Annotated in this window: 34 protein-coding genes and 1 pseudogene; 18 read left to right on the forward strand and 17 right to left on the reverse strand. The window is 69.6% G+C overall.

The window, feature by feature from the left end:
* The first annotated feature begins 121 nt into the window (after positions 1 to 121).
* Positions 122 to 1,333, forward strand: coding sequence for a GNAT family N-acetyltransferase (locus A2U95_RS10550; RefSeq protein ID WP_166021885.1), 1,212 nt, complete (start codon positions 122 to 124; stop codon positions 1,331 to 1,333).
* Between the two features lie 35 nt (positions 1,334 to 1,368).
* Here the strand turns inward: A2U95_RS10550 and dnaB are convergent, their stop codons facing one another.
* Positions 1,369 to 2,850 (reverse strand): replicative DNA helicase, encoded by a 1,482-nt coding sequence (gene dnaB / locus A2U95_RS10555; protein ID WP_166021886.1) that lies wholly within the window; start codon positions 2,848 to 2,850, stop codon positions 1,369 to 1,371.
* A gap of 460 nt (positions 2,851 to 3,310) precedes the next feature.
* Between dnaB and A2U95_RS10560 the strand changes: the two genes are divergently transcribed.
* Positions 3,311 to 4,648, forward strand: coding sequence for an MATE family efflux transporter (locus A2U95_RS10560; protein ID WP_166021887.1), 1,338 nt, complete (start codon positions 3,311 to 3,313; stop codon positions 4,646 to 4,648).
* A 152-nt stretch (positions 4,649 to 4,800) separates the two neighbouring features.
* On the opposite strand, the gene rplI is transcribed toward A2U95_RS10560, so the two are convergent.
* The 4 genes from rplI to rpsF form a co-directional block, all read right to left on the reverse strand.
* On the reverse strand, positions 4,801 to 5,247 hold the full coding sequence (gene rplI, locus A2U95_RS10565) for a 50S ribosomal protein L9 (RefSeq protein ID WP_166021888.1): 447 nt from the start codon (positions 5,245 to 5,247) through the stop codon (positions 4,801 to 4,803).
* 18 nt (positions 5,248 to 5,265) lie between these two features.
* On the reverse strand, positions 5,266 to 5,502 hold the full coding sequence (rpsR, locus tag A2U95_RS10570; RefSeq protein WP_003949403.1) for a 30S ribosomal protein S18: 237 nt from the start codon (positions 5,500 to 5,502) through the stop codon (positions 5,266 to 5,268).
* A 45-nt stretch (positions 5,503 to 5,547) separates the two neighbouring features.
* The gene (locus A2U95_RS10575) at positions 5,548 to 6,126 is read right to left on the reverse strand and encodes a single-stranded DNA-binding protein (protein ID WP_166021889.1); all 579 of its coding nucleotides are present in this window, start codon (positions 6,124 to 6,126) and stop codon (positions 5,548 to 5,550) included.
* A 77-nt stretch (positions 6,127 to 6,203) separates the two neighbouring features.
* Positions 6,204 to 6,494: a 30S ribosomal protein S6 gene (gene rpsF, locus A2U95_RS10580; protein WP_023548633.1), complete on the reverse strand. Its 291-nt coding sequence runs from the start codon at positions 6,492 to 6,494 to the stop codon at positions 6,204 to 6,206.
* Between the two features lie 261 nt (positions 6,495 to 6,755).
* On the opposite strand from rpsF, the gene A2U95_RS10585 reads away from it, so the two are divergent.
* The 3 genes from A2U95_RS10585 to A2U95_RS10595 all read left to right on the forward strand — a co-directional run bounded on the left by A2U95_RS10585 (position 6,756) and on the right by A2U95_RS10595 (position 9,549).
* Positions 6,756 to 7,085, forward strand: coding sequence for a hypothetical protein (locus A2U95_RS10585; RefSeq protein WP_166021890.1), 330 nt, complete (start codon positions 6,756 to 6,758; stop codon positions 7,083 to 7,085).
* 206 nt (positions 7,086 to 7,291) lie between these two features.
* Complete coding sequence (locus A2U95_RS10590) at positions 7,292 to 8,413, forward strand: lipid II:glycine glycyltransferase FemX (protein WP_166021891.1); 1,122 nt, start codon at positions 7,292 to 7,294, stop codon at positions 8,411 to 8,413.
* A 104-nt stretch (positions 8,414 to 8,517) separates the two neighbouring features.
* On the forward strand, positions 8,518 to 9,549 hold the full coding sequence (locus A2U95_RS10595) for an alanine racemase (protein WP_166021892.1): 1,032 nt from the start codon (positions 8,518 to 8,520) through the stop codon (positions 9,547 to 9,549).
* 7 nt (positions 9,550 to 9,556) lie between these two features.
* Here the strand turns inward: A2U95_RS10595 and A2U95_RS10600 are convergent, their stop codons facing one another.
* Positions 9,557 to 11,179 (reverse strand): glycosyltransferase family 87 protein, encoded by a 1,623-nt coding sequence (locus tag A2U95_RS10600; RefSeq protein ID WP_420856985.1) that lies wholly within the window; start codon positions 11,177 to 11,179, stop codon positions 9,557 to 9,559.
* Between the two features lie 99 nt (positions 11,180 to 11,278).
* Positions 11,279 to 13,915 carry a transglycosylase domain-containing protein gene (locus A2U95_RS10605; RefSeq protein ID WP_166021894.1) on the reverse strand — a complete coding sequence of 879 codons (2,637 nt, stop codon included), beginning with the start codon at positions 13,913 to 13,915 and terminating at the stop codon, positions 11,279 to 11,281.
* A 372-nt stretch (positions 13,916 to 14,287) separates the two neighbouring features.
* Between A2U95_RS10605 and A2U95_RS10610 the strand changes: the two genes are divergently transcribed.
* The 3 genes from A2U95_RS10610 to A2U95_RS10620 all read left to right on the forward strand — a co-directional run bounded on the left by A2U95_RS10610 (position 14,288) and on the right by A2U95_RS10620 (position 17,503).
* Positions 14,288 to 14,971 carry a PadR family transcriptional regulator gene (locus tag A2U95_RS10610; protein ID WP_166021895.1) on the forward strand — a complete coding sequence of 228 codons (684 nt, stop codon included), beginning with the start codon at positions 14,288 to 14,290 and terminating at the stop codon, positions 14,969 to 14,971.
* Positions 14,972 to 15,012: 41 nt separating this feature from the next.
* Positions 15,013 to 16,095, forward strand: a complete 1,083-nt coding sequence (locus A2U95_RS10615) for an inositol-3-phosphate synthase (protein ID WP_166021896.1) — start codon at positions 15,013 to 15,015, stop codon at positions 16,093 to 16,095.
* A 118-nt stretch (positions 16,096 to 16,213) separates the two neighbouring features.
* Entirely contained in the window at positions 16,214 to 17,503 is a 1,290-nt protein-coding gene (locus tag A2U95_RS10620; protein WP_166021897.1) for an MFS transporter, read from the forward strand.
* A gap of 114 nt (positions 17,504 to 17,617) precedes the next feature.
* Here A2U95_RS10620 and A2U95_RS10625 read toward each other — a convergent pair whose 3' ends face one another.
* Positions 17,618 to 19,060 carry a CCA tRNA nucleotidyltransferase gene (locus A2U95_RS10625; RefSeq protein ID WP_166021898.1) on the reverse strand — a complete coding sequence of 481 codons (1,443 nt, stop codon included), beginning with the start codon at positions 19,058 to 19,060 and terminating at the stop codon, positions 17,618 to 17,620.
* 259 nt (positions 19,061 to 19,319) lie between these two features.
* On the opposite strand from A2U95_RS10625, the gene A2U95_RS10630 reads away from it, so the two are divergent.
* The 7 genes from A2U95_RS10630 to trxA all read left to right on the forward strand — a co-directional run bounded on the left by A2U95_RS10630 (position 19,320) and on the right by trxA (position 29,108).
* Positions 19,320 to 21,662, forward strand: a complete 2,343-nt coding sequence (locus A2U95_RS10630) for a DUF6049 family protein (RefSeq protein WP_166021899.1) — start codon at positions 19,320 to 19,322, stop codon at positions 21,660 to 21,662.
* 47 nt (positions 21,663 to 21,709) lie between these two features.
* The gene (gene murJ / locus A2U95_RS10635; RefSeq protein WP_166021900.1) at positions 21,710 to 23,995 is read left to right on the forward strand and encodes a murein biosynthesis integral membrane protein MurJ; all 2,286 of its coding nucleotides are present in this window, start codon (positions 21,710 to 21,712) and stop codon (positions 23,993 to 23,995) included.
* Between the two features lie 117 nt (positions 23,996 to 24,112).
* Positions 24,113 to 25,801 (forward strand): protein kinase family protein, encoded by a 1,689-nt coding sequence (locus A2U95_RS10640; RefSeq protein WP_166021901.1) that lies wholly within the window; start codon positions 24,113 to 24,115, stop codon positions 25,799 to 25,801.
* Between the two features lie 82 nt (positions 25,802 to 25,883).
* On the forward strand, positions 25,884 to 26,651 hold the full coding sequence (gene sigM / locus A2U95_RS10645; RefSeq protein ID WP_166021902.1) for an RNA polymerase sigma factor SigM: 768 nt from the start codon (positions 25,884 to 25,886) through the stop codon (positions 26,649 to 26,651).
* On the forward strand, positions 26,648 to 27,562 hold the full coding sequence (locus tag A2U95_RS10650) for an anti-sigma factor (protein ID WP_166021903.1): 915 nt from the start codon (positions 26,648 to 26,650) through the stop codon (positions 27,560 to 27,562). The genes sigM and A2U95_RS10650 overlap by 4 nt, the downstream gene beginning before the upstream one ends.
* 206 nt (positions 27,563 to 27,768) lie before the next feature.
* The gene (gene trxB / locus A2U95_RS10655; protein ID WP_166021904.1) at positions 27,769 to 28,740 is read left to right on the forward strand and encodes a thioredoxin-disulfide reductase; all 972 of its coding nucleotides are present in this window, start codon (positions 27,769 to 27,771) and stop codon (positions 28,738 to 28,740) included.
* A 35-nt stretch (positions 28,741 to 28,775) separates the two neighbouring features.
* Positions 28,776 to 29,108: a thioredoxin gene (gene trxA / locus A2U95_RS10660; protein WP_166021905.1), complete on the forward strand. Its 333-nt coding sequence runs from the start codon at positions 28,776 to 28,778 to the stop codon at positions 29,106 to 29,108.
* Between the two features lie 128 nt (positions 29,109 to 29,236).
* On the opposite strand, the gene A2U95_RS10665 is transcribed toward trxA, so the two are convergent.
* The 9 genes from A2U95_RS10665 to rpmH form a co-directional block, all read right to left on the reverse strand.
* Positions 29,237 to 29,854: a GNAT family N-acetyltransferase gene (locus tag A2U95_RS10665; protein WP_166021906.1), complete on the reverse strand. Its 618-nt coding sequence runs from the start codon at positions 29,852 to 29,854 to the stop codon at positions 29,237 to 29,239.
* A gap of 146 nt (positions 29,855 to 30,000) precedes the next feature.
* A complete protein-coding gene (locus tag A2U95_RS10670; protein ID WP_166021907.1) occupies positions 30,001 to 31,125 on the reverse strand; it encodes a ParB/RepB/Spo0J family partition protein in 1,125 nt (374 codons plus the stop codon).
* Entirely contained in the window at positions 31,122 to 32,258 is a 1,137-nt protein-coding gene (locus A2U95_RS10675) for a ParA family protein (protein ID WP_277350934.1), read from the reverse strand. The genes A2U95_RS10670 and A2U95_RS10675 overlap by 4 nt, the downstream gene beginning before the upstream one ends.
* Before the next feature lie 365 nt (positions 32,259 to 32,623).
* A complete protein-coding gene (rsmG, locus tag A2U95_RS10680) occupies positions 32,624 to 33,343 on the reverse strand; it encodes a 16S rRNA (guanine(527)-N(7))-methyltransferase RsmG (protein ID WP_166021908.1) in 720 nt (239 codons plus the stop codon).
* A gap of 120 nt (positions 33,344 to 33,463) precedes the next feature.
* Positions 33,464 to 33,976, reverse strand: a complete 513-nt coding sequence (locus A2U95_RS10685; RefSeq protein WP_166021909.1) for a Jag family protein — start codon at positions 33,974 to 33,976, stop codon at positions 33,464 to 33,466.
* A gap of 15 nt (positions 33,977 to 33,991) precedes the next feature.
* On the reverse strand, positions 33,992 to 35,263 hold the full coding sequence (gene yidC, locus A2U95_RS10690; protein WP_166021910.1) for a membrane protein insertase YidC: 1,272 nt from the start codon (positions 35,261 to 35,263) through the stop codon (positions 33,992 to 33,994).
* Between the two features lie 3 nt (positions 35,264 to 35,266).
* On the reverse strand, positions 35,267 to 35,641 hold the full coding sequence (gene yidD, locus A2U95_RS10695; protein WP_166021911.1) for a membrane protein insertion efficiency factor YidD: 375 nt from the start codon (positions 35,639 to 35,641) through the stop codon (positions 35,267 to 35,269).
* Positions 35,638 to 36,009 (reverse strand): ribonuclease P protein component, encoded by a 372-nt coding sequence (rnpA, locus tag A2U95_RS10700; RefSeq protein ID WP_166021912.1) that lies wholly within the window; start codon positions 36,007 to 36,009, stop codon positions 35,638 to 35,640. The genes yidD and rnpA overlap by 4 nt, the downstream gene beginning before the upstream one ends.
* Before the next feature lie 21 nt (positions 36,010 to 36,030).
* Entirely contained in the window at positions 36,031 to 36,168 is a 138-nt protein-coding gene (rpmH, locus tag A2U95_RS10705; RefSeq protein ID WP_003975051.1) for a 50S ribosomal protein L34, read from the reverse strand.
* A gap of 522 nt (positions 36,169 to 36,690) precedes the next feature.
* On the opposite strand from rpmH, the gene dnaA reads away from it, so the two are divergent.
* The 3 genes and pseudogenes from dnaA to gnd all read left to right on the forward strand — a co-directional run.
* Positions 36,691 to 38,769, forward strand: coding sequence for a chromosomal replication initiator protein DnaA (gene dnaA, locus A2U95_RS10710; RefSeq protein WP_166021913.1), 2,079 nt, complete (start codon positions 36,691 to 36,693; stop codon positions 38,767 to 38,769).
* Positions 38,770 to 39,707: 938 nt separating this feature from the next.
* Positions 39,708 to 40,838: a DNA polymerase III subunit beta gene (gene dnaN, locus A2U95_RS10715; protein ID WP_166025045.1), complete on the forward strand. Its 1,131-nt coding sequence runs from the start codon at positions 39,708 to 39,710 to the stop codon at positions 40,836 to 40,838.
* A 193-nt stretch (positions 40,839 to 41,031) separates the two neighbouring features.
* A pseudogene (gene gnd, locus A2U95_RS33765) lies at positions 41,032 to 42,015 on the forward strand (phosphogluconate dehydrogenase (NAD(+)-dependent, decarboxylating)); the annotation flags it as partial.

Consider the following 42,015-nt stretch of genomic DNA (forward strand, 5'->3'; position numbering starts at 1 on the left):
CGCCCGGCCCTCCACGGCCGGGCGGCGCGCGAAATTCGTTTGACCGGGACCTGGCCCCGGTACTGCACTGAGGCGGGCGTCACGGGTCGTGGCGCCGGCATCCCAGGAGGCTGCGCCAGCGATGGACATCCGCTCCACGACCGACCAGGACCTCGATGTCTTCGTCGACACGCTCCACGCCGCGTTCGGCCTCTTCCCGGACACCCCGGTGGAGGGCAGGGGGGTCTGGTGGTCGGCGTTCGAGATGGACCGCGGTCTGCTCGCGGTGGCGGCGGACGGGCGGCCCGTCGGCACCGCCGGCGCGTACTCCTTCGAGCTCACGCTGCCCGGTGAGGTCCTCGTTCCGGCTCCCGGGGTGACCGCGGTGGGCGTCCTGCCCACGCACCGGCGCCAGGGCGTGCTCACCGCGATGATGCGGCGTCAGCTCGGCGATCTGCGGGCCCGGGGAGAGGTCCTCTCCGTCCTCCTGGCCTCCGAGGCCACGATCTACGGCAGGTTCGGCTACGGACCGGCGACCTGCACGGAGCGGCTGACGGTGCCGCGCCACCGGGCCGCCCTGGCGCTCCCCCGCGCACGCGGGGCGGACCCGGACCCGGGTTCCGTGGAGGTGCTGCGGCGCTCCGCCTGCGGGGACCTCCTGGAGGAGGTCTACGACCGGTACCGCCGCAGGCAGCCCGGCGCGCTGTCCCGTCCCCGCCGCTGGTGGGAGCTGGGCGCGGGGCAGCCCCCGGTCGCCGAGGCGCCCCGCCACGTCGCCGTCCACCGGGACGCCGACGGTGTGCCGGACGGCTACGCCAGTTATGCGCTCGCGGACCGGGTCCTGACGGTCGACGAGACCGTCGCCGCCGACGACACGGTGTTCACCGCCCTGGCCGGATGCGTCCTGGGCCACGACCTGGTCGAGAAGGTCGTGTTCCGGCACGTCCCGCCCGGGCACCCGCTGCGCTGGCAGCTCGCCGACCACCGCGCCGGCGAGGTCGGCTCCGTCACCGACTGGCTCTGGGTGCGGCTGCTGGACGTCCCCCGCGCGCTGACCTCCCGCGGCTGGTTCACCGACGGCGAGCTGGTCCTCGACGTCGACGATCCCTTCCTCGGCGAGCACACGCGCCACCTGCTGACCGTCCGGGACGGCACGGCGGACTGCGTACCGACCGACCGCGGGCCCGACCTGTCCCTGGACGTGCGGGACCTGGGCTCCGTCTACCTGGGCGGCACCCCGGTGAGCACCCTGGTGCGGGCCGGGCACATCCGGGCCCACCGTCCCGGAGCGGCCGCCCTCGCCGACGCGCTCTTCCGCGCCGAGCGTCCCCCGCACTGCCTGCACTGGTTCTGACGGTCCGTCCGCGGACGTGCCCGCGGCCCGCGTGATCAGCTCTGCGCCATGTCCACGAAGCGCGAGTAGTGGCCCTGGAAGGCGACCGTGATGGTGGCCGTCGGACCGTTACGGTGCTTGGCCACGATCAGGTCCGCCTCGCCCGCGCGCGGCGACTCCTTCTCGTAGGCGTCCTCACGGTGGAGCAGGATGACCATGTCGGCGTCCTGCTCGATGGAGCCGGACTCACGCAGGTCGGAGACCATCGGCTTCTTGTCGGTCCGCTGCTCGGGGCCTCGGTTCAGCTGGGAGAGCGCGATCACCGGGATCTCCAGCTCCTTGGCCAGCAGCTTGAGGTTACGGGACATGTCCGAGACCTCCTGCTGGCGGTTCTCGGCGCGCTTGGAACCGCCGGACTGCATCAGCTGGAGGTAGTCGATGACGACCAGCTTCAGGTCGTTGCGCTGCTTGAGCCGACGGCACTTGGCTCGGATCTCCATCATCGACAGGTTGGGGGAGTCGTCGATGTAGAGCGGCGCGGCGGAGACGTCGGGCATCCGGCGCGCCAGGCGGGTCCAGTCGTCGTCGGTCATGGTGCCCGAACGCATGTGGTGGAGGGCCACCCGTGCCTCGGCGGAGAGCAGGCGCATGGCGATCTCGTTGCGGCCCATCTCCAGGGAGAAGACCACGCTGGGCAGCTGGTGCTTGATCGACGCCGCACGGGCGAAGTCCAGCGCCAGGGTCGACTTGCCCATGGCCGGGCGGGCCGCGATGACGATCATCTGACCGGGGTGAAGACCGTTGGTCAGGGCGTCGAAGTCGGTGAAGCCGGTGGGGACGCCGGTCATCTCGCCGCTGCGGGAGCCGATCGCCTCGATCTCGTCGAGCGCGCCCTCCATGATGTCGCCGAGCGGGAGGTAGTCCTCGCTGGTGCGCTGCTCGGTGACGGCGTAGATCTCGGCCTGCGCGCGGTTGACGATCTCGTCGACGTCGTCGTCCGCCGCGTATCCCATCTGGGTGATCCGGGTCCCCGCCTCCACCAGGCGGCGCAGCACGGCGCGTTCGTGGACGATCTCCGCGTAGTACTCGGCGTTGGCCGCGGTGGGGACCGTCTGGACCAGGGTGTGCAGGTAGGCGGCACCGCCCACCTTGTTGATCTCACCGCGCTTGGTGAGCTCGGCGGCGATGGTGATCGGGTCGGCCGGCTCGCCCTTGGCGTAGACGTCCAGGATGGCCTGGTAGATCAGCTCGTGGGCCGGCTTGTAGAAGTCGTGGCCCTTGAGGACCTCCACCACGTCGGCGATGGCGTCCTTGGACAGCAGCATGCCGCCGAGCACGGACTGTTCGGCGTCGAGGTCCTGCGGTGGCACCCGTTCGAAGGGGGAGACCTCCTGGTCGGCCCACCGTCCGTCCCCGGAGCGGTCCCCACGACCGCCGGAACGGCCCGGCCCGGAATCCTCGCGACGGCGCGACGCGGGCAGACGATCACTGGGACCGCTCTCGGCCCAGGGGTCGTCCAAGGGCTCGGAAATGCTCACCGAGCGACCCTCCTCCCGTCCGCCGCGCGGACCTCGCCGTGCCCTTCCGTTGTACGGCACGGCTCTGACAGATCGAGCGGCCCGCCTACCCTTGTGACGTGCCGGTCGCGCGGGGAATCTCCACGCCCGGCGGGGGCGAGCACCGCACCACGCTAAGCCCGCAGCCACCGCCAGCCAATCTCGTTATCCACAGGCCATGTGGAAGACCGGCCGTATGTTGTGGACAACCCCGCGAATCCTGTGCACGAGTCGGTGGACAGCGCTGTGAACAAGCCCGCAGCGATTCGCGATTCACCCTATTGACCTGCGGTAACGCGGATCGCCGGTTGTGTAGAAGAAAAAAATCGGCCGCCCGGCCAAGATCCACCGGAACGCTGTGCGAGAGCCCACGCCGAGCCCACAAAAGTAAGCGTCAGAAGTCCGTTGCACCTCTTACCTGTGGAAGATTAGATTGGTGCTTATGACACAGGCTTCTGCGACCGGCCGGGCGGGCCGCCGCCGACACGACCGTGAGATCATCGCGCTGGCGCTCCCGGCCTTCGGAGCCCTGGTCGCCGAGCCCCTTTTCATCCTCGCGGACAGTGCGATCGTCGGACATCTGGGCACCGCGCAATTGGCCGGTCTCGGTGTGGCGTCGACGCTCCTGGCCACTGCGGTGAGCGTCTTCGTCTTCCTCGCCTATGCGACGACCGCCGCCGTCGCCCGGCGGGTCGGCGCCGGCGACCTCGGCGCCGCCATCCGTCAAGGGATGGACGGCATCTGGCTTGCGCTGCTGCTGGGCTGTGCGGTGATCGCTGTCACGCTGCCCACCGCCCCGGCCCTGGTCGGACTTTTCGGCGCCTCCGACACCGTGGCCCCGTATGCCATCACCTACCTGCGGATCTCCTCCCTCGGCATCCCCCCGATGCTCGTCGTCCTCGCCGCGACCGGTGTGCTGCGAGGACTCCAGGACACCAGGACTCCCCTGCGGGTGGCTGTCGGCGGTTTCATGGCCAACGCCGTCCTCAATGTGGTGCTGGTCTACGGCGCCGACATGGGCATCGCGGGTTCCGCCTGGGGCACGGTGATCGCCCAGTGCGGCATGGCGGCGGTCTACCTGGTGGTGGTCGTGCGCGGAGCCCGTCGTCATGGAGCGTCGTTGCGTCCGGATGCGGCAGGGATCCGGGCGTCCGCCCAGGCCGGTGTGCCCTTGCTGGTCCGCACCCTCTCCCTGCGGGCGATCCTGATGATCGCCACCGCGGTGGCGGCCCGCCTGGGCGACGCCGACGTGGCGGCACACCAGATCGTCCTCTCGCTCTGGAGCCTGCTGGCCTTCGCACTGGACGCCATCGCCATCGCCGGTCAGGCCATCATCGGGCGGTACCTCGGTGCCGGTGATTCCCAGGGGGCCAGGGAAGCCTGCCGTCGCATGGTCGAGTGGGGGATCGCGGCGGGCATCGCCCTCGGTCTCCTGGTGGTACTGGCCAGGCCGCTGCTTCTGCCCCTGTTCACCGGTGACGCCTCGGTCCGGGAAGCGGCGTTCCCGGCATTGATCGTCATCGCACTGGCCCAGCCGCTCTGCGGGGTCGTCTTCGTCCTGGACGGCGTTCTCATGGGGGCGGGTGACGGCCCTTACCTGGCCTGGGCCATGCTCGCCACGCTCGCCGTCTTCACGCCGGTCGCCCTGTTGGTGCCCGCCATGGGAGGCGGGCTCACCGCACTCTGGGGTGCGATGACCCTGATGATGGCCGTACGGATGCTGACCCTCTGGTGGCGCGCCCGGTCCGGACGGTGGATCGTCACCGGCGCGACCCGCTGACGGACGCCCGCGCGGGGCCTGGCCTCGCTGTTTCACGTGAAACGCGGGAACGGGGCAGACCTCACGAGGAAGAGCATGCAAGAAGGGCCGCACCTGGCAGGTGCGGCCCTTCTCAGTGGTCGCTGAGCGTCAGCTCAGTCGCGAGCCGAAGCTCAGGCGGAGACGACCTCGACGCTGACCTTGGCAGCGACCTCGGGGTGCAGACGCACCGAGGTCTCGTGCGAGCCCAGGGTCTTGATCGGAGCGCCCAGCTCGATGCGGCGCTTGTCGACCTCGGGGCCACCGGAAGCCTTGATCGCGGAAGCGATGTCGGCCGGGGTGACGGAGCCGAAGAGACGACCGGCGTCGCCGGAGCGAACGGCCAGACGGACCTTGGTGCCCTCGAGCTGCGCCTTGACGGCGTTGGCCTGCTCGATGGTCTGGATCTCGTGGATCTTGCGGGCGCGGCGGATCTGCGCCACGTCCTTCTCGCCACCCTTGGTCCAGCGGATCGCGAAGTTCCGCGGGATCAGGTAGTTGCGAGCGTAGCCGTCCTTGACGTCGACGACGTCGCCGGCAGCGCCGAGGCCGGAGACCTCGTGGGTGAGGATGATCTTCATTTTTCGGTCACCCTTCCCTTATCGCGCGGTGGACGTGTAGGGCAGCAGCGCCATCTCACGGCTGTTCTTCACGGCCGTGGCGACGTCACGCTGGTGCTGGGTGCAGTTGCCGGTCACGCGGCGGGCACGGATCTTGCCGCGGTCGGAAATGAACTTCCGCAGCATGTTCGTGTCCTTGTAGTCCACGTACGTGACCTTGTCCTTGCAGAACGCGCAGACCTTCTTCTTCGGCTTGCGCACAGGCGGCTTCGCCATGGTGATTCTCCTGTGTGATCAAGAAGTGTGGGTGACGAGTCCGCCCTAGAAGGGGGGCTCGTCCGAGTAGCCACCGCCGGAGCCGGAGCCGCCGCCCCAGCCGCCGCCGCCCTGGTTGCCGGCGGGAGCACCGCCGGACGCCCACGGGTCGGGCTGGGAGCCGCCGCCCTGCTGACCGCCGCCGGGGCCACCGCCCCAGCCGCCGCCACCCTGGTTGCCGCCGCCGCCGTAACCGCCCTGGCCGCCGCGGGCACCGCCGCCGGAGGTCTTGGTGACCTTCGCCGTGGCGTTCCGCAGGCTGGGGCCGACTTCCTCGACGTCCAGCTCGTAGACCGTCCGCCTGACGCCCTGGTTGTCGTCGTAGGACCGCTGCTTCAGCCGGCCCTGGACGACCACGCGCATGCCCTTCGTCAGGGACTCCGCGACGTTCTCCGCCGTCTGCCGCCAGACCGAGCAGCTCAGGAACAGGCTCTCGCCGTCCTTCCACTCGTTGGTCTGCCGGTCGAAGGTGCGGGGGGTGGACGCGACACGGAAGTTCGCGACCGGCGCACCGGACGGGGTGAAGCGCAGCTCGGGGTCGTCGACCAGATTGCCGACGACCGTGATGACGGTCTCGCCTGCCATGGGGGAACCTCTCAGCGGGTTTGCTGCTGGCTGCTGGTGGTGCTACTCGATTCCCGGGAATGACCGAGCCGGCAGGCTCAGTGCATCTCGGGACGGAGGACCTTGGTCCGGAGGACCGACTCGTTCAGGTTCATCTGGCGGTCGAGCTCCTTGACGACCGCAGGCTCGGCCTGCAGGTCGATGACCGAGTAGATGCCCTCGGGCTTCTTCTTGATCTCGTACGCGAGACGACGACGGCCCCAGGTGTCGACCTTCTCGACCTTGCCGTTGCCCTCACGGACGACGGAAAGGAAGTTCTCGATCAGGGGGGCGACAGCGCGCTCCTCCAGATCGGGGTCGAGGATGACCATCACCTCGTAGTGACGCATGTGGAACCCACCTCCTTTGGACTCAGCGGCCACGGTCGATCCGTGGCAGGAGGGTTGTATGCGTGGTGTTACATCAGCAACGGTATCGGCACCCACTGACAGTCGGGGCGGAAGCCTTCGTGACGTGGGCAGACACCGGTGCAGACGGTACAGACTACCCGCACACCGGCTTCCGGCTGAAATCCGTGCGCGAACAGCGTCGATCCGGTACATATCGGGTACTCGCCGACTAGGATGCGCCGCTTCCGTCGGGAGGTGCTCATGGCACAGACAACGCGTTCGCAGCCGCGACCCACTACCATCCACGGGTCCCTCTTCGCCACCGACCACAAGCCCCACCCCAAGGTGAACGCCCTGCTCGGCGTCACCCTGGTGCTCGGTGTGCTGGCCCTGGTGACAGCCGGGTTCCACAACCTCCACCTGATCACCTCGTGGGCGGGCCTGATCGGCATCGTCACGGGTGGCTTCGGCCAGTTCATCTCGGCGACCACCCGCGAACGGTTCGGGCTGATCGTCGGGCTGGGCGCCTGCGCGCTCGGATTCTTCCTGGGCATGTCCCACGGAGGTCTCTTCGGCGGGGTGGTTCCGTAGCCCTGCCGACGCCGCCGTCCGGGCGGCGAGGGCCACGGCCCCCTTCCTCCCTGTTGTCCCGTCCGCCCCGGCCGGCACCGGCTTCCCGGTGCCGGCCGGGGCGGACTCCGTACGTGTCCGTCAGTACGTTCGGCAGGCACAGTAGGCTTCGGCGCGAGAGCCGGAGCCCCGACATGTGGGGACACGCCAGCCGAGGAGCGCCCCGAATGAGCCTGACCCTGAGGACGATCAGCCGAGAACAGCATCTGGCCTACATCCAGAGTCTGCCCTCGGCGAGCCACATGCAGGTACCGGCGTGGGCGGATGTGAAGGCCGAGTGGCGCTCGGAGAGCCTGGGCTGGTTCGACGACCGCAGCGGCGAGCTGGTCGGCGCGGGCCTGGTGCTGTACCGGCAGCTGCCCAAGATCAAGCGCTACCTGGCCTACCTGCCCGAGGGGCCGGTCATCAACTGGTACGCGCCCAACCTGACCGACTGGCTGGAGCCCATGCTGGCCCACCTGAAGGAGCAGGGAGCCTTCTCCGTGAAGATGGGCCCGCCGGTGGTCATCCGCCGCTGGGACGCCCCCTCCATCAAGAGGGGCATCCAGGACACGGACGTGAAGCGGCTGCGGGACATCGAGCCGGACTTCATCGAGCCGCGCGCCTTCGAGGTGGCCGACAAGCTGCGCCGGATGGGCTGGCAGCAGGGTGAGGACGGCGGCGCCGGCTTCGGCGACGTCCAGCCCCGCTACGTCTTCCAGGTCCCGCTGGCGAACCGCTCGCTCGAGGACGTCCACAAGAACTTCAACCAGCTGTGGCGCCGCAACATCAAGAAGGCCGAGAAGGCCGGCGTCGAGGTCGTCCAGGGCGGATACCAGGACCTCGAGGAGTGGCAGCGGCTCTACGAGATCACCGCGGTGCGCGACCGTTTCCGGCCCCGTCCGCTCTCCTACTTCCAGCGCATGTGGACGGCGCTCAACGCCGAGGACCCCAACCGCATGCGGCTGTACTTCGCCCGCAAGGACGGGGTGAACCTGTCCGCGGCGACCATGCTGATCGTCGGCGGGCACGTCTGGTACTCCTACGGCGCCTCCGACAACGTCGGCCGCGAGTTCCGCCCCTCCAACGCCATGCAGTGGCGGATGCTCCGGGACGCCTACGCACTGGGCGCCACCGTCTACGACCTGCGGGGCATCTCCGACTCGCTCGACGAGTCGGACCACCTCTTCGGTCTCATCCAGTTCAAGGTGGGCACCGGCGGCCAGGCCGCGGAGTACCTGGGCGAGTGGGACTTCCCGCTGAACAAGCTGCTCCACAAGGCCCTCGACATCTACATGTCGCGCCGCTGACCGCATCGGTGTTTGCTTCCATAGTCAGCTGAGGCCGCCCCAGGGCGGCACCAGCCCTCTCCACTCCTCACATCCGAAGCCACGAGAAAGGGTCCGGACCGGCCATGGCGCTCACGCTCTACGTCGACACCGCGCGCTGGCGGGCACACCACAAACACGTGCAGGATTCGTTCCCCGGCCTCGTCCCCGTCTGCAAGGGCAACGGCTACGGCTTCGGTCACGAGCGGCTGGCCGAGGAAGCGACCCGGCTGGGCTCCGACATCCTCGCCACCGGCACCACCTACGAGGCGGCCAAGCTCAAGGACTGGTTCGGCGGCGACCTGCTGGTCCTGACGCCCTTCCGGCGCGGCGAGGAGCCGGTCCCGCTGCCGGACCGGGTCATCCGGTCGGTCTCTTCGGTGGACGGGGTCTACGGCCTGGTGGGCGCGCGCGTGGTGATCGAGGTGATGTCCTCGATGAAGCGCCACGGCGTCAGCGAGGCGGACCTCCCGCAACTGCACACCGCCATAGAGAACGTCCGTCTGGAGGGCTTCGCCCTCCACCTGCCCCTGGACCGCACCGACGGCTCGGACGCCGTCGAGGAGGTCATCGGCTGGATGGACCGCCTGCGGGCCGCCCGCCTCCCGCTGCACACGATGTTCGTCAGCCACCTCAAGGCGGACGAACTGACGCGACTGCAGCAGCAGTTCCCGCAGACCCGGTTCCGCGCGCGGATCGGCACCCGGCTGTGGCTGGGCGACCACGAGGCGACCGAGTACCGCGGCGCCGTCCTCGACGTCACGCGGGTCTCCAAGGGCGACCGGTTCGGCTACCGCCAGCAGAAGGTGGCGTCGGACGGCTACCTGGTCGTCGTCGCGGGCGGGACCTCGCACGGTGTCGGCCTGGAGGCGCCCAAGGCGCTGCACGGCGTGATGCCCCGGGCCAAGGGCGTGGCCCGGGCTGGTCTGGCCACCGTCAACCGGAACCTGTCGCCCTTCGTCTGGGCGGGCAAGCAGCGGTGGTTCGCCGAGCCCCCGCACATGCAGGTCTCGATCCTCTTCATCCCGGCGGACGCGCCGGAGCCCACGGTGGGCGACGAGCTGGTCGCGCACCTGCGCCACACCACGACGCAGTTCGACCGGCTCGTCGACAACTGAGCCGTTCCTACCTGTTCCCGTCCCCGTTCCCGGCGGCTTCCTCCTTGCGGAGGGAGCCGCCGCGGTACTTCCACGGGTCGTCGCCGTCGTCGCCGTCCCGGTGGCCGGTCCCGTCCGCCGAGGCCGCGAGGCCGGCGGGGTCCTGCTCGTGGGACGGACCGTCGGAGGACGAGCGGCGGGAAGCGTCCCGTGCCCCGTCGAGCACGCCGCCCGAGGGATCGTCCTCTCCCGACCGGCGCACCACGTCCTCCTCCGGCCGGACGATGTCGCGGACGATGACGGCGCAGAGGAAGAGCGTCCCCAGCAGGTGCACGAGGATCGCGAACTGGTACCCCTCCAGGGGGAGGCCCTTCGCCTTGTCGCCGCCGCTGGTCTGCGCGAGGTACAGCCAGATGCCCAGGAAGTACATGACCTCGCAGGCCTGCCAGATCAGGAAGTCGCGCCACCTCGGGCGGGCCAGGGCGGCCAGCGGCACCAGCCAGAGGACGTACTGGGGCGAGTAGACCTTGTTGGTGAGGATGAAGGCGGCCACCACCAGGAAGGCCACCTGGGCGAAGCGGGGCCGCCGCCGCGCGGAGAGGGACAGGGCCATCACGCCGGCGACCGCCGCCACGGTGAGGACGAGGGCGATGGGGTTCACGACGGCGGGGGAGAGGTCCAGGTCGGTGCGCTGGTCCAGGATCAGCCAGAAGGAGCCGAAGTCGACCGAGCGCTCCTGGCTGAAGCGGTAGAACTTGGACCAGCCCTCGAAGGCGAAGAGCATCACCGGCACGTTCACCACCAGCCAGGCGCCCGCGGCGCCCGCCACCGCGGTTCCGTACTCCCGCATGCGCCCCGACCGCCAGCAGAGGGCCAGCAGCGGCGCCAGCAGGAAGACCGGATAGAGCTTGGCGGCCGTGGCCAGGCCCAGCAGGACACCGAAGGCGAGCGGGCGGGAACGCGCCCACATCAGCATCGCGCCGGCCGTCAGGGCGACGGCCAGGAGGTCCCAGTTGATGGTGGCCGTCAGTGCGAACGCCGGTGCCAGGGCGACCAGCAGACCGTCCCAGGGCCGCCGTGCATGGGTGCGGGCAGCGCAGACGGCGATCACCGCGGCGCAGGCCATCAGCATGCCGGCGTTGACCATCCAGTAGTTCTGGCTCTGGTCCTGGAAGCTTCCGCCGTCGGGGGTCAGCCAGGAGGCCACCTCCATGAAGACCCCGGTGAGCACCGGGTACTCGAGGTACTCCATGTCCCCCGGCAGCCGGTCGAAGTACGGCACCAGCCCTTCCGCGAAACCACGGGCGTGGTACAGGTGCGGGATGTCGGAGTAACAGGCGTGGGTGTACTGGGCACCGGCGCCGTAGAACCAGCCGCCGTTGTAGCAGGGCGCCTTCTGGACCAGCCCCAGGGCGAAGAGGACCATCGCCACGAGCACCACGACGCGCACCGGCGACCACCAGACGGCGCCCGTCAGCGTATGCCGCCCCGAGGGGCCGCCCAGGAACTCGCTGCCTGCCACGGCCACGGGGTCCTCGTGGGTGGGGGAGACCGGTTCCGCCCGAACCTGCGCCACGGTGGCTCCGGTCCCCGGCCCAGGAGGCTCGGGAGTGCTCTGGTGCGTCGTCTCTGCGCCCGTCATGGCGCACATCCTGCCGTACCCGCACCGGAAACGGGCGAGGGCCGCCGCACCCGAAGGTGCGGCGGCCCCATGTTTCACGTGAAACGGACGTGACGTGCCGTTCCGGAGCTAACCGGTCGTTCCGCCCCTGCTGTTTCCACCACTGTTGTTGTTGCCGAAGACGGTGCCTTCGGTGACGGTACCGCCGTCTTCCTCACCGCCGGTTCCACCGGTGTCCGTCTCACCGGTGGTCCCACCGGTGTCCGTCTCACCGGTGGTCCCGCCGTCCGCGGTCTGACCACCGGTGTTGCCGCCGTTGGTCATGCACTCGAAGTCGAACGGCTCGCAGGTCGTGGAGGGCTCCGCCGGCTTGCTCGGCGTGGGCTTGTCGTCCTTCTCCTCCTCGTCCTCCTCGACCTCGGACTCCGACGGGCTCGGCTCCGGGCTCGGGGCCGGGTTGTAGACCGTGCCGATGGGAGCCGGCTCCGGGAAGGGCTGCGGGTTGTACTTCTCCTTGTCCTGCATGGCCACCGACATGTACTCCTTCCACACGTCGGCGGGGATGTCACCACCGTGGATGGAGGGCAGGTCGCCGACGCCCTTCATGGAGAGCAGTTCCTTGTCCTTCGGGTTGGTCCGGAACATCGCCACGGCGGTGGAGAGCTCCGAGGTGTACCCGACGTACCAGGCGGACTTGTTCTCGTCGGTCGTACCGGTCTTGCCGGCGTTCGGGAAGGGGAGGTCCGCAAGCGCCTTGGCCGTGCCGTTCTGGACCACGTTCTCCAGCACCTTGGTCACGTTGTCCGCGACCGCCGGCTCGAGGCCCTCCTCCTTCTTCGGCGGATCGAACTGGGGGAGTTCCTTGCCCGTGGGGTCGACGACCTTGGTCACCGAGAACGGCTCGTAGTGGACACCGGAGGACGCGAAGCCCGCGTAGGCGTCGGCCATGCGGATCGCGCTGGGGGTCGAGGTACCCAGGGAGAACGAGGCGTTGTTCATGTTCCCCGAGTCGAAGCTGTCCTTCAGGATGCCCAGGTCCATGGCGGTCTTGCGGGTGTTGTCCAGACCCACGTCGATGCCCAGCTGGACGAACGGAACGTTGACCGAGTGCTCCATGGCCTCTTCGAGCGTGATCATTCCCCAGGCCTCGGTGCCCTCGTTCTTCTGCCTGAACGGGAGGCCCTTGTCGTTCTTGATGGGCTCACCGTTCTGGTCCTTGATCACCGTGAGGTCGTTGCCCTGGTAGAGGCTCTGCGGCGAGAGGGGCTGGCCGCCGGTGTGGATGGTCCCGTACTCCATGGCAGAGGCCAGCACGAACGGCTTCCACGTCGATCCGACCGGCACACCCATGGTGTCCGCGTTGTTGGTGTAGTGCCCCTTGTCGTAGCCCTCACCGCCGTAGACGGCCACGATGGCTCCGCTGTCGGGGTCGACGGACGCGGCGCCGAACTGCACGTGGGTGTCGGTGTCGGGGCGCTTCTTCTCGTCGAGGAGGTCCTCGCGCGTCTTGTGCACGGCCTTCTCCAGATCCCTCACCCGGTCCTTGTCGAAGGTGGTGTAGATCCGGTAGCCGCCCCTCTCCAGGTCGTCCGTGGAGATGTCGGCCGTCTTGGCCACGTAGCCCTTGGCGATGTCGAGCAGGTAGCCGGTCTGGCCCGAGAGCTTGGACTTCTGCTTCTTGAGCTTCGGGAACTCCGTGATCTCGTCCCGATCGGACTGGGGCATCCGGCCGACCTCGACCATACGGTCCAGGATCCACTCCCAGCGCTTCTCCGCCCGCTCCGTGTTGGCCTTCTGCGAGGCGTTGGAGCCGATGCCACCGTCGGGGTTGTAGAGGTTGGGGCCCTTGAGGACCGAGGCCAGGAAGACGCTCTCGTTCGGCTCGAGGTCCTCGGCGTCCTTGCCGAAATAGGCCTGCGCGGCGGCCTGGACACCATAGGCGTCGCGGCCGTAGTAGGCGGTGTTCAGGTAGCCGGCGAGGATGTCGTCCTTCTCCATCTTCGCGCCGACCTTTATGGAGATGAACAACTCCTTGAACTTCCGGGTCAGCGTCTGACTCTGGTCCAGGTAGGTGTTCTTCACGAACTGCTGCGTGATCGTCGATCCGCCCTGGACCTCGTCACCCTTGGCCATGTTGAAGAGCGCCCGGGCGATGCCCATCGGGTCGACGCCCGCGTCCTCGTAGAAGGAGGCGTTCTCGGCGGCGATCACCGCGTCCTGCAGTTCCGTCGGGATCTTGCCCAACGACACGATCTGGCGGTTCGCCTTGCCGCCCGTGGCCGCCATCTGGCTGCCGTCGGACCAGTAGAAGACGTTGGTCTGCGCGACCGCCGCGGCCTGCTCCTCGTCCGGGACGTCCACCATGGCGTACCCCACGCCACCCACCAGCAGCAGGCCGGCGAAGAAGCCGACGAACATGCCCGTCACCAGGCGCCACGACGGCACCCAACGGGCAGCTCCGTACTTCCCGGCACGCGGATAGTCGATGAACCGGTCCCGGGACCCGGCCCGGCCCCCTCGCCCTTCGGGAGCCGCCTTGCGACGCCCTCCTCCGGCCCCTCCCGAACGCTGCGCGGCCCGACGGGCCTCGGCGCGGCCGCCGTACGGGCGCTCCTCCGCTCCCGGCTCCTGGTACGCGCCGGACGGAGAGCCGGTGGCTCCTCGCGGAGCCGCACGGCGGCCGGAGGACGAACCGGACTGGGCGCGTCGGGCCGCGGCACGTCCGCCTCCCTGCGGCTGTGGCGGTTTGCGACGGTGCTCGCTCATCGAACGATTACTCCTCGGGCAGGCGCGTACATGAGCGCCTGGAAACAGCGGCTGGTCTCCGGTCCCCCCGACGTACGGCCGATGGTCATTCGTTCAGCCGTACTACACCTGGGACAGGGACGTTCCACGGACGTCACTTGGTTCCCGGCGGTATGCATGCCGCACAGACTACGCATCGCCGAACGTGCGCAAATCGGGTTCTCGACCAGGAACGTCGCATAGCGATGCACTCGATTCGGCGATGTGACGCCGCTCACCGAGTCTCCCCTTGTACGCCGCTCGGAGCCGACCTATCGTCTGGATGTATCGACTCGATACATCGGGGAAGCATAAAGTCGACCCACGACAGTCCGCGGCAGAGAGGAGGCGACGATGAGCCGGCGTTCCGGCATCCTCGAGTTCGCCGTACTCGGCCTGCTCCGCGAGTCCCCGATGCACGGCTACGAGCTGCGCAAACGGCTCAACACGTCGCTGGGCGTCTTCCGCGCCTTCAGCTACGGAACCCTCTACCCATGCCTCAAGACGCTGGTCGCAAACGGCTGGTTGATCGAGGAACCCTCTGCGGAACCCGTGGACGCCCTGGCCACCCCGCTCACCGGGCGTCGCGCCAAGATCGTCTACCGGCTCACCGCGGAAGGTAAGGAGCGGTTCGAGGAACTGCTCTCGCAGACCGGCCCCGACTCCTACGAGGACGAGACCTTCGCGGCCCGGTTCGCCTTCTTCGGGCAGACCTCCCGCGATGTGCGCATGCGAGTGCTGGAAGGTCGTCGCAGCCGGCTCGAGGAGCGCCTGGAGAAGATGCGCGCCTCGTTCGCACGGACGCGGGAGCGCCTCGACGACTACACCCTTGAGCTCCAGCGCCACGGCATGGAGTCCGTGGAGCGCGAAGTGCGCTGGCTGAACGAGCTCATCGAGAGCGAGCGGGCCGGACGGGACCAGAAGCGGTCACCGTCCCCGAACTCCGCTCAGCAGGACACGTCATCTGGAGCGACGGGCGACCAGACCCGGCGTGGGGACGGCACCCCGCCCGAGACGCCCGAAGACAACAACACGTGAAGCCGCACGGTTTCACCGAGTACACACAGGGAGCCACCGGAATGGGTTCGGTTCGCGTAGCCATCGTCGGCGTGGGCAACTGCGCCGCCTCGCTGGTGCAGGGCGTCGAGTACTACAAGGACGCCGATCCGGCGTCCAAGGTGCCTGGCTTGATGCACGTCCAGTTCGGCGACTACCACGTCCGTGACGTGGAGTTCGTCGCCGCCTTCGACGTCGACGCGAAGAAGGTCGGCCTCGACCTCGCGGACGCCATCGGCGCCTCCGAGAACAACACCATCAAGATCTGCGACGTGCCGCGCACCGGCGTCACCGTCCAGCGGGGCCACACCCTCGACGGTCTCGGCAAGTACTACCTCGAGACCATCGAGGAGTCCTCCGACGAGCCGGTCGACGTCGTCCAGGTCCTCAAGGACCAGAAGGTCGACGTCCTGGTCTGCTACCTGCCGGTCGGGTCCGAGGACGCCGCCCGCTTCTACGCCCAGTGCGCCATCGACGCCAAGGTCGCCTTCGTCAACGCCCTCCCGGTCTTCATCGCCGGCACCAAGGAGTGGGCGGACAAGTTCACCGAGGCCGGTGTGCCGATCGTCGGTGACGACATCAAGTCGCAGGTGGGCGCCACCATCACCCACCGTGTCCTGGCGAAGCTGTTCGAGGACCGCGGTGTCGTGCTCGACCGCACGATGCAGCTGAACGTCGGCGGCAACATGGACTTCAAGAACATGCTCGAGCGCGAGCGCCTGGAGTCCAAGAAGATCTCCAAGACCCAGGCCGTCACCTCCCAGATCCCCGACCGGGACCTCGGCGCGAAGAACGTCCACATCGGCCCCTCCGACTACGTGGCCTGGCTGGACGACCGCAAGTGGGCGTACGTCCGTCTCGAGGGCCGCGCCTTCGGTGACGTCCCGCTGAACCTGGAGTACAAGCTCGAGGTCTGGGACTCCCCGAACTCGGCGGGCGTCATCATCGACGCCCTCCGTGCCGCGAAGATCGCCAAGGACCGCGGCATCGGTGGCCCCATCCTCTCCGCCTCCAGCTACTTCATGAAGTCCCCGCCGGTCCAGTACTTCGACGACGAGGCCCGTGTCAACGTCGAGAAGTTCATCGCGGGCGAGATCGAGCGCTGACACCCGCCACCTCACCGGTTCACGGTGGAAGCTCCACAGGGACCTTGGAGGGGCCCCGGGCATGTCGCCCGGGGCCCCTCCCCCCGTTGCGGACACCGCGTGTGTGAGGCTGAGCCCCATGTCAGCGGTACGCGACCTGTCCGTCCTGCTCCGCCTGCGTGACTTCCGCCGCCTGCTCGGCGTACGGCTGCTCTCCCAGGGTGCGGACGGCGTCTATCAGGTGGCACTGACCACCTACGTGGTCTTCTCCCCGGAGCAACAGACCTCGGCCGCGGCCATCGCCTCCGCGATGGCCGTGCTCCTCCTGCCGTACTCGTTCATCGGCCCGTTCGCCGGAGTCCTCCTCGACCGGTGGAGCCGGCGGCAGGTCCTGCTGTACGGCAGTCTGCTGCGCGCGCTGCTCGCCCTGGTGACCGCCGCGCTCATGCTGGGCGGCGCACCCGACCCGCTCTTCTACGCCTCCGCCCTCTGCGTCACCGCGGTCAACCGATTCGTGCTGGCCGGCCTGTCCGCCGCTCTGCCCCGGGTGGTCGACGGTGAACAGCTGGTCACGGCGAACTCCCTCACCCCCACGGCCGGCACCCTCGCGGCCACCGCCGGAGGCGGTCTGGCCTTCGTGGTCCGGCTCACAGGAGCGGACTCGGACGCCGCGGTGGTCCTGCTGGGCGCCGTCCTCTACCTCTGTGCCGCACTGGCGTCCCTCCGGATGGCGCCCGACCTGTTGGGGCCCGACCGGGACGGCGCCCCCGCTCCGCGACTCCGGCAGACCCTCACCGGCACCGCTCACGGCCTGGTCGAAGGGATGCGCCACCTCACGGAAGCCGGGAGGCGGCAGGCGTCCTGGGCGCTGGCGTCGATGACGGTGATGCGCTTCTGCTACGGCGCCCAGACGGTGATGGTCCTGATGCTCTGCCGCCACGCCTGGAGCACGGGGGCCGGATCCGGAGGAGCACAGGATGGTCTGGCGCTGCTCGGCGTCGCGGTCGCCGCATCGGGAGCAGGTTTCTTCGTCGCCGCGGCGATCACCCCCTCCGTCGCCGGACGCCTGGGGCCGCTGCGCTGGATGACGCTGTGCGCCGCCTGTGCCACCGTGCTCGCCCCCGCCCTGGTGCTGACCTTCGCCCCGGCGCCCGTCATGGCGGCCGCCTTCGTTCTGGGGATGGCCACCCAGGGAGCGAAGATCTCGACCGACACGGTGGTGCAGTGCGCCACCGAGGACCGTTTCCGCGGCCGCGTCTTCTCCGTCTACGACGTGCTCTTCAATGTGGCGTTCGTGGGGGCGGCAGGCGTGGCGGCGCTGATGCTGCCGGCCGACGGCCGCTCCCCGGCGCTGGTGCTCACCGTGACCGCGCTCTACGGAGCCGCCGCCGCGACCCTGACGCGGATTTCGGCGCGAGCACGGCCCTGACACCTTCCCGAACGCCTGATGGGCGACGTTTCACGTGAAACATCGCCCATCAGCACACCACCGCCGAGCCGCGCACCGATGTTTCACGTGAAACATCGAGGGCCGGCGCTCGGGTCAGTCCTGTCCGGCCCACCATTCCTTGAGTGCGGTCACCGCCGCATCGCGTTCCATCGGACCGTTCTCCAGGCGGAGCTCCAGCAGGAACGTGTACGCGCGGCCGATCACCGGGCCGGGGCCGACGCCGAGGATCTCCATGATCTGGTTGCCGTCCAGATCCGGGCGGATGGAGTCCAGCTCCTCCTGCTCCTTGAGCTGGGCGATGCGCTCCTCCAGGCCGTCGTAGGCGCGGGAGAGGGCGGCCGCCTTGCGCTTGTTCCGGGTGGTGCAGTCGGAGCGGGTCAGCTTGTGCAGGCGGTCCAGCAGCGGGCCGGCGTCCCGCACGTAGCGACGGACGGCGGAGTCGGTCCATTCGCCGGTGCCGTAGCCGTGGAACCTCAGGTGCAGCTCCACGAGACGGGAGACGTCCTTCACCATCTCGTTGGAGTACTTCAGCGCCGTCATTCGCTTCTTGGTCATCTTGGCGCCCACCACCTCGTGGTGGTGGAAGGAGACCCTGCCGTCCTTCTCGAAGCGGCGCGTACGCGGCTTGCCGATGTCATGGAGCAGGGCCGCCAGGCGGAGGATGAGATCGGGGCCGTCCTCCTCCAGATCGATGGCCTGCTCCAGCACGATCAAGGTGTGGTCGTAGACGTCCTTGTGGCGGTGGTGCTCGTCCCGCTCCAGACGGAGCGCCGGGAGCTCGGGCAGGACATGGTCGGCCAGTCCGGTCTCCGTCAGCAGGGTGAGGCCCTTGCGGGGGTTCGCGGAAAGGACCAGCTTGTTCAGCTCGTCCCGGACCCGTTCCGCGGAGACGATCTCGATCCGTCCGGCCATCTCACTCATCGCGGTGACGACCTCGGGGTCCACCTCGAAGTCCAGCTGCGCGGCGAACCGGGCGGCCCGCATCATCCGCAGCGGGTCGTCGGAGAAGGACTCCTCCGGAGTCCCCGGCGTGCGCAGCACCCGGCGCGCCAGATCCTCACGGCCGCCGTAGGGATCGACGAACTCCTTCTCGGGCAGCGCGAGCGCCATGGCGTTCACCGTGAAGTCGCGGCGCACCAGGTCCTGCTCGATGGAGTCGCCGTAGGACACCTCGGGCTTGCGCGAGGTGCGGTCGTAGGCCTCCGAACGGTAGGTGGTGACCTCGATCTGGTAGCCGTCCTTCTGACAGCCCACGGTGCCGAAGGCGATGCCCACCTCCCACACGGCGTCCGCCCAGGGCCGCACGATCGCGAGGACGTCCTCGGGGCGGGCGTCGGTGGTGAAGTCCAGGTCGTTGCCCAGCCTGCCCAGCAGGGCGTCCCGTACCGATCCGCCGACCAGGGCGAGGCGGAACCCCGCGTCCTGGAATCGGTGTCCTAGATCGTCGGCGACGGGAGCCACGCGCAGCAGCTCGGTCACCGCGAGGTTCTCGGCCTGGGTCAGGGCGCTGGACTTGTCTTCGTTGGCGTTCGGCACAACAGAAAAGAGTACGTGGCCCGGCACCCGGGTCGCTCGCCAGTTGTTTCCCGGCCCCGTATGACCGACGGCACAGCCCGCACCCCGTCCTGCACAGCGGTCCGTGGCACTTCCGCTCCTCCCACCTCGTTACCATGCCTGGACGCACACTCGGACAGGAGCCGACGAGCGGAACGATCCCGCCGCCGGTCGCCGTACGACCGGCGGCCGAAGATCCGGTACCGATGACCACCACCGACGACGAGGGACGGACGAGCGCGTGGCCCAGGCGGCAGACTTCCAGGGGATGAGTTCCTCACCTGGCCGCCGGTGGTTGCGGCGCACCGGTGCAGTGCTTGCCGGAGCGCCTCTGCTGGCCGGCTTCCTCCAGTTGCCCTCCGCCGGGCGGGCCGAGGCGGCCCCCGCGGTCACGCCGGCGGCCGCCGAGGCCTCCCAGGACGCCTCCGGGCCCCTTTCCGTCTCCCTGGACAAGGTGACGCCGGGCGTCGTCACCAAGGACGACACACTGACCGTCTCGGGCACCGTCACCAACACCGGCAAGCAGGCCGTCACCGACGCCCGGGTCGATCTCCGGCCGGGCGAGGCGTTGGAGACCCGTTCCTCGATCGAGGGGGTCTCCCGGCGCACCACGTTCCAGATCGGCGTGGACGGCCAGGCGCTCGGCGGCGATCACACCGCCGAGTTCGACAGGCTCGAGCCGAAGGTGTCGCAGCCCTTCTCCATCACCGTCCCGGCCGACGAGCTCGGACTGGGCGGAGCGGGGGTGTACCAGTTCGCCGCCTCGGTCTCGGGCCGCACCGCCGACCAGCCCTGGGCGGAGCAGGTGCTCGGCATCCAGCGGACCGTGCTGCCCTGGCAGCCGGGGAAGCCCGGGAGCAACACGCGTACGACCTTCCTCTGGCCGCTGATCTCCAACGTGCATATGACCGCGGAGACCGACGAGCAGCAGACCCCGGTGTTCCTGAACGACTCGCTGACCCGCGAGATCGCGCCCGGAGGCCGCCTGGACCGCATGGTCTCGCTCGGCGACCAGCTCGACATCACCTGGGTGATCGACCCGGACGTGCTGGCCGCCGTGGACGCCATGGCGGACGGCTCCTACCGGGTGAAGACGGAGGACGGCCGGACCGTCTCCGGCACGCAGGAACACGAGACCCAGGCCAACCGCTGGCTGGCCAAGCTCTCCGCGGCGGTCGAGGACCAGGAGGTCGTCGCGCTCCCCTACGGCGACCCGGACCTGGCTTCCGTGGCCCACAACGGGCGGAACGTCAGCGGCACCCTGAACCACCTGAAGGAAGCCACCGGCGTGGCCGCCGAAACCGTGTGGAGCATCCTCCACGTGCAGCCCAGCACGGAGTACGCCTGGCCCGTCGAAGGCGCCCTGGACCCCGCGATCAAGAACGTGGCCACCTCGGCCGGCGCCGACAAGGTGATCACCCGCAGCGACAGTCTCGAGGACGACCTCTCGTACACCCCGTCGGCCGCACGTCCCATCGGTGGCGGCACCACCGCGGTGGTGGCCGACGCATGGCTGTCGACCGCCTTCGAGGGCGACCTGGCCCGGGCGGAGAACTCCACCCTGGCCGTGCAGAAGTTCCTCGCCCAGAGCTTCGCGATCACCCAGCAGACCAACAAGGACCGCAGCATCGTCGTCGCCCCGCAGCGGATGCCGTCCGCGAGCCAGGCGCAGGCGATGGCGGAAGCCCTGACCGCACTTCGGGAAGGGTCCTGGTCCACCCCGCAGGCACTGTCGGAGGCCGTGGAGGACGAGCCGGATCCCCGCGCCTCCACCACTGTGCCGCCGCAGTCCGCCTACCCCTCGGCCCTGCGGAAGAAGGAACTCCGCCGCGACGCCTTCGAGCAGATCGCCGAGACACAGGCCAAGCTCGACCGCTTCAGGGTGATCCTCACCCAGGAGAACCGGGTGGTGACGCCCTTCGGGCGGGCCATGAACCGCGCCATGTCGGTCTCCTGGCGAGATCACGCCGGGGCGGCGGGCGACTACCGCGCCGATGTGAAGGCCTACCTGGACGACCTCGCCGACCAGGTGTCGCTGATCGACAAGTCGGAGACCAAGCTCTCCGGCCACAGCGCCACCGTCCCGGTGACGGTGCGGAACAACCTGGTGCAGGGCGTCGAGGGCCTGGTCCTCCGGCTGACCTCCACCAACCCCTCCCGTCTGGAGATCGACGGGAAGAAATACCACGAGCAGCCGATCTCCGTGTCCGGTGAGCGCAGCCACTCGGTGAAGTTCACCACCTCCGCCAACGCCAACGGCCCGGTCACGGTGGTCGCCCAGCTCTACACGGAGGACGGGCGCGCCTACGGCCGCTCGGTGGCGTTCGACGTCCGGGCCACCGAGGTGACCGCCACGGTGATGCTGGTCATCGGCGGCGGCGTACTGGTCCTGGTGCTGGCCGGTTTCCGGATGTACACCCAGCGCAAGCGCGCCGCCGCACGCGACGACGCGGAGGCCGCGGCGGTCGCCGAGGACGGCGCCGAGGACGGCCCGGACGCCTCCGGGCAGGCGAGTGACCTGCGCCCGGACACCTCGGCCGAAAGCACCGACCCGTCCGCCGCGGGTGAGAAGGTGGACCGTTGAGCGATGTCGTGGCCGGTCGGCCCGGGAAACCATGAGGTGGGGTAACCATGAACGCGCCGTACGACGGTGACCGCGGCCGGTCCGCGGGCGGCTCGGGCCACCCCGGCGTGCCGCCGACCGAACACGGGCAGCTGCCCCCGTGGCCGCCCGCGGACACGTATCTCCAGGACTCCTACGACCAGGACCCCTACGACCAGGACCCCTACCGAGGCCAGGGCCTCTCCCCGCAGGGTCCGGCCGGTGAGGCGTTCCACGACCGCGCCGTGCACCGGTCGTCGGCGCCGGGTCCCCAGGACGCATACGGCCGTCCCGAACCACAGGAGCCGCCGCGGGCTCCGGACCCGCGGGTGTGGGCTCCACCGCCCGGGCAGGCCCCGGACGGTCCGTTCCCGTCGGCGGGCGATCCCACCGCCCAGTACGTCGGCGTCGACGAACTGGTCACGGGCGCGGCCTCGGCGGACCGGAACACGGACGCCTTCGCCCACCTCTACCGCGACCAGCAGCAGAACGGCCCCCGGCCCCCGGCCGACCCGGCCGCCGGCCCCGGGGTGCCCCCGGTGGGCGTCCCCGGCCCGGCACAGGCGCCGGCTGTCCCCGGCGTGCCTGCCGGCCCCGCGGAGCCGCCCCAGGTCCTCTCGCAGCCGCCCGGCGGCCCGGCGGCGGGCCGGGAGCCCGCTCCCGCGCCGACGGCCAAGAAGGGCGGCCGCGCGTCCAACATCCTGAAGTCGAGCGCCGTGATGGCCGCCGGCACCTTGGTGTCGCGACTCACCGGCTTCGTCCGCTCGATGCTGATCGTCGCCGCGCTGGGCACGGCCACCCTCGGTGACGCGTTCCAGGTCGCCTACCAGCTGCCGACGATGATCTACATCCTCACCGTGGGCGGCGGTCTGAACTCGGTGTTCGTACCGCAGCTCGTCCGCGCCATGAAGGATGACGAGGACGGCGGCGAGGCCTACGCCAACCGTCTGCTCACCCTGGTGATGGTGGCGCTCGCCGCCCTCACCTCGCTCGCCATGCTCGGCGCTCCCCTGCTGGTCCGTGCCCTTTCCAGCTCCATCGCGGACGAGCCCGCCGCCAACGACGTCGCGATCACCTTCACCCTGTACTTCCTGCCCACGATCTTCTTCATGGGCATCCACGTGGTGATGGGCCAGATCCTCAACGCGAGGAACCGGTTCGGCGCCATGATGTGGACCCCGGTCCTCAACAACATCGTCATCATCGTGACCCTGGGGATGTTCCTCTGGGTCTACGGCACCGCCTCCGACTCCAAGATGCAGGTGCAGTCCATCCCGCCGGAAGGTGTCCGCCTCCTCGGCATCGGTGTGCTGCTCGGACTGGTCGTCCAGGCCCTGGCGATGATTCCCTACCTGCGGGAGAGCGGGTTCAAGCTGCGGCTCCGCTTCGACTGGCGGGGCCACGGCCTGGGCAAGGCCGCCAAGCTGGCCAAGTGGACCATCCTGTTCGTCCTCGCCAACCAGCTGGGCGCCGTGGTGGTCTCCCAGCTGGCAACCGCCGCCCTCCTGGACGGCAAGGCCATCCCCGGCACCGGTTTCAGCGCCTACGCCAACGCCCAGCTGATCTGGGGCCTGCCGCAGGCCATCATCACCGTGTCGCTGATGGCCGCGCTGCTGCCGCGCCTGGCCCGGTCGGCCGCCGAGGACGACGCCGGCGCGGTCCGGGACGACATCTCGCAGGGCCTGCGGACCACCGCGGTGGCGATCGTGCCGATCGCCTTCGGCTTCCTGGCCCTCGGCGTCCCGATGTGCACCCTGATGTTCGGCGGCTCCGGGACCTCCGCGGCGACCAACATGGGCTACATGCTGATGGCCTTCGGCCTCGGGCTGATCCCCTACTCGGTCCAGTACGTCGTGCTCCGTGCCTTCTACGCCTACGAGGACACCCGGACGCCGTTCTACAACACGGTGATCGTCGCGGCGGGCAACGCCGGTGCGTCGTTCCTCTGCTTCCTGCTGCTCCCGGCCCGGTGGGCCGTGGTGGGCATGGCGGCCTCCTACGGCCTCGCCTACGGCATCGGCGTGGGCGTCGCGTGGCGCCGCCTGCGCAAGAAGCTCGGCGGCGACCTCGACGGGTCCCGCGTCCTGCGTACGTACGCCAGGCTCTGCATCGCGTCGGTTCCGGCCGCCGCGCTCAGCGGGGCCGTCTGCTACGGCATCGGCCGCACCCTCGGATGGGGGATCCTCGGGTCGCTGAGCGCGCTCGTCCTGGGTGGCACCGTTCTCCTCGGGGTCTTCTTCCTCGCCGCGCGGCGGATGAGGGTGGAGGAGCTCAATTCTCTGGTCGGCATGGTCCGGGGACGCCTCGGGCGGTGAGTCCGGGGTAGGCGCACAACCATCGGCCGCCACCGCTTGTCGTGCGGAGTGACGGACTGTGGGCACAATGGGTTTCGGCGTGGTGAGCACGCGATGGATGGGGAGGCAGGGACGACGGTGGCCGAACGAAGCACAGCTGCCGTCGACGTGGCAGGCAACAGCGGCGACGAGCCGTTGACCGCCGAGGCGGACCAGTCCACGGCCGACGGGGTGGCCCAGGAGCGGCGACCGGGCACGGAGCACGACCAGGCACAGGTCGACCAGGCACAGGGCGACCTCGTGGTGGCGGACTCCGTTCCCGCCCAGGCGCTCGACCTGCACAGCGGCCACAAGCTGGCCAGGCGGTACCGCCTGGAGGAATGCGTCACCCGTCTGGATGGGTTCAGCAGCTGGCGCGCGGTGGACGAGATGCTCCGCCGCGCCGTCGGTGTGCACATCCTGCCGGCCGACCACCCGCGTGCCCGATCGGTCCTGTCGGCGGCCCGCTCCGCGGCTCTCCTCGGTGACCCCCGGTTCGTCCAGGTCCTCGACGCCGTCGAGGACGACGACCTGGTCTACGTCGTCCACGAATGGCTCCCCGACGCCACCGAGCTCACCGCCCTGCTGGCGTCAGGGCCGCTGGAGGCGCACGACGCCTACCAGATGGTCCTCCAGGTCTCCCAGGCCATGGCGGCCGCGCACCGCGAGGGCCTGGCGCACCTCTGCCTCACGCCGGGCACCGTCCTGCGCACCTTCACGGGCCAGTGGCGCATCCGCGGTCTCGCCGTGAGCGCCGCGCTGCGCGGTGTCCGCTCCGACACCCCCCAGCGCGCCGACACCGAGGCCATCGGCGCCCTCCTCTACGCCGGGCTGACCCAGCGGTGGCCCTACGAGACCGATGCCCACGGTCTCTCCGGCCTGCCCAAGGACCTCGGCCTGATCCCCCCGGACCAGGTCCGGGCCGGCGTGCACCTGGGCCTCTCCGAACTCGCCATGCGGGCCCTCGCCAACGACGGCGCGACCGCCTCCCGGCACGAGGCCGCCTGCACCACGCCGGAGGAACTCGCCAAGGCCGTCACCGAGATGCCTCGCGTCCGGCGCCCCGAGCCCTCCTTCACCCCGCCCTCGGAGTACCCGCGGCCCTCGTACGCGCGGCCCTCGTACACGGCGGCGGGCCCCGTGCCGCCGCCCGTTCCGGCTCCTCCCGCCCCGCTGGAGACCCGCACCGGCAAAGCGCTCAAGTGGGCCGTCTCCGCCCTCCTGATCGCCGCCCTCGGTCTCGGTAGCTGGCAGCTCGCGGACGTCTTCATGAACAAGGGCGGCGACCCGATCGACGTGGTGCCGCAGACACAGCCGAAGGACGACAAGCCCAAGCAGGCCGAGCCGATAGCCGTCGAGGGCGCCACCGACTTCGATCCCTTCGGTGACAGCAAGGAGAAGCCGTCGGACATAAGCAATGTCTTCGACGGCAAGTCCGACACCTACTGGCAGACGGACCGCTACTACGGATACGCGGAGTTCGGAAATCTGAAGTCGGGTGTCGGCGTCATCCTCGACCTGGGGAAGGTCCAGCAGGTCGGCAAGGTCACCGTCACCTTCAAGGGGGAGACCTCGGCCGAGCTCCGTGCCGCCTCGGGCAGCGCCGGTTCGCAGCCCGCCTCCTTCGAGGACTACACCAAGGTGGCCTCCGGCTCCGGTACGTCGGTGACCCTCACCCCGGACAAGGAACTGGAGTCCCGCTACCTCCTCGTCTGGCTGACCAAGATTCCGCCGGAGAGCTCCGGCACCTTCCGTGGCCGGGTGGTGGACGTCAAGGTGACCAGCTGACGCACCGACCACGGGTCGCCGCCCTCACGCACCGCACGGGCCGCGGCCCACTCGGGGAAGTGGACTCCAGGGGGAGGGCCGGATGGCAGACGCCGCCAGGTACGAGGGAACGAACGACCAGGAACTGATCGCCCTCCACCTGCGGGGCGACCCCGAGGCGTTCGGCGAACTGGTCCGCCGCCACCGCGACCGTCTCTGGGCGGTGGCCCTCCGTACCCTCGGCGACCGGGAGGAGGCGGCGGACGCCGTCCAGGACGCCCTGGTATCCGCCTATCGCCGTGCTCACACCTTCCGCGGCCACGCGGCCGTGACGACCTGGCTCCACCGCATCACGGTGAACGCCTGCCTGGACCGCGCCCGCAAGGCCGCCACCCGTAGGACCTCTCCCGTGGACGACGCGGAGCGCCTGGACCAACTGCTGGAACCGCACGAGGCGGCCTCCGCCCCGGCTGAACGCAACGACCTCCACCGAGAACTCATCAACGCCCTCGCCACCCTGCCGCCGGACCAGCGCGCCGCCCTCGTCCTGGTGGACATGCAGGGTTTTCCGGTCGCGGAGGCAGCCGGGGTCCTCGACGTTCCGGTCGGCACGGTGAAGAGCCGCTGTGCGCGGGGCAGGGCCAGGCTTCTTCCCCTCCTGACCCATCTGAGGCCGCCGGCCGAGGAGCGGGAAACCCATCCTCCGGGCCCGCCTGACGAAGGGCGGAAGCATCCTGACGAAGGGCGGAATCCTCCTGGCGAAGGGCGGAACCGTCCGCCCCGCGCATCCGTCCCACCTGGGGCACCGAACAGGACCACCCCTGGACCCATTGATCCTGCGACCGCGAAGGGCGGAGGTGAACGAGCGTGACCCCCACGAAGGACACGGCCGGACACCCGGACGTCACGGAGATCTCCGACCTGGTGGAGGGCGTGCTCGCACCCGACCGCACGTCATCGGTGAGCGGACACCTCGACGCGTGCGCCCTCTGCGCCGACGTCCAGGCGACGCTGGAGGAGATCCGTGGCGCGCTGGGCACCCTGCCGGGGCCGGCGCGGATGCCCGCCGATGTCGCCGGCCGGATCGACGCCGCACTTGCCGCCGAGGCTTTGCTGAGCGCAGCCGCCGAGGAGGGAACGGATACCGCGGGCTCGGAGGCCCCCGTCGGCAAGAGCGCGGGAAGCACCGTCCAAGCACCGCATGCGTCGCATGTTTCACGTGAAACAGAACGCCCCGCCAACCGGTCCGGCGGGTCCGCCGGACCACGCCCTTCCACAGTTCCCACCGGTTCGGGTCCCGGCCGGAGTACCGGCAGGCCGCTCTCCCGACGCCGTCGCTCGCTGAAGCTCGGCGCGGTCCTCGCCGCCGCGGCTGCCGCGGTCGGTGTGCTGGTGGCGCAGCCGTTCCAGGAGGACCCGGTCTCCCCCGCGGCCGCGACCTTTTCCGGACGCCCTCTCGAGCAGCAGGTGAGCGGGCTGCTCGCCGAGTCCGGTGAGGCGGGACAGGCGTCCTCTCCGCAGCCCAGGACACTGGTCCGGCCTGCCGTCGACGTCCCGTCCTGTGTCCGGGAGGGCATCAACAGCGGTGAGGAAGCTCTCGCCGCCCGGAAGGGAACCTTCGAGGGGAAGACCGCCTACCTGGTGGTGCTTCCCGATCCGAAGACCGACTCCCGAGTCACCGCCTATGTGGTGGACGCCTCCTGCATCACCGACTCCTCCCCGGACGACAAGGACAGGGGAGAGGTACTCGTACAGCGCTCGTACGCCCGCCCCTCGAACTGACACGACGGGATCGCCGCCGGGAGGGGTATGCGGTAGGGGAGGCCCGTCCGTCGATTCGCCCGGGCACGGAGACACTCGCGTGCCCGCGCACAGTGGGGAATGCCCGGCCTCTAGGATCCGTTGGGGTGATGTGAGAGCGCCGAACCAGGCTCACCGCATCAGACCTGCCCGCCAGTAGACGCATTCCAGAGACGAGGAATCCCGCCGTGAGCGACGTCCGTAACGTGATCATCATCGGCTCAGGGCCCGCCGGCTACACGGCGGCGCTCTACACCGCGCGCGCGTCGCTGAAGCCGCTGGTGTTCGAGGGCGCCGTCACCGCCGGTGGCGCGCTGATGAACACCACCGAGGTGGAGAACTTCCCCGGCTTCCAGACCGGCATCATGGGCCCTGAGCTCATGGACAACATGCGGGCCCAGGCCGAGCGCTTCGGTGCCGAGCTGATCCCGGACGACATCGTCTCGGTCGATCTCACCGGTGAGATCAAGACCGTCACGGACACCGCCGGCACCGTGCACCGCGCCAAGGCCGTCATCGTCGCCACCGGCTCCCAGCACCGCAAGCTGGGGCTGCCCAACGAGGACGCGCTGTCCGGCCGCGGCGTCTCCTGGTGCGCCACCTGCGACGGCTTCTTCTTCCGGGAGCACGACATCGCCGTGATCGGCGGCGGCGACACCGCGATGGAGGAGGCCACCTTCCTCTCGCGGTTCGCCAAGTCGGTCACCATCGTCCACCGCCGGGACACTCTGCGCGCCTCCAAGGCCATGCAGGAGCGCGCCTTCGCCGACCCGAAGATCCGCTTCATCTGGGACAGCGAGGTCGCCGAAGTCCAGGGTGAGAGCAAGCTTTCGGGTCTGAAGCTGCGCAACGTGAAGACCGGAGAGCTCTCGGACCTGGCGGTCAGCGGCCTGTTCATCGCGATCGGCCACGACCCGCGCACCGAGCTCTTCAAGGGCCAGTTGGAGCTCGACGGTGAGGGCTACCTCAAGGTGGAAGCCCCCTCCACCCGCACCAACGTCACCGGTGTCTTCGCCGCCGGTGACGTGGTGGACCACACCTACCGCCAGGCGATCACCGCCGCCGGCACCGGCTGCTCCGCCGCCCTGGACGCCGAGCGCTACCTGGCCTCTCTTTCCGACTCCGAGCAGCAGGCGGAGCCGGAGAAGACCTCCGCCTGATTCCACTCCCCCCGATCCGTAGTTAGGAGCCCTCTGTGGCCGGCAGCCTGAAGAACGTCACCGACGAGACCTTTGAGGAAGAGGTCCTCAAGAGCGACAAGCCCGTCCTCGTGGACTTCTGGGCCGCTTGGTGCGGTCCGTGCCGTCAGATCGCTCCCTCGCTGGAGGCGATCGCCGCCGAGCACGCCGACAAGATCGAGGTTGTGAAGCTCAACATCGACGAGAACCCGGCGACTGCCGCCAAGTACGGCGTGATGTCGATCCCGACCCTGAACGTCTACCAGGGCGGCGAGGTCGCCAAGACCATCGTGGGCGCCAAGCCGAAGGCGATGATCGTGCGGGACCTCGAAGACTTCATCTCCGAGTGATCTGCCCCGCCTGAGGAGCCGGTGTTTCACGTGAAACGGTGTTTCACGTGAAACACCGGCAGACGGCGACAAGAGAGGGCCGACCCCACGGGGTCGGCCCTCTCGGCGTTCTCCCGGCTTCCCGAACCTCAGAGGGGACGGAGTGCCGGTTCCTTCTGCACGGCGCCCAGGAGACGGTCCAGGGCCATCTCGACGTCCTCCTTCCAGGAGAGCGTCGACCGCAGTTCCAGCCGAAGCCGGGGATAGGCCGGATGGGAGCGAACCGTCTTGAAGCCCACCGCCAGGAGGTGGTCCGCCGGGAGCAGGCAGGCGGGCTCCTCCCAGCGAGCGTCGCCGAAGGCCTCGACCGCCTTGAACCCTCGCCGCAGCAGGTCCTTGGCGACCGTCTGCACCAGTACCCGGCCCAACCCCTGCCCCTGGTACTCGGGGAGGATGAACCCGGTGATCAGTTGGACCGCGTCCGGGGAGACGGGACTGGTGGGGAACGCCGTCGCACGGGGCACATAGGCCGGCGGCGCGTAGAGCACGAATCCGGCGGGGACGTCGTCGACGTAGACCAGGCGGCCGCACGATCCCCAGTCGAGCAGCACGGCGGAGATCCAGGACTCCTTCTCGACCTCGGCCGTGCCTTCCTTGAGGGCCGTCTCCCCGCTGAAGGGATCGAGCTCCCAGAAGACGCACCCCCGGCATCGCTGGGGAAGGTCCTGGAGATTGTCCAGAGTGAGCGGAACAAGCCGACGCCCCATGAACGCCCTTCCTCGCTTCCTGTCGTCGCACCTTCCACCATGAGGCCCCGACGCCCTCGTCACAAAGCGAAGCGCGGGTCGTGTCCGGAACTGGCCTGACACGACCCGCGCCTGCGGATGACTGCTGCCTGCTTTTCCTGCGCGGTCTACTGGGCGGCCTGGGGGCCCTCTTCCGCGTCGGCCGCCGTCAGGTCCTTCAGCACCGGAGCCTCACCGGGCGCCAGGGTCGTCAGAATCCGCTCGAGGTCCTCCACCGAGGCGAACTCGACCGTGATCTTGCCCTTCGTCTTGCCCAGATCGACCTTGACCCGTGTCTCGAAGCGGTCGGAGAGGCGGGTGGCCAGCTCGGAGAGCGCAGGGGAGACCTTGGCCCCGGCGCGCGGTCCCTTGGCCCGGGCGGGCTTCTCCGGACCGGTCCCCATCAGGGTGACGATCTCCTCGACCGCACGGACCGAAAGCCCTTCGGCCACGATCCGCTTCGCCAGGCGGTCCTGCTCTTCGGCGTCCTCGATCGACAGCAGGGCACGCGCGTGCCCGGCCGAGAGCACTCCGGCTGCCACGCGCCGCTGGACGGCGGGGGACAGCTTGAGCAGGCGCAGGGTGTTGGAGACCTGCGGCCGGGAACGGCCGATCCGGTCCGCCAGCTGGTCATGCGTGCACTTGAAATCCTGCAGCAGCTGGTCGTAGGCGGCGGCCTCCTCCAGCGGGTTCAGCTGAGCCCGGTGAAGGTTCTCCAGCAGGGCGTCCAGGAGGAGCTTCTCGTCATCGGTGGCGCGGACGATCGCGGGGATCGCCTCCAGGCCCGCCTCACGGCTGGCACGCCAACGACGCTCGCCCATGATGAGCTCGTAACGCCCCGCACCGGTCTGCCGGACCACCACCGGCTGCAGCAGGCCGACCTCCTTGATGGAGGTGACCAGCTCCGCCAGCGCGTCCTCGTCGAACACCTCCCGCGGTTGACGCGGGTTGGGGGTGATGGAGTCCAGGGGCAGTTCGGCGAAGTGCGCGCCCATCGGAGATGCCGGAAGATCACTGCCCCCGGCCGGGACGGTGTCCTCCACGTCACGGGTCGCCGCCGGAAGGGACGCCAGCTTGGCCGCCGGCACGCCACGTTCGCCCGCGGCATGGGGAACGCCCGGGACCGTCTGCGTGGCCGTGCCCGCAGGAGCCGGCCCCCCAGTCGCCGGACCGCCGACCGGCCTGTCTCCCGTCGGCGCCGCGGGGATCAGTGCGCCAAGCCCGCGGCCCAGCCCTCTGCGTCGTTCACTCACTGGATCCCCTCCACCATGCTCTGTCCGCTCATCATCTGACCGTCCGCGACGTGACCGCCCGGCGGTTGCCCGCCAGGCAGCTGACCCATCACAGCGCCCGTGTGGGCCTGCGAGCCGTCGTAGCCGATGCCCACGCCTCGGAGAGCGATCTCCCGAGCCGCCTCCAGGTACGAGAGGGCACCACTCGAACCTGGATCGTAGGTCAGTACCGTCTGTCCGTAACTCGGGGCCTCCGAGATGCGCACGGACCGCGGAATGCTGGTCCGCAGCACCTCGTCGCCGAAGTGGCTCCGCACCTCTTCGGCGACCTGGGAAGCCAGCCGGGTGCGGCCGTCGTACATGGTCAGCAGGATGGTCGACACATGGAGGTTCGGGTTCAGGTGGCCCCGGATCAGCTCGACGTTCCTCAGCAGCTGCCCCAGCCCCTCCAGCGCGTAGTACTCGCACTGGATCGGGATGAGCACCTCGGCGCCCGCGACCATCGCGTTGACGGTCAGCAGCCCCAGGGACGGCGGACAGTCGATGAGGACGTAGTCCAGCGGCTGCTCGTAGGCCTGGAGAGCACGCTGCAGCCGGCTTTCGCGGGCCACCAGGGAGACCAGCTCGATCTCGGCACCCGCCAGGTCGATCGTGGCAGGCGCACAGAAGAGGCCTTCCACGTCCGGTACGGGCTGCACCACCTCGGAGAGTGGACGGCTGTCCACCAGGACGTCGTAGATCGACGGAACCTCGGCATGGTGGTCGATCCCCAGCGCCGTCGAGGCGTTGCCCTGTGGGTCGAGGTCGACGACCAGGACCCGGTTGCCGTGCAGGGCCAACGACGCGGCGACGTTGACCGTCGTAGTGGTCTTTCCGACGCCGCCCTTCTGGTTGGCGACCACGATGATCCGGGTCTGCTCCGGGCGGGGCAGACCTTCCCCGGCGGCACGCCCGATGGCGTCCACCGCCTGCCGGCTGGCATGACCCATGGGGTTGTCGTCCATGGGGGGCGGTGTTTCACGTGAAACATCGTCCCCCTGCGACTCGGTGCGGGGACCGGGGACCGGATCGGTCATCGGTCCCGCGATGTTGGCGTCGGACCGCAAGGATTCACTCTCCTCGACTTCAGGCTCTCTCTGTACAGAGCGTCCCATGCCTTCAGGGGTGCGAACCAGTGAGGTCGGTCGTTCTGTGGAGAAATCCGCCTCTGTGGACAACTTGTCACCCTTGGCGAGCGAACCGCTCGACGGCTTTCGGAGGGGAGCGGGCTTGGGGTCGCGCGGTTCGGCGGCGGCGTGGCTGCGGCCGATGACGCCTTGCAGCAGTGAGCGACGTTTCACGTGAAACAACGATGCCGAGGTCGAGGCGCGAGGGGTCCTCGACACTCCGGGGGAAGGGAACGTGGGGCAGGGGGTGGCCCGTGGTGGAGTACCCGTGCCCCGCGTCCGGGGGCGGAGGAGATCCACCCTTCAGGGAACACGGGGCACGGGCATCGTGAGATCGAGAGCTGCGACGAGCGTCAGCGGCGGCGGCGTGAGGGACGCGCCGGACGCGCCGCCTTGGCCCGCTTGGCGGCGAACCGCACACCGCCGGGGCTCTCTCCGACCTTGACCTGGACGACCGTCGACAGCGGGTCCACCACGCCCTCACCGACCTGGAGGACGTCCGTCTCCACGGCTCCCAGCTTGTTCAGCGCCGAAGCGGCCGCGGTCAGCTCCTCCTCCGCGGTGTCGCCCTTGAGGGCCAGCATCTCGCCGTAAGGGCGCAGCAGGGGGATGCCCCAGGTGGCCAGGCGGTCCAGCGGCGCCACCGCGCGTGCGGTGACCACATGGACCGGCTGCAGCTTTCCGAGAACTTCCTCGGCGCGCCCGCGGACCACCGTCACATGGTCCAGTCCGAGCAGCTCCACCACCTCGGTGAGGAAGGTGGTGCGCCGCAGCAGCGGCTCCAGCAACGTGATCTTCAGGTCGCCACGGACCAGGGCCAGCGGGATGCCGGGAAGACCGGCGCCGGATCCGACGTCACACACGGTCACACCCTCCGGCACGACCTCGGAGAGCACCGCACAGTTCAGCAGGTGCCGCTCCCAGAGCCGGGGCACCTCACGCGGGCCGATGAGGCCGCGCTGCACACCGGCGTCCGCCAGCAGCTCGGCGTACCGCACCGCATCGTCGAAGCGATCGCCGAACACTTCGCGCGCCTGCTCGGGCGCAGGGGGAAGCTCTGCTGCCTCCGTCACGGGGACCGTCCTTCCGTACCGCAAAAAAGCGCACTGGGCGCTGACCACCAGAACTACCAGGCTGACAAAGTACGGCCCCGTCTGCTCAACAGACGGGGCCGGTGGAACGTACGCGTGCCGTCAGGCAGGCAGTACGACGACGAAGCGCTGCGGTTCCTCGCCCTCGGACTCGCTGCGCAGACCCGCGGCCTTGACCGCGTCGTGCACGACCTTGCGCTCGAACGGGGACATCGGCCGCAGCCGCACAGGCTCCCCGGTGTTCCGCGCCTCGGCCGCGGCCTTGGCGCCGATCTCGGAGAGCTCGGCACGCTTGCGGGCCCGGAAGCCGGCGACATCCAGCATCAGACGGCTGCGGTCACCGGTCTCCCGGTGCACGGCCAGGCGTGTGAGCTCCTGAAGGGCCTCGAGCACCTCACCGTCACGGCCGACCAGCTTCTGCAGGTCGTGGCCGGCCGTGTCGCTGATGATCGACACGGACGCCCGGTCCGCCTCGACATCCATGTCGATGTCGCCGTCGAGGTCGGCGATGTCCAGCAGACCTTCCAGGTAATCGGCCGCGATCTCACCCTCCTGCTCCAGGCGGGTCAGGGCGTCCGCACCGTCGGCGGCGGAGGGGATGGTGCCTTCCGTCACGGGATGGGCTCCTTCTTACTTCTTGGACGAGGACTTGGAGCGCTGCTGCGGACCCTTGCGGCCCGACTGGGCCCGGCTGCGGGCGCCGTTGCCGGGGCCTCCGGCCCTGGTGGCACCGCCCTGGGACTTGTCGGCGGCGGGCTTGCCGGCCTGGGGCTCGCCGTTCTCCGCCGCGGCTTCCGCTTCCGCCTTGACGGCGGCCTGGCGCTGGGCCTTGGTCTGGCGCTTCGGCTGCTGACGCTTGGCGGCACCGGTGTGCGTGGTGTCGCCGTCCTGCGACTGGTCGGCGGCGAGCTTCTCGCTCTTCACCACGGTGCCGTCGGGCTGGGCGGCGAGGCCCATCTTGTTCAGACCGTTGATGAACTTCCGCTCGGCCGGGTTGCGGTCGCGGCCCTTGGCGACGATGGCCTTGACGATCGCGCGACGGCCACGGCCGGAGACGGAGCCCTTGCGCTCGACCTTCTTGGAGAGACGCTCGAGGTAGGCGGCCTGGGCCGTGGAACCCGGGGTCGGGTTGTTGTGGATGACGTACATCTGCTGGCCCATGGTCCACACGTTGGTGGTCAGCCAGTAGACGAGGACACCGACCGGGAAGTTGATGCCGAAGACGGCGAAGATGATCGGGAAGACGTACATCAGCATCTTCTGCTGCTGCATGAATGGCGTCTTCACCGTGGTGTCGACGTTCTTCGTCATCAGCTGGCGCTGGGTGAAGAACTGCGACAGCGACATCAGGACGATCATGATGACCGTTACGACGCGGACGTCCATGACGCTGGCATCGAGCTGCTCGATGACGCTGGCGCTGTCGGTGAACTTGCTGGCCAGCGGAGCGCCGAAGATGTGCGCCTTCTGCGCACTCGCGACCAGGTCCGAGTTCATCGCGCCGATGGTCTTGCCCTGGGCGATGGTGTTCAGGACGTGGTACAGCGCGAAGAAGAAGGGCGACTGCGCCAGGATGGGAAGGCACGAGGAGAGCGGGTTGGTACCCGACTCCTTGTACAGCTTCATCATCTCTTCGGACTGGCGCTGCTTGTCGTTCTTGTAGCGCTCCTGGATCTTCTTCATCTCGGGCTGCAGCGTCTGCATGGCCCGGGTCGCCTTGATCTGCTTCACGAAGAGCGGGATCAGGCAGATGCGGATCAGGATCACCAGGGACACGATCGACAGGCCCCAGGCCCATCCGCTGGACTCACCGAAGACGGCGCCGTACAGGGAGTGGAACTGGACGATGATCCAGGAGACGGGTGTGGTGATGAAGCTGAAGAAGCTGGCAATCGTGTCCACTAATCATGCTCCTTGGGCATGGGACGGGGTCTCTGCGGCCGGGCTCGAGGAGGGTCCGGGCCGGCTGCCCGTCTCCCCTCGGTCCCCGGTGGCGGAATCGGCGGAGGGCCCGCCCTTGCGTGCGCGCCAGGAGGCACGCAGCATCTCGTGCCACCGCGGGCGTTTCCGCGGGGGCACATGGTCCACGCCGCCGAGCGACCACGGGTTGCAGCGCAGGATGCGCCACGCGGTGAGCGCCGATCCCTTGACCGCACCGTGCCGGTCGATGGCCTGGTAGCCGTAGTGGGAGCACGACGGGTAGTACTTGCAGACCGGCCCGAGCAGCGGACTGATCGTCCACTGGTACAGCTTGATCAGAGCCAGCAGCGGGTACTTCATCGCACGCCCCCTCCCAGCAGCCGCTGGAGAGCGGCATCCAGGTCTCGGGCCAGTTCTTCGTTGGCCGCGTCACCCGCAGGGGGCAACGCTCGTACCACTACCAGGCTACCGGGGGGCAGCTGAGCGACCCGCTCGCGCATCAGGTGGCGAAGTCTGCGCTTCACCTTGTTGCGCACCACTGCTCCGCCCACGGCTTTGCTCACGACGAAACCCGCACGCGTGGGGGGAGCGCTCTCCCCCTGCGCGTGCGGGTCCGTGGCACCGCTACGAAGATGAACGACCAGGAACTGCCGGCCTGACCGGCGCCCCCGTCGTACAGCGGTCGCGAAGTCCTCGCGCCGCCTCAGCCGGTTGTCGGTGGGCAGCACGACGTCATGACCTGACCGGAATCAGGCGGACAGACGGGCGCGACCCTTGCTGCGGCGGGTCGCCAGGATCGCGCGACCGGCGCGGGTCCGCATACGCAGCCGGAAGCCGTGGGTCTTCGCGCGACGACGGTTGTTCGGCTGGAAGGTGCGCTTGCTCACTCGGGGGCTCCAGAAATGAATCGGTGGGTGGCGGGTGTCGTCTGGCTGTCACCGTGCGCCCACGAGTAGCTCGCTTACGCCCGAGTGCACCGCTTCTCGATCACTGGTGCGTGATCTTTGCCCATCGGAGGCAGGCGGCAGCAGCCATCGACAACTCGACCTGGTCACGGTACGCGCGGCTGCGCCATCCGGTCAAACCCGACGGTCGTGCGACCTCGGCAGCCTACCCCGTGCCCATGGGCCACCCCGCTGCTCACAAGGGGTGGGAGCGGGATTCCGGGGGGTCCGGGGAAACGCCTCGCGCGTGCCTCGATTTCCGGGCCGACGTGGGACGACGGCACACTGTCCACAGGCTGGGGACAACGACTTGATGCACAGCCGTTGCCCTGACTACCGTGGGCGGACTCCCGATTCGTTCGGTTCCCCCCGGCCCCGACTGATTCGTTACCTGCCGTCCGCCGGACGGCCGACCGATCGTCCCGCGCACCACGCAGACGCGGGACCTGTGAGAGAGCGTGCACTGTGGCTGACGTACCCGCCGATCTTGCCGCAGTGTGGCCCCGGGTGCTCGACGGGCTCCTGGGCGAGGGCCGCGGGCAGGGGGTCGAGCCGAAGGACGAGCGGTGGCTGCGCAGCTGCCAGCCGCTGGCTCTGGTCGCCGACACCGCTCTGCTCGCCGTTCCCAACGAGTTCGCCAAGACCGTGCTGGAGGGCCGGCTCGCCCCGGTGGTCAGCGACACGCTGAGCCGCGAGTGCGGGCGCCCGATCCGGATCGCGATCACCGTCGACACCTCCATGGGCGAGCCGCCGGCCCCTCCAGGGCCTTCCGCGGCCGGCGTCCAGGAGGAACGCGAGGTCCCGACGGCCACGCCGCTGCGGGAGTCCGGGACGGACTCCCGGCAGGAGCAGCTGCCCACCGCCCGCCCGGCCTATCCGGAGCAGCGCCAGGAGCCCGGGGCCTGGCCGCGCGCGGGGCAGCACGACTTCGGCTGGCAGCAGCAGCCGCTGGGCTTCCCGGACCGCGACCCGTACGCGTCCCCTTCCTCCGCCCAGGAGTACGGCGGCGGCCAGGACTACGGCACGCAGGAATACGGCGGTCAGGGCTACGGCCGGCCCCGCGCCCCGTACGGCCGGGCGGGCGAGTACGACCGCCAGGACCTCCCCCGCTCCGAGTACGACCGGCGGGGCGGCGAGCGCCGCGACTACGACCGGGGCGAGTACGACCGCACCGCCGCCGACCGCGCCACCGCCGACCGCTCCGAGTACGACCGCCCCGACCGCAAGGACTACGAGCGGCCGGACTACGAGCGGCCCGAGTACGACCGGTCCGACTACGAGCGCCCCACCGACTACGACCGGGACAACCGCGAGGCCCGGGACTCCCGGCAGCCGGAGCGGCAGAACCGGGCGGAGTACGAACGTCCCCAGCGTGTGGACGGCGGGTACGAGCGGCCCGACTTCGACCGCGGCTACGACGGTTACCCGCCCAAGCCCTCCCCTGCCTCCTCGCCGTCGTCCGCCTCGCTGGCGGGCTCCGGCGGGTCGGGGACGCCGGGGGTCGGCGAGCCCGCGGCCAGGCTCAATCCCAAGTACCTGTTCGAGACGTTCGTCATCGGCGCCTCGAACCGCTTCGCGCACGCCGCCGCGGTGGCGGTCGCCGAGGCGCCCGCCAAGGCGTACAACCCGCTCTTCATCTACGGGGAGTCGGGTCTGGGCAAGACCCACCTGCTCCACGCCATCGGGCATTACGCGCGCAGCCTCTACCCCGGCACCCGGGTGCGGTACGTGAGCTCGGAGGAGTTCACCAACGAGTTCATCAACTCCATCCGCGACGGCAAGGGCGACAGCTTCCGCAAGCGCTACCGGGAGATGGACATCCTGCTCGTCGACGACATCCAGTTCCTCGCGGACAAGGAGTCGACGCAGGAGGAGTTCTTCCACACCTTCAACACCCTGCACAACGCCAACAAGCAGATCGTCCTCTCCAGCGACCGGCCGCCCAAGCAGCTGGTGACGCTCGAGGACCGCCTGCGGAACCGCTTCGAGTGGGGTCTGATCACCGACGTCCAGCCGCCCGAGCTGGAGACCCGGATCGCGATCCTCCGCAAGAAGGCGGTGCAGGAGCAGCTCAACGCCCCGCCGGAGGTGCTGGAGTTCATCGCCTCGCGGATCTCGCGGAACATCCGTGAGCTCGAGGGCGCGCTGATCCGGGTGACGGCCTTCGCCTCCCTCAATCGTCAGCCGGTGGACCTGGGCCTGACCGAGATCGTCCTGAAGGACCTGATCCCCGGCGGCGAGGACTCGGCTCCCGAGATCACCGCGACGGCCATCATGGCCGCCACCGCCGACTACTTCGGCCTGACCGTCGAGGACCTGTGCGGGACCTCCCGGGGGCGGGCGCTGGTGACGGCACGGCAGATCGCCATGTACCTGTGCCGCGAGCTCACCGACCTGTCGCTGCCGAAGATCGGCGCCCAGTTCGGCGGCCGCGACCACACCACGGTGATGCACGCCGACCGGAAGATCCGCGCGCTGATGGCCGAGCGGCGCTCCATCTACAACCAGGTCACCGAGCTGACCAACCGCATCAAGAACGGCTGAGCGGGCCGTCCTGACGCGCGCCCACCGCCCGGCACGGTGTTCCCGGTCCACGGCCACCGCGCCCCTGAGCGCCCCGGAGTCCCTCTCCGGGGCGCTTTTCGTCGCCTGCGGCGGTCCGCCGGCCCCGGGCGTGGCCGCTTCCGCGGGAGAACACCCGACCAGGTCGTTCGATCAGGCCCGGAGTTACGGTCTCCCTCCACAGATGGGGCCACTTTCTCGGATCCACAGCCTGGGGAGACCCACGTTGTCCAGAATGTGTCCACAGGCAGGGCCGGGGATCGCCCATCAGGACTGGTCACAGCCCTGTGGATTCGTGGACGAACACTGTCCACAGGCTGTGGACAGCCAAACCGCCCGCAGCGGCCTCAGAAGGTTGTCCACCAGCAACCCACAGGATGAGCAGCCTTGTCCCCAGCGAACGGCATGTTTTCCACACCGCTGTCCACTGTTCGACAACGACGAGCCCCGGATCACTGCTCCGAGTGAAAGGCGTCACACCAGGCTGCTGGAGAGGGGTGTGGGAAACCGGGGAAAAGCTGGGGACGCAGCTGGGGAGAAGTGACCCCTCCCTGTGCATGGGCTGTGCAGAACTTTCCCCCGTCCACAGAGACCCCCGGTTGTCCACCGGTTCCACCCACAGGACCAGTGGATAAAAAATCAGGTCTGACCTGGGGAAACAGGGTTATCCACGGTATCCACAGCCCCTACTACTACTCCCAACTTGAGAGAGCCGGGAATTCGTTTCGAAGCGGGTCCTGTGCACAACTCGGCGGGAGCGGCCCGAGCGGGCTCCTGCTCGACTTGACCCGAGCGGCACCAGCTGTCAGCGGGATGCGTCAGACTGGTCACCGGTGGTTCTCCCCTCCCGGGGAGCCGGCTACACCACCGACGAAGGCCAGCAGGGCGAGGGACGCCGGCAACAGCAGGAGGCGGCAACGGTGAAGATCCGGGTGGAACGCGACGTACTCGCGGAGGCGGTGGCCTGGGCTGCGCGGAGCCTGCCCGCCCGTCCGCCGGCTCCGGTCCTCGCGGGCCTGCTGCTGAAGGCCGAGGACGGGCAGCTGAGCCTCTCCAGCTTCGACTACGAGGTCTCGGCCCGCGTCTCGGTGGAGACCGAGGTCGAGGAGGAGGGCACGGTCCTCGTCTCCGGCCGCCTCCTCGCCGACATCTGCCGCGCCCTCCCCAACCGCCCGGTGGAGATCTCCACCGACGGCGTGCGGGCGACGGTGGTCTGCGGCTCGTCCCGGTTCACGCTCCACACCCTGCCGGTGGAGGAGTACCCGGCGCTCCCGCAGATGCCGAACGCCACCGGCACGGTGCCCGGCGAGGTCTTCGCCGCGGCGGCCGCCCAGGTCGCCATCGCCGCGGGCCGCGACGACACCCTGCCGGTGCTGACCGGTGTGCGCATCGAGATCGAGGGCGACACGGTCACCCTGGCCTCCACCGACCGCTACCGCTTCGCGGTCCGCGAGTTCCTGTGGAAGCCGGAGAACCCGGACGCCTCCGCGGTCGCCCTGGTCCCCGCCAAGACGCTGCTGGACACCGCGAAGGCGCTGACCAGCGGTGACAACGTCATCCTGGCGCTCTCCGGCTCCGGCAAGGGCGAGGGCCTGATCGGCTTCGAGGGCGCCGGCCGCCGCACCACCACGCGGCTGCTGGAGGGCGACCTGCCGAAGTACCGCACGCTCTTCCCGACCGAGTTCAACAGCGTGGCCACCATCGAGACGGCCCCGTTCGTCGAGGCCGTCAAGCGCGTGGCCCTGGTCGCCGAGCGGAACACCCCGGTGCGGCTCACCTTCGAGCAGGGCGTGCTGATCCTGGAGGCCGGCTCCAGCGACGACGCACAGGCTGTGGAAAAGGTCGACGCCAACCTGGACGGCGACGACATCTCGATCGCCTTCAACCCGACCTTCCTGCTGGACGGCCTGAGCGCCATCGATTCTCCGGTCGCCCAGCTGTCCTTCACCACGTCCACCAAGCCGGCGCTGCTGAGCGGCAAGCCGTCCGTGGACGCGGAGGCCGACGAGGCCTACAAGTACCTGATCATGCCGGTCCGCCTCAGCGGCTGACCTGCTGTCTCTCCGCGGTGCATGGGGGCTGCCCCGCGCACCGCGGAGCCGTTTTCCGGCCGGATCCGGGCCCCCGGACGCCGGCCGGAACGGGCGGCGCCGTGCACGGCACTGCCCGGCACCGGTCGAAGCACTGGGTCAAGGGGCCGCCCACCGGGTGGCGGTGCGGAGCCGGGTCTACGCTCGGACGTGGGTGCCGGAACGCGCCCACACCCCACCTCGCAACCAAAGGGAACAACTGATGGAGCTCGGTCTCGTCGGCCTCGGCAAGATGGGCGGCAACATGCGCGAGCGGATCCGCCGCGCGGGCCACACCGTAGTGGGATACGACCGCAACCCGGACGTCTCGGACGTCCACAGCCTGCGCGAGCTTGTGGACAGCCTGCAGGCCCCGCGCGTGGTGTGGGTGATGGTCCCCGCGGGTGCCGCGACCCAGTCCACCGTCGACGAGCTGGGTGAGCTCCTCGAGCCCGGTGACGTGGTGGTCGACGGCGGGAACTCCCGCTGGACGGACGACGAGAAGCACGCCGCGGAGCTGGCCGAGAAGGGCATCGGCTTCGTGGACTGCGGCGTCTCCGGCGGTGTGCACGGCCTGGCCAACGGCTACGCGCTGATGTACGGCGGCGACGCGGAGGACGTGGCCAAGGGTCTCCGGCGGTGTGCACGGCCTGGCCAACGGCTACGCGCTGATGTACGGCGGCGACGCGGAGGACGTGGCCAAGGTGCAGCCGGTCCTGGACGCGCTGAAGCCGGAGGGCGACTTCGGCGCCGTGCACGCCGGCAAGGTCGGCGCCGGCCACTTCGCCAAGATGGTCCACAACGGCATCGAGTACGCCATGATGCAGGCCTACGCCGAGGGCTGGGAGCTCCTGGAGGCCGTGGACTCGGTCACCGACGTCCGGGAGATCTTCCGCTCCTGGCGCGAGGGCACGGTCATCCGCTCCTGGCTCCTCGACCTGGCCGTCAACGCCCTCGACGAGGACGAGCACCTGGAGAAGCTGCGCGGCTTCGCGCAGGACTCCGGCGAGGGCCGGTGGACGGTCGAGGCCGCCATCGACAACGCCGTCCCCCTGCCCGCCATCACCGCCTCCCTCTTCGCCCGGTTCGCCTCCCGCCAGGAGGACTCCCCCCAGATGAAGATGATCGCCGCGCTGCGCAACCAGTTCGGCGGCCACGC

Source organism: Streptomyces chilikensis (assembly GCF_001642695.1).
Classification (GTDB): Bacteria; Actinomycetota; Actinomycetes; order Streptomycetales; family Streptomycetaceae; genus Streptomyces; species Streptomyces chilikensis.

What these genes read in the sequence shown, in the direction of transcription:
- A2U95_RS10550 (WP_166021885.1), top strand. Translation starts at nt 122, where the DNA reads ATGGACATCCGCTCCACGACCGACCAGGACCTCGATGTCTTCGTCGAC.
- A2U95_RS10560 (WP_166021887.1), top strand. Translation starts at nt 3,311, where the DNA reads ATGACACAGGCTTCTGCGACCGGCCGGGCGGGCCGCCGCCGACACGAC.
- rplI (WP_166021888.1), bottom strand. Translation starts at nt 5,247, where the DNA reads ATGAAGATCATCCTCACCCACGAGGTCTCCGGCCTCGGCGCTGCCGGC.
- rpsR (WP_003949403.1), bottom strand. Translation starts at nt 5,502, where the DNA reads ATGGCGAAGCCGCCTGTGCGCAAGCCGAAGAAGAAGGTCTGCGCGTTC.
- A2U95_RS10575 (WP_166021889.1), bottom strand. Translation starts at nt 6,126, where the DNA reads ATGGCAGGCGAGACCGTCATCACGGTCGTCGGCAATCTGGTCGACGAC.
- rpsF (WP_023548633.1), bottom strand. Translation starts at nt 6,494, where the DNA reads ATGCGTCACTACGAGGTGATGGTCATCCTCGACCCCGATCTGGAGGAG.
- A2U95_RS10585 (WP_166021890.1), top strand. Translation starts at nt 6,756, where the DNA reads ATGGCACAGACAACGCGTTCGCAGCCGCGACCCACTACCATCCACGGG.
- A2U95_RS10590 (WP_166021891.1), top strand. Translation starts at nt 7,292, where the DNA reads ATGAGCCTGACCCTGAGGACGATCAGCCGAGAACAGCATCTGGCCTAC.
- A2U95_RS10595 (WP_166021892.1), top strand. Translation starts at nt 8,518, where the DNA reads ATGGCGCTCACGCTCTACGTCGACACCGCGCGCTGGCGGGCACACCAC.
- A2U95_RS10600 (WP_420856985.1), bottom strand. Translation starts at nt 11,179, where the DNA reads ATGTGCGCCATGACGGGCGCAGAGACGACGCACCAGAGCACTCCCGAG.
- A2U95_RS10605 (WP_166021894.1), bottom strand. Translation starts at nt 13,915, where the DNA reads ATGAGCGAGCACCGTCGCAAACCGCCACAGCCGCAGGGAGGCGGACGT.
- A2U95_RS10610 (WP_166021895.1), top strand. Translation starts at nt 14,288, where the DNA reads ATGAGCCGGCGTTCCGGCATCCTCGAGTTCGCCGTACTCGGCCTGCTC.
- A2U95_RS10615 (WP_166021896.1), top strand. Translation starts at nt 15,013, where the DNA reads ATGGGTTCGGTTCGCGTAGCCATCGTCGGCGTGGGCAACTGCGCCGCC.
- A2U95_RS10620 (WP_166021897.1), top strand. Translation starts at nt 16,214, where the DNA reads ATGTCAGCGGTACGCGACCTGTCCGTCCTGCTCCGCCTGCGTGACTTC.
- murJ (WP_166021900.1), top strand. Translation starts at nt 21,710, where the DNA reads ATGAACGCGCCGTACGACGGTGACCGCGGCCGGTCCGCGGGCGGCTCG.
- sigM (WP_166021902.1), top strand. Translation starts at nt 25,884, where the DNA reads ATGGCAGACGCCGCCAGGTACGAGGGAACGAACGACCAGGAACTGATC.
- A2U95_RS10665 (WP_166021906.1), bottom strand. Translation starts at nt 29,854, where the DNA reads ATGGGGCGTCGGCTTGTTCCGCTCACTCTGGACAATCTCCAGGACCTT.
- A2U95_RS10675 (WP_277350934.1), bottom strand. Translation starts at nt 32,258, where the DNA reads ATGGGACGCTCTGTACAGAGAGAGCCTGAAGTCGAGGAGAGTGAATCC.
- yidD (WP_166021911.1), bottom strand. Translation starts at nt 35,641, where the DNA reads ATGAAGTACCCGCTGCTGGCTCTGATCAAGCTGTACCAGTGGACGATC.